The 41880-nt window shown below is 72.5% G+C and carries 36 protein-coding genes and 1 pseudogene; 16 read left to right on the top strand and 21 right to left on the bottom strand.

Going from position 1 to position 41880, the window contains the following annotated elements; genetic code table 11:
- Nucleotides 1–144: pseudogene (locus ACFVIM_RS07420) on the top strand (2-oxoacid:ferredoxin oxidoreductase subunit beta); the annotation flags it as partial.
- Between the two features lie 209 nt (nucleotides 145–353).
- Nucleotides 354–1229, top strand: coding sequence for a sensor histidine kinase (locus ACFVIM_RS07415; RefSeq protein ID WP_384299685.1), 876 nt, complete (start codon nucleotides 354–356; stop codon nucleotides 1227–1229).
- Nucleotides 1230–1688: 459 nt separating this feature from the next.
- Here ACFVIM_RS07415 and ACFVIM_RS07410 read toward each other — a convergent pair whose 3' ends face one another.
- Nucleotides 1689–2534 (bottom strand): NAD(P)H-binding protein, encoded by an 846-nt coding sequence (locus tag ACFVIM_RS07410; RefSeq protein ID WP_384299684.1) that lies wholly within the window; start codon nucleotides 2532–2534, stop codon nucleotides 1689–1691.
- A 33-nt stretch (nucleotides 2535–2567) separates the two neighbouring features.
- On the bottom strand, nucleotides 2568–3443 hold the full coding sequence (locus ACFVIM_RS07405; protein ID WP_384299683.1) for a ScbA/BarX family gamma-butyrolactone biosynthesis protein: 876 nt from the start codon (nucleotides 3441–3443) through the stop codon (nucleotides 2568–2570).
- Nucleotides 3444–3670: 227 nt separating this feature from the next.
- On the opposite strand from ACFVIM_RS07405, the gene ACFVIM_RS07400 reads away from it, so the two are divergent.
- The gene (locus ACFVIM_RS07400) at nucleotides 3671–4327 is read left to right on the top strand and encodes a ScbR family autoregulator-binding transcription factor (protein WP_384299682.1); all 657 of its coding nucleotides are present in this window, start codon (nucleotides 3671–3673) and stop codon (nucleotides 4325–4327) included.
- Nucleotides 4328–4367: 40 nt separating this feature from the next.
- Here the strand turns inward: ACFVIM_RS07400 and ACFVIM_RS07395 are convergent, their stop codons facing one another.
- Nucleotides 4368–5132 (bottom strand): SDR family NAD(P)-dependent oxidoreductase, encoded by a 765-nt coding sequence (locus ACFVIM_RS07395; protein ID WP_384299681.1) that lies wholly within the window; start codon nucleotides 5130–5132, stop codon nucleotides 4368–4370.
- 606 nt (nucleotides 5133–5738) lie between these two features.
- Between ACFVIM_RS07395 and ACFVIM_RS07390 the strand changes: the two genes are divergently transcribed.
- From ACFVIM_RS07390 to ACFVIM_RS07365, 6 genes are all read left to right on the top strand, one after another.
- Nucleotides 5739–6815: a terpene synthase family protein gene (locus tag ACFVIM_RS07390; protein WP_384299680.1), complete on the top strand. Its 1077-nt coding sequence runs from the start codon at nucleotides 5739–5741 to the stop codon at nucleotides 6813–6815.
- A 46-nt stretch (nucleotides 6816–6861) separates the two neighbouring features.
- A complete protein-coding gene (locus ACFVIM_RS07385; RefSeq protein WP_384299679.1) occupies nucleotides 6862–8247 on the top strand; it encodes a cytochrome P450 in 1386 nt (461 codons plus the stop codon).
- A 531-nt stretch (nucleotides 8248–8778) separates the two neighbouring features.
- Complete coding sequence (locus ACFVIM_RS07380) at nucleotides 8779–10653, top strand: 1-deoxy-D-xylulose-5-phosphate synthase (RefSeq protein ID WP_384299678.1); 1875 nt, start codon at nucleotides 8779–8781, stop codon at nucleotides 10651–10653.
- A 520-nt stretch (nucleotides 10654–11173) separates the two neighbouring features.
- On the top strand, nucleotides 11174–12295 hold the full coding sequence (gene ispG, locus ACFVIM_RS07375; protein ID WP_384299687.1) for a flavodoxin-dependent (E)-4-hydroxy-3-methylbut-2-enyl-diphosphate synthase: 1122 nt from the start codon (nucleotides 11174–11176) through the stop codon (nucleotides 12293–12295).
- A complete protein-coding gene (locus ACFVIM_RS07370) occupies nucleotides 12292–13440 on the top strand; it encodes a polyprenyl synthetase family protein (protein WP_384299677.1) in 1149 nt (382 codons plus the stop codon). Before ispG ends, ACFVIM_RS07370 begins: the two co-directional genes overlap by 4 nt.
- Before the next feature lie 200 nt (nucleotides 13441–13640).
- Nucleotides 13641–14435: a DUF2690 domain-containing protein gene (locus tag ACFVIM_RS07365; RefSeq protein WP_384299676.1), complete on the top strand. Its 795-nt coding sequence runs from the start codon at nucleotides 13641–13643 to the stop codon at nucleotides 14433–14435.
- A gap of 236 nt (nucleotides 14436–14671) precedes the next feature.
- On the opposite strand, the gene ACFVIM_RS07360 is transcribed toward ACFVIM_RS07365, so the two are convergent.
- Nucleotides 14672–15034: a DUF1801 domain-containing protein gene (locus tag ACFVIM_RS07360; RefSeq protein WP_384299675.1), complete on the bottom strand. Its 363-nt coding sequence runs from the start codon at nucleotides 15032–15034 to the stop codon at nucleotides 14672–14674.
- A gap of 241 nt (nucleotides 15035–15275) precedes the next feature.
- Here ACFVIM_RS07360 and ACFVIM_RS07355 point away from each other — a divergent pair, with 241 nt between their 5' ends.
- On the top strand, nucleotides 15276–16259 hold the full coding sequence (locus ACFVIM_RS07355) for a metalloregulator ArsR/SmtB family transcription factor (RefSeq protein WP_384299674.1): 984 nt from the start codon (nucleotides 15276–15278) through the stop codon (nucleotides 16257–16259).
- The gene (locus tag ACFVIM_RS07350; protein ID WP_384299672.1) at nucleotides 16256–16855 is read left to right on the top strand and encodes a dihydrofolate reductase family protein; all 600 of its coding nucleotides are present in this window, start codon (nucleotides 16256–16258) and stop codon (nucleotides 16853–16855) included. The genes ACFVIM_RS07355 and ACFVIM_RS07350 overlap by 4 nt, the downstream gene beginning before the upstream one ends.
- A gap of 190 nt (nucleotides 16856–17045) precedes the next feature.
- Here the strand turns inward: ACFVIM_RS07350 and ACFVIM_RS07345 are convergent, their stop codons facing one another.
- The 10 genes from ACFVIM_RS07345 to ACFVIM_RS07300 form a co-directional block, all read right to left on the bottom strand.
- On the bottom strand, nucleotides 17046–19259 hold the full coding sequence (locus tag ACFVIM_RS07345; protein ID WP_384299670.1) for a trypsin-like serine protease: 2214 nt from the start codon (nucleotides 19257–19259) through the stop codon (nucleotides 17046–17048).
- A 305-nt stretch (nucleotides 19260–19564) separates the two neighbouring features.
- Nucleotides 19565–20827 (bottom strand): right-handed parallel beta-helix repeat-containing protein, encoded by a 1263-nt coding sequence (locus ACFVIM_RS07340; RefSeq protein ID WP_384299668.1) that lies wholly within the window; start codon nucleotides 20825–20827, stop codon nucleotides 19565–19567.
- A gap of 300 nt (nucleotides 20828–21127) precedes the next feature.
- On the bottom strand, nucleotides 21128–21907 hold the full coding sequence (locus ACFVIM_RS07335) for a DUF3159 domain-containing protein (protein ID WP_384299666.1): 780 nt from the start codon (nucleotides 21905–21907) through the stop codon (nucleotides 21128–21130).
- A 3-nt stretch (nucleotides 21908–21910) separates the two neighbouring features.
- Nucleotides 21911–22261 carry an OB-fold nucleic acid binding domain-containing protein gene (locus ACFVIM_RS07330; RefSeq protein ID WP_384299686.1) on the bottom strand — a complete coding sequence of 117 codons (351 nt, stop codon included), beginning with the start codon at nucleotides 22259–22261 and terminating at the stop codon, nucleotides 21911–21913.
- Nucleotides 22262–22476: 215 nt separating this feature from the next.
- Nucleotides 22477–23166: a response regulator gene (locus ACFVIM_RS07325; protein WP_384299664.1), complete on the bottom strand. Its 690-nt coding sequence runs from the start codon at nucleotides 23164–23166 to the stop codon at nucleotides 22477–22479.
- A gap of 525 nt (nucleotides 23167–23691) precedes the next feature.
- Nucleotides 23692–26235 (bottom strand): ATP-binding protein, encoded by a 2544-nt coding sequence (locus ACFVIM_RS07320; protein WP_384299662.1) that lies wholly within the window; start codon nucleotides 26233–26235, stop codon nucleotides 23692–23694.
- A gap of 276 nt (nucleotides 26236–26511) precedes the next feature.
- A complete protein-coding gene (locus ACFVIM_RS07315) occupies nucleotides 26512–27324 on the bottom strand; it encodes an ABC transporter ATP-binding protein (RefSeq protein ID WP_384299660.1) in 813 nt (270 codons plus the stop codon).
- 224 nt (nucleotides 27325–27548) lie between these two features.
- The gene (locus ACFVIM_RS07310) at nucleotides 27549–28334 is read right to left on the bottom strand and encodes a DUF3710 domain-containing protein (RefSeq protein ID WP_384299658.1); all 786 of its coding nucleotides are present in this window, start codon (nucleotides 28332–28334) and stop codon (nucleotides 27549–27551) included.
- Between the two features lies 1 nt (nucleotide 28335).
- Nucleotides 28336–28878, bottom strand: a complete 543-nt coding sequence (gene dut, locus ACFVIM_RS07305; protein ID WP_384299656.1) for a dUTP diphosphatase — start codon at nucleotides 28876–28878, stop codon at nucleotides 28336–28338.
- Entirely contained in the window at nucleotides 28878–29477 is a 600-nt protein-coding gene (locus tag ACFVIM_RS07300; protein WP_384299654.1) for a PaaI family thioesterase, read from the bottom strand. The genes dut and ACFVIM_RS07300 overlap by 1 nt, the downstream gene beginning before the upstream one ends.
- Nucleotides 29478–29535: 58 nt before the next feature.
- On the opposite strand from ACFVIM_RS07300, the gene ACFVIM_RS07295 reads away from it, so the two are divergent.
- On the top strand, nucleotides 29536–30006 hold the full coding sequence (locus ACFVIM_RS07295; RefSeq protein WP_384299652.1) for a DUF3093 domain-containing protein: 471 nt from the start codon (nucleotides 29536–29538) through the stop codon (nucleotides 30004–30006).
- 150 nt (nucleotides 30007–30156) lie between these two features.
- On the opposite strand, the gene ACFVIM_RS07290 is transcribed toward ACFVIM_RS07295, so the two are convergent.
- The 4 genes from ACFVIM_RS07290 to ACFVIM_RS07275 form a co-directional block, all read right to left on the bottom strand.
- Complete coding sequence (locus ACFVIM_RS07290) at nucleotides 30157–31089, bottom strand: hypothetical protein (protein ID WP_384299650.1); 933 nt, start codon at nucleotides 31087–31089, stop codon at nucleotides 30157–30159.
- Between the two features lie 13 nt (nucleotides 31090–31102).
- On the bottom strand, nucleotides 31103–31399 hold the full coding sequence (locus ACFVIM_RS07285) for a DUF4193 domain-containing protein (protein ID WP_006345898.1): 297 nt from the start codon (nucleotides 31397–31399) through the stop codon (nucleotides 31103–31105).
- 397 nt (nucleotides 31400–31796) lie between these two features.
- On the bottom strand, nucleotides 31797–33035 hold the full coding sequence (locus ACFVIM_RS07280; protein ID WP_384299648.1) for a sensor histidine kinase: 1239 nt from the start codon (nucleotides 33033–33035) through the stop codon (nucleotides 31797–31799).
- Nucleotides 33036–33038: 3 nt separating this feature from the next.
- The gene (locus ACFVIM_RS07275; protein ID WP_384299646.1) at nucleotides 33039–33692 is read right to left on the bottom strand and encodes a response regulator transcription factor; all 654 of its coding nucleotides are present in this window, start codon (nucleotides 33690–33692) and stop codon (nucleotides 33039–33041) included.
- Between the two features lie 377 nt (nucleotides 33693–34069).
- Here ACFVIM_RS07275 and ACFVIM_RS07270 point away from each other — a divergent pair, with 377 nt between their 5' ends.
- The gene (locus tag ACFVIM_RS07270) at nucleotides 34070–34237 is read left to right on the top strand and encodes a hypothetical protein (RefSeq protein WP_384299644.1); all 168 of its coding nucleotides are present in this window, start codon (nucleotides 34070–34072) and stop codon (nucleotides 34235–34237) included.
- A 310-nt stretch (nucleotides 34238–34547) separates the two neighbouring features.
- On the opposite strand, the gene ACFVIM_RS07265 is transcribed toward ACFVIM_RS07270, so the two are convergent.
- On the bottom strand, nucleotides 34548–35381 hold the full coding sequence (locus ACFVIM_RS07265; protein WP_384299642.1) for an inositol monophosphatase family protein: 834 nt from the start codon (nucleotides 35379–35381) through the stop codon (nucleotides 34548–34550).
- A gap of 123 nt (nucleotides 35382–35504) precedes the next feature.
- Nucleotides 35505–36632 carry a ferrochelatase gene (locus ACFVIM_RS07260; protein WP_384299640.1) on the bottom strand — a complete coding sequence of 376 codons (1128 nt, stop codon included), beginning with the start codon at nucleotides 36630–36632 and terminating at the stop codon, nucleotides 35505–35507.
- A gap of 179 nt (nucleotides 36633–36811) precedes the next feature.
- On the opposite strand from ACFVIM_RS07260, the gene ACFVIM_RS07255 reads away from it, so the two are divergent.
- Nucleotides 36812–38095 carry an MFS transporter gene (locus ACFVIM_RS07255; protein WP_384299638.1) on the top strand — a complete coding sequence of 428 codons (1284 nt, stop codon included), beginning with the start codon at nucleotides 36812–36814 and terminating at the stop codon, nucleotides 38093–38095.
- The gene (locus tag ACFVIM_RS07250; RefSeq protein WP_384299636.1) at nucleotides 38019–39374 is read left to right on the top strand and encodes a D-arabinono-1,4-lactone oxidase; all 1356 of its coding nucleotides are present in this window, start codon (nucleotides 38019–38021) and stop codon (nucleotides 39372–39374) included. The genes ACFVIM_RS07255 and ACFVIM_RS07250 overlap by 77 nt, the downstream gene beginning before the upstream one ends.
- Before the next feature lie 24 nt (nucleotides 39375–39398).
- Here the strand turns inward: ACFVIM_RS07250 and ACFVIM_RS07245 are convergent, their stop codons facing one another.
- On the bottom strand, nucleotides 39399–40271 hold the full coding sequence (locus tag ACFVIM_RS07245) for a hypothetical protein (protein WP_384299634.1): 873 nt from the start codon (nucleotides 40269–40271) through the stop codon (nucleotides 39399–39401).
- Nucleotides 40272–40697: 426 nt separating this feature from the next.
- Here ACFVIM_RS07245 and sepH point away from each other — a divergent pair, with 426 nt between their 5' ends.
- Nucleotides 40698–41771 carry a septation protein SepH gene (sepH, locus tag ACFVIM_RS07240; RefSeq protein ID WP_384299632.1) on the top strand — a complete coding sequence of 358 codons (1074 nt, stop codon included), beginning with the start codon at nucleotides 40698–40700 and terminating at the stop codon, nucleotides 41769–41771.
- Nucleotides 41772–41880: the final 109 nt, after the last annotated feature.

The raw sequence follows: 41880 nt of genomic DNA, 5'->3' as shown, positions 1-41880 counted from the left end.
CCCATCGGCATCCTCCGCAACATCCAACGCCCCGTCTACGACACCCAGATGGCCGACCAACTCGACACCGCCATCGAACAGAACGGCAAGGGCGACCTTCCGCTGCTGCTCGCCGGAGGGGATACCTGGACGGTCGTCGGCTGACGAGCCGTCCCCGTATCGACGGCACGATCCGTTGGTGAGGAGCAGCGCCGAGGAGCGGTGACGAGGACCCGGCGGCGACGAGTGGTACCGAGGAGCGGCGGCGCGGACCACCGGCGCGGACCGATGGCGAGGAGCAGTGGCAAGGACCGGTGGCGAGCCCCCGGCGGAAGTGATCGTTCACCCCCGTTCAGCCCGACCGAGGAGGAGAAGTGAGCACACCTGCCCCCGCCCCCACTTCGGGTTCCGTTTCCCTGCGGCAGCCCAGTCTCGGCTGGCTGGAAGCCGTGGTGGGCGACGGCTTCGCCGACTCCCTCAAGGAGGGGCTCAGCCGCTCCCGGTACAGCCGCAGCAGGGGGAGTGTGCCCCGCCACGCCGCCGGGCCCGCCGCGGGCGCCGCGCCGGGCCCGGCCGGGGAGCCGCCGCTCCTGGTGGCGCTCCCCGACCTCCCCGCTGACCTGGACGAAGAGGACGACGACCAGGTCTGGCGGGAACGCCGTCGGCTGGCCCGTGCCGTCCACGACGAACTCGGCACCGCGCTCTCCACCGCGGCCCGCCGGATCGGGCAGCTGACGGTGGACGGCGAACCCGCCGACGCCCATTTGGACGCTGCGCTACGCGCCGTCCAACAAGCCCTGGAAGCCGCCCGAAGCCTCGCCGGAGGGCTTCACGAACAAACCGCCGTGCCTCCTTTGGTTCGGGCTCTGGAGGAGTTCGCGGGGGTGACAGCTCCGACATTGACTGACGTTTCAGTCAGTTCAACCGGCGATGAGAGACTAATTTCGGACATCTGTCGAAGGGAGCTGTACCTCACCGCGCGGGAGGCGATGCGGAACGCCTTCCTGCATGCTCAGGCCCGGCAGGTGACCGTGACGTTGCGTTTCACCCGGCGCTGGACGCATCTGGGGGTCCAGGACGACGGGGTGGGGTTCGCGGCGGACGCGCTGCTGGCGCCGGGGTACCGGGCACCCGGTTTGCGATCGATGACGGATCGGGTGGAGGACCTGGGAGGGCGGCTCACCATCGAGAGCGCCCCGGGCCAGGGCACCCGTATCCAGGCCCACCTCCCCCTCCGCCCCACCCCCTGACCCTCCCCCAGCCTTGGGCTGGGGGAGCCCCATCGGGGCAGCGGGTTCCCCCGGCGCGGGCACGGGTTCCCCACCCGCGCCGGGGCCGCCGGCCCGGCGGACCGTGGGCCCGCCGGGCACCGCCCCTCCGCACGACGGAGGGCCCTGCCGGGGGAATCCTGGCAAGGCCCTGACGACGGGATGGGGTCTCACGCCATGACGCCCCGTGGGCGGGGCATCGTGGTGCGCTGACGCCTCGTGGGGTGAGGCGCCGTGGGGTCGTGGCGTCCTGTGGGGTACGACGCCGCGGGGTCGAGGGTCACCGGAGGTGGAACACCCCCCGGGTCGAGAGGTCGAGAGGTCGAGAGGTCGAGGTCAAGGGGGGTGAAACGCCCCCGGATCGAGCGAGATCAAACGTCCCTCGGGTCGAGGGAGGTGAAACGCCCCTCCGCACGGGGCGTCACACGCGAGGCCGAAGCCTCACACGAACGCGGCCCGGTGATCCGCCGCCCAGGCCGCGTACGTCCTGGCCGGCCGCCCGACCAGATCGCTCACGGTGGAGACGACACCGGCCTTCGCCTCGGCCCGCTGCCGCTCCGCACTCTGCAGAAACGCTTCCACCACGGCCCTCGGATACCGCTGGAGCAGCCGTAGCCGCGCCTGTTCCCGATCGAGTTCCTCGAACCGCAGCCGTCGTCCGATCAGCCGGGACAGCCGATCGGTCTGTTGCCGGGCGGTGATGGGTTCGGGCCCGGAGAGGGCGTACGCCGTGCCCGCGTGCCCCGGTTCGGTGAGGACTCGCGCGGCGACGGCCGCGATATCGCGCGGGTCCACACAGGAGATGGGTGAGGTCCCGTACAGCGCGCGGACGACTCCTTCGGCGCGGATCCCCGGCGCCCACATCAGTGTGTTGGACATGAAGGTCCTGGCCCGCAGAAACGTCCAGTCGAGGCCGGACTGACGGATGAGCAGTTCGTTCTCGCGCTGACGACGGGTGATGAGGTCCCGTGCGTCGGCGTCGGTGACGGACATCATGGAGAGTTTGACCAGGTGGCGCACTCCGGCCGCCTGGGCCGCCGCGGTGAACCGGGCGTCATCCGGCTCGTCGGGGCTGTTGGTGACGAGGAAGGCGGCGCGGACTCCGCGCAGCGCGCGGTCGAGTGAGCAGCGGTCCGCGTAGCTTCCCTGGACCACCTGTACCTGAGGGCTGGTCACGGGCGCCCGCCGTGGTTCGCGGGCGAGGATGCGCAGTCGTTTCCCGTCGGCGGTGAGCAGCGCGAGGAGTTCTCGTCCGACCGCGCCGGTCACCCCGGTCACCAGGATCATGGATGGTCCCCCCCTTCCATGGACCTCGGCCGCTCAGGCCGATAACGCGGGGCCGGTGAAGGTGACGGCGAATGCGAGATGGCCGTCCTGCTGTCCGTTGATCTGCACGGTCGTGGTGTGGGGGATCCGGCTGGGCAGGACCGCGGCCTGGATCCAGCAGGGCCGGTCGAACTCCACATACCGGTAGTAACGGGTGCGGCCGGAGGTCGGGACGAAGGGGACGGCGGTCAGCGCACAGGCCGCCTGCCGTGCCGACTCCAGCAGCAGCATGCCCGGTACATGGTCGTTGGGCCGCTGGAAGAGGGTCGGGTGACTCGTGTCGACCCTCAGCTGCCAGACGTACTCCATCGCCGTGGCCGACAGGACGACGTCCTCGACGCGGGTGCGTCCCACGCGCTCCGGCTCCAGCGGGGCGGTCCGGGGTATGGACACGCCGGGCCGGGCGCTCTCACCGCGCATCCGCCGGTAGACGCCGGGGCTGGTATAGCGGGACGCCGAGCTTCCGGAGGCGATGAGGCACCCCCCGCGCTTGACATCCCAGGTGATGTCGGCGCTGGCGGGGACTCCGCCGCGCCAGGTGAGGTTGGCGCAGTTCACCTCGACATCGATCTCCTGCGGGCTGTCCCCGGCGGCCAGGTGCTCGGGCACGCAGGTGTACTCCAGTCCGGCGAGCAGGAACTGATAGCCGATCGGTACGCCGTACGCTGCGTGGCACACCAGCATGCCCGCCTGCCGCATCGTCTCCGCTACCAGCAGCGGGTCGTGCGATCGGCCCTGGTCCGTCGCGACCGACCCGTAGAACGGGTGGTCGTGCGGCCAGACCGCCCTGATCGAGAACTGATCGTCCCCCTCGTGTGTCCATCCCGTCAGGAAGGCGTCCTCGGGTCTGGTGCGATGGACTTGGTCCATCAGAACCGGGAGAACGGTACGGGAATGGGGCTGAGTGGGCGCTGATTTGCTCACAACTGTTGCTTCGGGCATGGGTCCCCCCAGGGCTCATGGCTGGAAAGCTGGTGTGGCGTGCGCTTAGTGCTAATATACAGACTCAGCGGTTTTTTTTTAACCCTCAGATGTCGATGGCCCTCGATGGAAGCGGAAGAGGTCCGTCGGGCCCCCGTAGGAAGTAGGAGGCAGATGTGGCCAAGCAGGACCGGGCCATCCGCACTCGTCGGGCGATCCTGGAGGCAGCGGCCAACGTCTTCCAGAAGCAGGGCTACCAGGGCGCGACCATCACCGAGATCCTGAGGGAGGCGGGGGTCACCAAGGGTGCCCTCTACTTCCACTTTCAGTCCAAGGAGGAGCTGGCCCAGGGGGTGATAGAGGCCCAGGAGCCCCAGCCGGTCCCGGATCAGCCCCTCAAGCTCCAGGAGCTCATCGACAGTGGACTGATGCTGAGCTACCGGCTCCGGACCAACCTCCTCGCTCGGGCCGGTGTGCGTCTGTCGATGGACCAGCAGGCCCACTCGCTCGACCGCCGGGCTCCCTTCATCCGATGGCAGGAGTCGGTTTTGAGCACCCTGTGCGCAGCCAAGGAGAACGGTGAGCTGCTTCCGCATGTGGTTCCGGCTGAGACCGCGGATGTGCTCGTGGGCGCCTTCGCGGGCATCCAGGTGATGTCCCAGACCCTCAGTGACTACGAGGACCTTGAGGGGAGGTGTGTGACCATGCAGCGCCACATCCTCGCGGGCATCACGGTGCCCTCCGTACTGAACGCGCTCGACATGTCGATGGAGCGCAGCGGGCGGCTCGCCGTCGCGACCGAGGAGGTCGAGGCGGGCGAGGCCGTGAGCTGACGGACGGCGGCGTGGTGCGCCGCCGGCGCACCACGCGGCATCAGAGGTTGGTCCCGCCGGAGACATCGATGTACTGACCGGTGATCCAGCGGGAGTCGTCGGAGGCGAGGAAGGCCACCATGTCGGCGACGTCCGCCGGTTCACCGATCCGCTGGAAGACGGAGGCCGCGGCGAGCAGGGCCGCCCCCTCCGGGTTCGCGCGCCGTTCGGCGTTCATGTCGGTGGCGATGAAACCGGGCGCCACCGCGTTCACGGTGATACGACGGGGGCCGACGGCCTTGGCCAGCGCCAGCGAGAGCGTGTCGATGGCGCCCTTGCTCATGGCGTAGGCGATCGACTCGGGGAAGGCCACCCGGGTCGCGGCCGAGGAGACGTTGACGATCCGTCCGCCGTCCCGCATCCGGGTGAGCCCGAGCTGGGCCAGGAAGAGCGGCGCCTTGACGTTGACCGCGAAGATCCGCTCATAGGTCTCGGAGGTCAGTTTCTCGATCGGCCCCGAGCGGCTGGTGGCGGCGTTGTTGACCAGGATGTCCAGCGCGACCGGCTCGCCGATCGCCTCCAGCGCCGCGTCGAACCCCGCGAAGAGGGTCTCCGCGTCGCCGGGGGCGCCCAGCCGGGCCTGGACCGCGAAGGCCCGGCCGCCCTCCTCTTCGATCCGCTCGACGGCCTCCCGCGCCGCCGTGCCGTTCTCCCCGTAGTGCACGGCGACCAGGGCGCCGTCCTGGGCCAGTCGATGGGCGATGGCCCGTCCGATCCCCCGGCTCGCGCCGGTGACCAGTGCGGTCTTCCCTGTGAGTGAGCCCATGGACGCCCCCCGCGTGCCTGGGCCGGCGGAGCATCCGCCAGACCGTTCGATTACTGACGAGTGAACCGTCACCATACATTTTCCGGTGGCACTCGAATAGCGGCCTGAAGAGGTCTTGAAACGCGCTTTGTACGCAACAGACCCCCGCCCCGGCAGGCACCTTCGCCCGGAGGGCCGAGGCCGCGTGATCGTGATCCTGGCCGAAAGTCGACGCAGAGATGAACGCGCGGCGACGATGGAATGACGGTCCGTCAATTTCTTGGTGACGGAAGGGTTCTGGCCTATCTCGCCATCTCTCCGTCCACGCTCCGCGCCATGCGGCTGACCTGCCCTCCTGGTCACGCGCGCGCGGGTGTACCACCGGCGTTCATGGGCGCGCGGGGCGCGCTGGCCGGGAGTGGTCGGTGGTGAACGCGAAGGCTTCCGTGAGCGTGTCAGGGGTTGTAGACGCACAGGGGAGGACGTCACCCACGAGGCCCTCTGTCCGTCATGCCCCACGCCATGGCGGGCCGACCCCACCTCCGTATGCCTCCGTACGCCAGCGCGTACCAGCGCTGTGCCGGAACTCCCGCGCCATGCCCACCCCGCCCCACTGAGGAGTGCCGCATGACCACCGCACGACGCACGCTGACCGTCCCCCCTTTCTACTGCCCCCTGCCCGAGGCGCGTTACGGGCGGCCGGACGAGATCGACGAGGCCGCCGTCGCCTGGGTCCTCGACCGCGGTGTCCGGGACCGCGGGGACCGCATGACCGCCATGAAGGCGGGCTGGTACCTCGCCTGTTGCCTGCCCCGCCTGCGCGACGAACCCGCGGTGCCCCTCCTCAACCTCCTGTACTGGGCGACGGCCTGGGACGACGACCTCGACACGACCCCGGGTCTCGACCAGCCCGCCGGAATGGTCCGCCATGTCGCGCGGCTGCGGCGCGCCATGGCCTACCCCGAGGCGGCCCTGCCGCCGGACCAGCCCCTCCTCCGTTCCTTCCAGGAGATCTGGCGGGGCCTGGCCGCGCACAGCACCCCCGGCCAGCTCGCCCAGTTCCGCCAGGGCTTCTGCGACTACCTCGACGGGGTGCTCTGGAAGAGCGTCAACCAGGCCACGGGGGAGCTGCCCGAACTCGGCGACTACCTCATCATGCGGGCGAACGACGTCGCCGGGCCCTGGCTGTCGGTCCTGACCCAGATCGGCGCCGGGTACGAACTGACCGCGCGGGAGCTGGCCCATCCCGGGGTGCGTGCCTGCGTCGAGGCGATGTCGGTACTCGTCGGACTCGACAACGACCTGCTCTCACGGCACAAGGAGCGGCTCTTCGGCGTCTTCGACCAGGACGCCGTCGCGGTCATGCGACGAGACCACGCCTGTCCGGTGGACGAGGCGGTGGAACACGTCCGCGCGCTACGGGACCGGATCATGACGCTCTATCTGCGGCTCCGCGACCAGCTCGCGGCCGACGCGGGTCCCGTGGTGGCCCGGTTCGTCCACGACATCGGCTACTGGGTCCGGGGCCAGATCGTCTGGGCGGCGTTCACCTCCCGCTACAGCAGGCCGGTCGACCCCAGCACAGGGGAGGAGGTGGAGTTCGGCGGCTTCGGGCCGCGCTGGGCCGACGCGCCCGCCGACCCCGACCCCTCCCCGCCCGCCGTGGCCCAGATCGCGTGGTGGTGGGAGCAGCTCGACCGGTGACGGCGGGCCGTGCGCGTAAGGAGACTCGACGAGAGCAGAGGACCTCATGACCGTTCAGCCCGTTGACACCTTCACCCGGGGTGCCGCCCCCGGCAGGCTGCCGCTCCTCGGCCACGCGTGGCCGTTGTACCGGGACACCCTCCGCTTCCTGCGCGCGCTGCCCCGCCACGGGGACCTCGTGCGCATCGGGATCGGGCCGGGTGCGCTCCAGGTGATCTGCCACCCGGAACTGGCCCACGAGATGCTCGTGGACCGGGCCCGGGACTTCTCCAAGGGGGGCCCGGTGATGGACCGCTCCCGCACCGTACTCGGCGACGGGCTCGGCACGGTCGACGGACCGGACCACCGCCGCCAGCGCCGGCTGGTGCAGCCCGCCTTCCAGCGCGCCAGGATCGCCGCGTACGTCCCGGTCATGCGGGATCGGGTCCACGCGCTGACCGCGCCGTGGCGGGTGGGCGAAGCGATCGACGCCGTACGGGAGATGGGTGCCCTCACCGCCGAGGTGACCCTGAGCTGTCTCTTCGACGAGCCCGGCCGGGAGCGGGGCCGGGCCGGCGGGCGGCATGACATCCAGGCCGAGGTGACGGCGCTGATGGACGGCCTGTTCCTGCGGATGATCAACCCGTTCCCCCGGCTTCCCGTCGCCGGGAGCGGGCGGTACCGCGTCGCCGAGCGCCGGATGCACACCCTCATCGACGAGACGATCGCGCGCTACCGCGCCTCGCGGGAGGGCGGCGGCCTGCTGCGGACGATGATGGCCTCCGTGGACGACGAGGGCAGACGGTTCACCGACGCGGAGCTCCACGACCAGTCGATCACGCTGCTCATGGGGGGTACGGAGACCACCGCGGCGCTGCTGGCCTGGGTCTGGCACCTGCTGGACGAGAACCCGAGGGAGGAGCGTCGCCTGCACGCCGAGGTGGACGAGGTGCTGGGCGGACGGGACGTCACCGCGGCGGACCTGCCCCTGCTGCGCCACACCCGGAACGTCATCGCCGAGGCGCTCCGGCTCTATCCGCCCGGGTATCTGGTCACCCGGCGCGCGGTGACCGACACCCGTCTCGGCGGCATCCCCGTGCGGGCCGGAACCGATCTCGCCTACAGCCCCTACATCCTCAACCGGGACGCCCGGTTCTTCGACCACCCCGACGCGTTCACGCCCGACCGCTGGGCCGACCGGCCACCACCCGGGCGCCGCTCCCCGTATCTGCCCTTCGGGGCGGGCGCCCGCAGGTGTGTCGGTGATCTCTTCGGGCTCACCGAGAGCCAGGTCGCCGTGGCGACCATCGCCCAGAGGTGGTCGCTGCGACGCCCTCCCGGAGCGCCGCCGAGCGTCCCTCTCGCCCGGATGACGCTGCGGCCCGCTCCCGCCGCGCTGATCGCCGTCCCCCGGCGGGACGTCGCACCGGGGGGCGGTTCGATGGCGCCCTGACCCGGTGGGCGCGGTGGGCCGCCCGGCTCCCGGGCGGGGCCGGTGCCCGGGCCGGCCGCGGCTCCCGCGAGCCGGGCCGGCCGGTACGGGGGAGCGCCCTGCACCGCGTCGGCCCCCACGGTCCGCCGTGGCGGGCGGCGGGCCCCGTCCCGTGCCCCCCGTCCGTCTCCTGCCCCGTCCCGTGCCCCCCGTCCCGTGTCCCCGTCCCGTGCCCCCGCCTCCTCGCTTCCCGCGCCCTCCGGCACCACCCTGGCCCCGGGTGTCGCCCAGCTCTTCCGTACCACCGAGCCCGCCGTGTCGGCTCCCTCCGTACGGCCCCTCCGTGCCACCGGGGGAGCGGCGGCACCCCTCGGAGTCCCGTCGCACGGAACCCCCTTCGGTCACCCCGCGCACCACGCCTCTTCCGTGAACCCGCACCCCGCCCCCGGTGGCGACGAGCCGCACGACCAGCGCCACGACGGCCTCCCGGCCTCCTGCGCCCCGGGGCCGGGACACCGGTACGGCTCCGCCGCCCCACCCGATGAGGATGTCATGACCCTGACACGAGCCGAGCAGGTCGACCCCACCGAGCGGACCGACCCGGCCAGGCCCGGGAGCACCCCGCCGGTGCTCCCGCGCGTCCGCACACCCGGCGACCTCCGCCGACTGCCGCCCGAGCGGCTGCCCGCGCTGGCGGCCGAGATCCGCGCGCTGCTGATCGAGAAGGTCAGCGCCCGGGGCGGCCACCTCGGCCCCAACCTCGGCGTGGTGGAGCTGACCATCGCCCTCCACCGGGTCTTCGACTCGCCCCGCGACGCGATCGTCTTCGACACCGGCCACCAGGCATACGTACACAAACTGCTCACCGGGCGGGCCGCCGACTTCGACGGGCTGCGGCAGCGCGACGGACTCTCCGGCTACCCCTGCCGCGACGAATCCCCCCACGACCTGGTGGAGAACTCCCACGCCTCCACCGCGCTCTCCTGGGCCGACGGCCTGGCCAAGGGATACGCGCTCACCGGGCGGAGCGACCGCCGCGCCGTCGCGGTCGTCGGCGACGGCGCGCTCACCGGAGGGCTCTCCTGGGAGGCACTGAACAACATCGGCGGCTCCGGCCGCCGGGTCGTCGCCGTCCTCAACGACAACGGCCGGTCCTACGACCCCACCATCGGCGGCCTCGCCGGACATCTCGCCGCCCGCCGCGCCCGGCTCGCCGGGGAGTCCCAGCCGCCCGCGACCGCCCCCGACGGCTCCCTCTTCGAGGCGCTCGGCTTCCGCTGCTTCGGGCCGGTCGACGGCCATGACCTCCCCGCCCTGGAGCGCGCGCTGCGCGCCGCACGCGCCGTCGACGGCCCCACCCTCGTCCATGTCGTCACCGTCAAGGGCAAGGGCCATCCGCCCGCCGAGAGCGACGAGGCCGACCGGCTGCACGCCGTCGGCGTCGTCGACCCGGTCACCGCCCATCCGCTCGCTCCCGCCGCGCCCACCTGGTCCGGCGTCTTCGAACGGGAGATCGCGCGGCTGGGCGCCGAGAACCCCCGCGTCGTCTGCCTCTCGGCCGCGATGGTCCGGCCGACCGGACTGCACACCTTCGCCACCCGCTTCCCCGACCGCGTCTTCGACGTCGGGATCGCCGAACAGCACGCCGTGACCTCGGCCGCCGCGCTCGCCACCGCCGGACTCCACCCCGTGGTCGCCATCTACGCGACCTTTATGAACCGCGCCTTCGACCAGGTACTCCTCGATGTGGCGCTGCACCGCCGCCCGGTCACCTTCGTCCTGGACCGGGCCGGGATCACCGGGCCCGACGGCCCCAGCCACCACGGCATGTGGGACCTGTCGACCTTCGCGCAGGTGCCGGGGCTCGGCATCGCCGCCCCGCGCGACCCCGCCGCGCTGCGCGCCCTGCTGCGGGAGGCCGTGGCCCTGGACCACCCGACCCTGCTGCGCTACCCGAAGGCGGGCGCCGGACCCGATCTGCCCGCGCTGGAACGCCTCGGCGGGATCGATGTGCTCTTCCGCTCCCCGGCCCCGGAGGTGCTGCTGGTGCCGGTCGGACCGATCGCCTCGGAGTGTGTGGCCGCCGCCGCGCGGCTGACCGGCTCCGGAATCCGCTGCACGGTCGCCGATCCCCGCTGGGCCGTGCCCGTGCCCCCGGCGCTCGTCGAACTCGCCGCCGGGCACCGGCTCGTGATCACCGTGGAGGACAACGGGCGCACCGGGGGAGTGGGCGCGCTGATCGCGCAGAGCTGCGCCGACGCCGCCGTTCCCGCCCGGGTGGTCAGCCTCGGTCTGCCCCGGGAGTTCCTCGCCCACGGTTCGCGCGCGGAGCTGCTCGACGCCTGCGGACTGACCGCCCCGGGCATCGTCACCGCCACCCGCCGGGCCCACGCCGCCCTGCGGCCGTACCCGGACGGTTCCTGGTGACGCCGGCGAACGCGCCGCCGCCGACCCGGCCCGCCCCGGGCGTCACCTGCCCCCGCCCGGGACCCTCCGGTACCTGCCCCCGCCGCCCGCCGCCCGGCGCCTCCGTACGGAGTCCCGGCGGGTTCGTCCCGAGTCCCGGCGGGTTCGTCCCGAGTCCCGGCGCGTTCGTACGGAGGTGCCGCCCCCGCCCGCCCCGGCCCGTCCCACCGGGCCCGGCCCCCACCGCCCCTGGAGCACCCGTCCCCCCACCGCCCGTACGGCACCCGGCCCTCAGCGGGTGTGCCGCGCGGGTGTGCCGCGCCCTCATCCGTCCCGGCGCCCCCGACCGGAGGACCCTGTGACCCCCATCGACCTCGGTATGCCCACCACCCTCCCCCAGCCCGTGCCCGGAGGAACCCCGGTCCCCGGCGCGCCCCCGCGCCCGGCCGGCACCGCCTTCCCCGGCACACCGGCTCACGCGGCTCCGCCCGAGCCGCCCGATCCCGCGCCCGCCCCCGCCCGGTCCTCCCGGCGGATCCAGGTGGGCCCGGTCCCCGTCGGCGGCGGCGCGCCCGTCTCAGTCCAGTCCATGACCACGACCGTCACCGCCGATGTGGACGCGACACTGCGCCAGATCGCCGAACTCACGGCGGCGGGCTGCCAGATCGTCCGGGTCGCCGTCCCCTCACAGGACGACGCGGACGCGCTCGCCGTCATCGCCCGCAGCTCCCGGATCCCGGTGATCGCCGACATCCACTTCCAGCCCAGGTACGTCTTCGCGGCGATCGACGCGGGCTGTGCGGCGGTGCGCGTCAACCCCGGCAACATCCGGCGGTTCGACGACCAGGTGAAGGAGATCGCGCGGGCGGCGGGCGACGCGGGTGTCCCCATCCGTATCGGTGTCAACGCGGGCTCGCTCGACCCCCGGCTGCTGGCCCGGCATGGCGCGGCCACCCCACGGGCGCTCGCCGAGTCCGCGCTGTGGGAGTGCTCGCTCTTCGAGGAACACGGCTTCCGCGATCTGAAGATCTCGGTCAAGCACCATGACCCGCGCACCGTGATCGCCGCGTACCGGCTGCTCGCGGGCGCCTGTGACTACCCGCTGCACCTCGGTGTCACCGAGGCGGGCCCGCTGCGGCAGGGCAGTGTCAAGTCGGCCGTCGCCTTCGGGGTGCTGCTGGCGGAGGGCATCGGCGACACCATCCGGGTCTCGCTGACCGCGCCCCCGGTGGAGGAGGTCAAGGTCGGCCAGCAGATCCTCCAGTCCCTGGGGTTGCGCCCGCGCCAGCTGGAGATCGTCTCCTGCCCCTCCTGCGGGCGCGCCCAGGTCGATGTCTACGCCCTGACCGAACGCGTCCAGGCCGCCCTGGACGGCTTCCCGTACCCGTTGCGCGTCGCCGTGATGGGCTGTGTGGTCAACGGGCCGGGCGAGGCGCGCGAGGCCGATATCGGGGTGGCGTCGGGCAACGGAAAGGGGCAGATCTTCGTGCGGGGCGAGGTGGTCAGGACCGTCCCGGAGTCCCGTATCGTCGACGCCCTCGTGGAGGAGGCCCTGCGCCTCGCCGAGGTGGCCGAGACGGCCGACGTGGCCGGGGGGCCCGGGGTGGATCCGGTCCCCGCCGGGGCCGGTGTCCCCGCGACCGCCGGGGAGGGCCGGGCATGACGTCCACCCGGATCCAGCCCGCCACCACCGCGCCGGGCCGCGCCCTCGGCCCCGATCGAGGCCCCGGCCTCGATCCCGGCCCGCACTCCGCCCTCGACCCCGCCGCGATCCGCGCGGCCGTCGACCAGCGCCTCCAGGACTTCCTCGACACCAAGCGCCGTACGGCGGGTGACCCCCTGCTCGCCTCGCTCACCGACCATGTCCGCGCCTTCGTCATGACCGGCGGCAAGCGGGTCCGTCCGCTGCTGTGCGTGGTCGGCTGGCACGCGGCCCAGGGATACGGGGACATGGGGCCCGTCATCACGACGGCGGCGTCCCTGGAGCTCTTCCACGCCTTCGCGCTGATCCACGACGACCTGATGGACGGATCCGACCTCCGGCGCGGACGGCCCACCGTCCACCGCGCCCTGGCGGCCACCCACCCGGGCCATGACGAACCCACGCCGGCCGAGCGGTTCGGGGTCAACGGCGCGGTCCTCGTCGGCGACCTCGTCATGGTGTGGTCCGACGAGATGCTGCACACCTCGGGTCTGCACCATCGTCAGCTCGCCGCCGTACGGCCTCTGCTGGACGCCATGCGTACCGAGGTGATGATCGGCCAGTACCGGGATCTGCTCACCACCGGCCGCCCCACCGAGAACCTCGAATCGGCGCTGACGGTCATCCGGTACAAGACCGCGAAGTACACCGTGGAGCGACCTCTGCACATCGGCGCGGCGGTCGCCGGGGCCGACCGGCACCTCCTGGACACCTGCACCGCCTACGCCATCCCCATCGGCGAGGCGTTCCAGCTCCGGGACGATCTGCTCGGTGTCTTCGGCGATCCACGGCGCACGGGCAAGTCCACCCTGGACGATCTGCGCGAGGGCAAGGCCACCGTGCTGATGGCCCACGCGCTGCGCCGGTCCACCCCCCGGCAGGCGCAGACCCTGCGTACCCTCGTCGGCGACCCCGGTCTCGACGAGGGCGGCGCGGCCGTCGTCCGTGAGCTGCTGCGCGTCACCGGCGCGGCCGACCGGGTCGAGGCGATGATCCGCGCCCGGGTCGACCTGGCCCGGCAGACCCTGGACGAGGCCGCCTTCCCCGACGAGGTGAAGTCCCTGCTCGACACCTTCGCCACGACGGCGGCCCTGCGCACCTCGTGACCCCGCGCGTCAACGGCGCCGCCGCGCGGAAGCGACGGGGGCGGCGCCGTGTCGCGCCCGCGGGATCGTGTTGACGGCCCTGGCCCACCGGGGGCGGGGGCACGGCCGTCAACACGAGCGGATACGCGCCGAATTGCCCTCACAGCCAGGTGTACCGTGAATACGGAACGCTACATTCCGTGTCTGCGGAGGTGACCGACATGGCAGAGCCCGACGGCGACGACCACCCGTCTCCGGCGCCCCGCCCGCCCGACGGCCCCGGAGACGGCCCAGGGGACGGCCCCGGAGACAGAGGCGGCGACGGCGACAGAGACGGCGACCGGGGCGACCGGCGGTCGCGGTGGCGGAGGCTGGGGCCCGAGACGCTCGCGGGCGCGCTGGTGGTGGCGGTCGTCGCGGCCATCGTGCCCATCGCCGTGACGAGTCTGCTGCAAGGCGACGGCGGCGCCCCCGCCGATCCGCGCCCGCCCGCGCCGCCCGCCCCCAGGACCGGCTCCGACACGCCCCCCGCTTGCGCGGGGGTGACCTGCTCCGGCCTCGACCCGGAGAAGACCGGGTGCGGCCGGGGCGCCGTCACCGTCCGGGACACCTGGAAGGGACTGATGAACCTGGAGATCCGCTACAGCACCCGGTGCGGCTCGGTCTGGGCGAAGCTGACCGGCGCCGGGCCCGGTGACACCGTCACCATCACCACCTCGCCCACCCAGCGCGAGGCGGCTGCCGTGGAGTGGGGCAAGACCATCTACACCTCCATGCTCCCCGCCCACCACCGGGACTTCACCGCGCAGGCGACCGCCGTGGCCGTCAAGGGCTATCCCCAGCACGAGATCCCCAAAGGGTACGAACTGCGGATCGGCGCCGACCGCGCCCATCTGCCGACACCGCCCCCACCACCCCCGCCGCCCGCGGGCCCGCCGCCGCCACCGCCGCCGCACGGGGAGGGGCCCCCGCCCCCGGGCGGACCCCCGCCGCCCCCGCCCGGTGGCGGGGCCTGAACGGAGCCGGGGCTCAGGGCCTGTCTGATGGATCTTGCTGGGCTCGCGTGCCTCCCCCAGCTACCGCTGGGGGTGCCCCCAGCCACCGCGCCTCGCCGCGTTGTCGTCAGTCGCCAATGGCCCCCTGTGCCCTTCGGGCACGGGAGGTACCCCCACCGCATTGACTCCCTTCTCCGCCTTGCGATCCACGGCACCAGACCCCGCTCCCTGACCCAGCCTGATCCCTCAGACAGGCCCTAGCTCTCCAGCGCCAGCGCCCGCTCCAGCCAGCCCTGGAAGAGCGGGCCGTCGATGTCGTCCACCGACCGCAGCTTGACGCTGGCCATCTCCCGCGCGCCCGCCGCCAGCCGCCCCGACGCGTCGGGCACCGACTGCCCGCGCCAGAGCCCGAACGTCACATACGTGCCGTACGCCTTCACCAGCGCCACCGGCTGCTTCCCGGGCGCGGCGCCCGCGCTCCACACGGGGTGCCCGTGCCACATCGCGCCCTCCAGGCCGGGCAGCGCCGCGTCGATGATCTTCCTGACCTCCTCGGCGACGGCCCGCAGCGGCTCGTCGATTCCGGCGATGTAGGTGTCGACGGTGGTGTTAGCGGCCATGAGGCCCCCCTTTGCTGAGATCACTCGCTCCGTACGGAGGTGCCGCATCCGCCCTGTGCGGTGGTCCGGCTTCCGTACGCGATGGGTACGGAAGAAGAGACCGGCGCCGCGGGCCGAACTCATCGCTGTCGCTCGCATGTTTTTTCGGCCGGGACCGGGGAGGCCCGTGAGCGGGCGCCGGAAGCTGACTCCCTGACATATTCCTTGACACAAATATTCGTTGAAGAGAATACTCGCCGTCATGGACGCACTCCTCACCGCACTGGCCGACCCGGCCCGCTGGCGGCTCGTTCAGCTGCTCGCCGAGCGACCCCGCCCGGTCGGGGTGCTGGCCCGGCTCGCCGAGGCCCGCCAGCCACAGACGACCAAGCACCTCCAGACCCTTGAACGCGCGGGTGTCGTCACCTCCCAGCGCTCCGGCCAGCGCCGCGTCTACGCGCTCAGGCCGGGCCCGCTGCGGGAGCTGGCGGCCCTGCTGGGCCGGCTCGCCGACACCGCCGAGCGCGCCGAGGGCCCGCACGCGACCTACGACCGTTACGGGGCCGGCCTGCGGACCGAGCGGCTCGCCGCGCGGGAGCCGGGATGGGCCGACGGGCGCGCGTTCGCCTTCCACCGGTCACTGGCGGGCGCCCCGGCGCTGGTGTGGCGCCATCTGACCGAGACCGCCCTGCTCACCCGCTGGTGGACGCCCGACGACCTCCGGGTCTCCGAGCTCGTCTTCGAGGCGCGGGAGGGCGGGCGGATCGTCCAGGAGTACCGGGACGCCGAAGGCGTGGCGTCCGCCACCGGGCCCACGCCCGCCACTGAGCACACGGCGACCACCGGGCGCACGGCCGCCGCCGAGGGTGCGGAGCGCGCCGAGGGCCCCGATCCCGTCGTCGGGCGCGCGGAGGGAGTCGTCGACGAGGTACGCCCGGGTGAGCGCCTCGCCTACCGGCTCTCCCCGCTGCTCCCGGGCGGGGGCCTCGCCTTCACCGCCCATGTCGCGTTCGAGCTGAGCCCGAGCGCCACCGGTACCGAGCTCGGCGTCCACTGGCGGCTCACCGACAGCGCCGTCGGCTCGGCCGACTTCGTCGCGGGCATCGAGATCGGCTTCGGGCAGAGCCTCGACGCGCTCGCGGCGACCCTCGCCGCCTCCACTCACCCACCCGGCTCCGGCATCACCACCGACAGCATCAGTAGCACCGACCCGACGGACCACGCCGACGCGAGGAGTACGACATGACCGCCCCCCACGGCCGCAGGGTGACCGCGAACCTGGCCCTCTCCCTCGACGGGCGCTTCCACGGCCCCGGCGGTCCAGCCGACTTCACCCCGTTCGCTCCCTATGTGACGACCGAGGTGGCACGGGACCACCTCACCCGGATCTGGAGCGGCGCGACGACGGCACTGCTCGGCCGGGTCAACGCCGAGGGCTTCCTGGCGTACTGGCCGTCGGTCGCCGAGGACGAGAACGCCGACCCGCGGGATCGCGGCTATGCGCGGTGGCTGGTGGAGACGGAGAAGGTGGTCTTCTCGACCACCCTGGCGGAGGCGCCGTGGGAGCGCGCCCGGGTGGTCAACGCCCCGGCCGTGGACATCGTCACCGGACTCAAGGGCGCCGGTAGCGGCGACATCCTCGTCAACAGCAGCCCGAGTCTCATCCGGCCGCTCCTCGCGGCGGATCTGATCGACCGGCTCTACCTGATGGTCTTCCCCGAGATCGCCGGAGGCGGGCGTCGGCTGTTCGACGACGGCCTGCCCGCCTCCCGCTGGGCGCTCACCCATCAGGAGGCCGGCGAGCGGGGCGAGATCGCCCTGGTCTACGACCGCGTCCGCTGAGCCCGCCGGGTCCGGACCCGCCCCGCCGCCCCGCCGTACGCCTCGTCCACCGGGACCGCGGTGAACGCCGCGTACGCCGGGAGAACCGACGGCCCCCTACGATGACGGGCCGGTCCCGAGCCCCCTGAGGGGACCTGGAACCGGCCCGTCGCCCGGGTGCCTGACCGTCAGCGTGGCCCGGCACATCAGGTCACTGGATCGCCGTACCGAACGCGGCGCCCGCGGCGGGCAGTCCGCCCGTGCCCGGCTGGAGCGTGGTCACCGGCTCCGTGCCGCCGGACAGGATGTTCGCCCACGGCACGGTGTGCGCGGCACCGGTCGCGGCCGGACCGGCCGGCATGCCGAGGTAGAGATGGGTGCCGGTGGCGGTGATGCTGGAGCCGTTCCGCTCGCCCGCGCCCGGGGTGCCCGGCAGCCCGCGCTGACCCGGCTCGACCGAGAGGTCGCCCGCACCGGCGGAGCCGATCAGCGGGAAGTACCAGACCGACCCGGAGTCCACGGCGGTGCCGATGTCCTCGCCCGGGATGCCCACCGCGAGCAGCGAGTTCCGCGCGGTGCTCACCGCGCGCGGGGTGGTGGCGACGGCGGAGAGCTTCTCGCCGAAGCGGTCGCCCGCCTCGTTGGCGCCGCTGACGTCGGCGGCGTCCTGGTGGATGTCCTGGAGCTGGGTCACCGTGCCGTCGGCGGCCACCCGCAGGGTGACCACCCGGCCCGACTCCTTGATGGTGCCGTTCATCTCACCGGGGGAGCCGACGGCCAGGATCGACTCGGTGGCCGACGCGGTGCCCACCGGACGGTACGGGATCATCGCCATCGAGGCGGCGAAGCGGTCGCCGGTCTCGGCGCCGCCGTTGATGATGTCGTTGCCCTGGTCATGGCCGCCCAGCGGGGTGGGGAAACCGGCCGTGATCTTGTGGCTGAGGAGTTCGAAACCACCGGCGGAGGTGGCGCTGCCGATGGCCTCCGTCGGCGTGCCGACCGCGATGTGGTTCGGCGAACCGGCGACCGAGGTGCCGAAGCGGTCGTCCTTCTCCATCGTGCCGGAGACCCCGGCCTTGTTCTGGTTGATGGAGGTGTTGACCGAGCCGCGCAGATAGAAGGCGGTGCCCGCGTTGACGACCCCGTCCAGGTCCTCGCCCGGGGCGCCGATCAGGACGTACGGGTCACCGGCCGTCGTCGTCCCGGCGGCCAGCGCGTGGCCCATCCGGTCCCCGGCCTCCGCGCCGGAGGCCCCGAGGGCGCCGGTGCCGTTGCCCTGTTCCAGCACGATCGCGGCCCGGCCCTTGGCCAGCCCGGCGGGCGCGCCGAACAGCACATGCACCGATCCGGCGTCCACCTGGGTGCCCATGTCCTCGGCCGGGACGCCGACCACCAGGTCGGTGCAGCCGTCGAGGTCGTGGTCGACGGTGGCGAGGGTCTCGCCGTAACGGTCCCCGGCCTCGGAGCCACCGGGCACCGTGCCCTGGTCCTGGGCGATCTCGGCGTGGCCCTTCCCGCCGCCGTAGACCACGCGGACCACTCCGGCCTTGGCGTCGCCGCCGACGACGGCCTCGGGGTCGCCGACGGCGACGTCCCGCACGCCGTCGCAGTTGAAGTCGGCGATCCGCGCGGCGCCGGTGACGGTGGCGATCCACTCGGCCAGGTCATCGGTCCTGCTGCTGATGGCCGCGCCGGGGCCGGGGGCCTCCTGGAGACAGCCGGCCATCGAGGTACGGCTGGTGACGGCGACCAGTTCGGCCCCGGCGCCGGCGCCGGAGCCGCGCAGCGCGGGGCCGCCGCCGTCGCCCTTGCAGACCGCCGAGGTGGGCGCGGCGCCGGTGAGCGACATCGTGCCCACCTCCACCGAGTTCACGGCGAACGAGGTGGTGTGCAGCCGCCCGGCGAGCCAGAGGTTCTGGGTCCGGCCGAAGCCCGCCATCGTCAGGGTCTCCCCGGCGGTGGGCGCGGCGGTGGCGACCTTCACCGGGGCGACCCCGGCGATCGGCCGTGCCAGCCGGGCCAGTACGAGGTCGCGGTCGGTGCGCGGCACCAGTTCCACGATGTCCTCGGTCTGTCCGTTGGTGGCACCCAGATCGGTCCGGCCGACGAGGGCCTGGGCCGCGATGGCGGGCTTGCCCGCCGGGACCGTGATGTCCTTCGCGGGGTCCTTGGCGAAGCACGCGCTGGAGGTGGCGATCCACTCCGGTGCCACGAGCGCGCCGGAGCAGCGGCGGGCGCCGCTGCCCTCACCGATGTCGATCTTCGCCATAAAGGTGTGGGTGCCGGCCGGCGCCGGAGGACCGGCGACGGCGGCGGCGGGCGTGGCGGTGAGCGCCCCGCCCAGGAGCAGGGCCGCGAGGGCCCCGGAGGTGAGGGCCGCGCGGGACCGGATACCGGAGGTCTGATGAGACCGCTGTGCTGACATATTCCGCTGTTCTCTGGGGGGGTTGGGTGGGTGGCCGGGCGCCGGGAGGGTGACCTCGGGGTGTCCGGGAGCCGCGAGGGGATGCCTCGGGTCCCGACGAGGGCGGCAAGACCTTTACCCAGGTAAGGGATTAATAAAATATCACCGTCGTGGCATCAGAAATCCGGCATGCCAGTTCTGTTGGAAAGAGGGAAGTTGATCCGGTTTGCCTGAAAAATGTCCTCAAGGTATGCATAGATGGTTGATGGGCCGATGCGCCGGGGGACAAGACCCCGGCACACGGCCCATCGTGGCCCTCCGCCCGCTCAGGGCGCGTACTGGTACGCCCCGGCGTCCGGCGCCGTCGAGGAGACCGGCTCCCCGGCCAGATCGGTCGGCCAGCCCACCGGCACGCCCCGGCCGATCGCGGGAGAGCCCGGCGCCAGCCGCAGACCGGTGGTGAACGCCGGGTCGGCCTGCACCGAGCCCGCCCCGAGCTGGAACTGGGTCTGGGTGCCGGAGTACACGCCGTTGTCCTCGTCGGCGCCCGCGCCGTCCTCGTAGCCCGTCTTCCCGCCGACGTCGATCGCGTTGTTGCGGAGCTTGAGCACGGTCGGCGCGCAGCCCGCGTAGCAGACCCAGCCCTGGGTGCGCGTCCCGGGCAGCCGGACCGAGTTGTTCACCGCCACCGTCCCGGTGACCGGCCCGATCTCCACCCCCGCGCCCCGGGTCACCAGGAACGAGGCCGCGTCGTGGACCGAGGTGACCGCGTTGTAGGCGAAGACATTGCCGTCGGCGCTCTCGCCCGGCGCCCGGCCGAGTTCGGTGAAGGTCTCGTTGTCCCGCGCGAGGGTGTACTCCACCCGGTTGCGGTCACCGTTGAAGACCTCCACGGCGGCGCCGTCGTAGCCGAAGTCGAAGCTCTCGGCCCGCGAACCGGAGATCTCGTTCCGGGAGATCAGGTTGTCATCGCCGTTGAGCAGCACCCCGAAGGCCCCGGAGTCGTCATAGCCGCCGGGCGTGTTGACGCTCATCTTGGTGTTGTCGGTGATGACGCTGTTCCGTACGGTGTTGAACCGCGCGCCCGGGGCGATGGAGACCCCGGCGACATTGCGGTCCGCCAGCACCCCGTCCAGGGTGTTGTGGCTGCCGCGCACCTCGAACCCGGCCCAGTGGCAGTTGGTCGCCCGCACCCCCCGTACCGTCCAGTACGCGCCGCTGATCAGGACGCACTCCCCGACCGGACCGCCGATCGCGGGCGCCGCCGTGCCGGAGCCGTAGCCGGTGACGGTGATCGGGGCGGCGGCCGTGCCGCTGCGGGTCAGCCGCAGCGAACCGGTCCAGCTCTGGCCCCGCCGGAAGGCGACCGTGTCCCCGGCCCCGAGCGCCGCCGCGTTGACCTTCGCCAGACTCCGCCAGGGGGCGGAGGCGGTGGTGCCCGCGTGGGTGTCGCTGCCGGTGACGGCGTCCACGAAGTACGTCGTGCCCGGCATCACCGCCCTGGCCAGGGCGGGCGTGGGGAGCGCGGCGAAGGCGAGGGTGAGGAGAGCGGCGAGGGGCAGGGGCAGCCGGGATCTGAGCTGAGACATCGGGACGTCCTCCAGGGCGGGCGGGAACGGTCTGCTGCGCCGGACCCGCCCGATCCTGCGCACCCCCCGCCCCCGCCACAACCCTCTTCCCCCGTCCCGGACAGCCCCGTCCGTCCCGGACACCTCCCGGCCGGGACGGACGTACGGGAGGGACCATCCGGGAGCCGTCCGGCGGCGACGGTCGCGTACCTCAGCGGCCGCCGACGGACACCGTTGGATACCGACGGACCCGGGCTGGACAGGAAAGGACCCGGGCCCCTTGGCGGGGACCCGGGTCCAAGAAGAACGGGGGAGTCGCGGTCAGGACTCCGGCTGGCGGGCGGCGGCGCGCCGCTCCTTCTCCGCCTTCTCCGCGGCCTCTTCGGCTTCCATCTCGGCGAACACATCGATCGGCGGCGGCGCCTTGGCCAGGAAGATCCACGTCAGATAGACCGCCAGCAGGAACGGCGGGATCTTCAGCGCCACCAGTACCCACCCCAACTGGGTGGTGTCCGCCCACCAGTACAGCGGGAAGAGGATGGCGCACTTGGCGAGCAGGATCAGGCCCCAGGCGTAGCTCGCCTTGGTGTACGCCTTCTTGCGCCCGGGGTTACGGGTGCGCCAGGAGAGGTTCTCCTTGAACACCGGCCCCAGCACCAGCCCGATCAGCGGCACCCCGGCCAGCGCGGTGATGACATAGGCGAGCCCCAGCCCCAGGGTGTAGAGCATCCCGGGCAGATAGAAGTCCTTGGCGTTGCCGGTCATCATCGCGAAGACCACACCGAAGGCGACGCCGAAGACACCGCTGAAGGCGTGTTTCACCGTGTCCTTGCGGGCCAGCCGGACCAGCACCAGCAGCAGCGAGACACCCAGGGCGGCGATGGCCGAGACGTGGAGGTCCTTGTTGATGGTGTAGATCGTGACGAACAGCAGGCCCGGTACGACCGTCTCCACCATGCCCCGGACACCGCCGAAGGCTTCGAAGAGCGCCGCTTCGGTGACCGCCTTGGCGTGCTGGCCCGGCCGGTCACCGGCCCCGGGGGGCGAGGGCTGGCCGGGCTGGGGGTCGTTGGTGGCGGTCGGCTTGTCGAGTGACGTCACCGGCTACTCCTGTCCGAGCGGTCGGAGTTCGTATTTCGGGTTGAACAGCACACGGCGGCCGTGGCTCATGGAGACGCGGCCGGAGGCGATGAGGCGGCGGCCCGGCTCTATGCCCACGATGGAACGGCGGCCGAGCCAGACGACGTCCAGCGGCGCCGAACCGTCGAACAGCTCCGCCTCCAGCGCGGGAACCCCGGCCCGTGGTCGCAGGGTGACCGTCCGCAACGTACCAGTCACGCGGACGATCTGCCGGTCGGCGCACTCGGCGATGCGGATGCACCCCGAGGCCTGGGCGTCCTCACGGAGCTCCTCGTACTCCAGGTCCTCCTGGGAGCTGGAGAGCCGGTCAAGCATGCGCCGGAAGCGGCCGACCGGTCGTTCCGCCCTGTCGGCTCTCCCGGTCCTTCCGGAACCGCTCCCGGAGTGGGGTACAGCACTCATGGAACCAGCGTACCGGCCCTGACGACCGCTTTCGGAAGGCCGTAACCCAGACTGGGACGACCGGGGACGCCCCGGGACGACGCAGGCGCCGACCCCGCCGCTGGGGGCTCGGGCCGCCCGGCGGCCCCTCAGGAGCGCTCGAACCGGTACCCCATCCCCGGCTCGGTCACGAAGTGCTTCGGATGCGAGGGGTCGGCCTCCAGCTTCCGGCGGAGCTGGGCCATGTAGACCCGCAGATAGTTGGTCTCCGTCCCGTACGACGGCCCCCACACCTCCTGGAGCAACTGCTTCTGGCTGACCAGCCGCCCGGTGTTGCGCACCAGGACCTCCAGCAGATGCCACTCGGTGGGGGTGAGCCGCACATCGCGCCCGTCCCGGTTGACCTTCTTCGCGGCCAGGTCGACGGTGAAGCCCTCCGTCTCCACGACCACCACGTCATCGTCACCGCCGCCCACCGGCTCCGCCCGGCGCACCGCCGCCCGCAGCCGGGCCAGCAGCTCATCCATGCCGAACGGCTTGGTGACGTAGTCGTCGGCGCCCGCGTCGAGCGCCTCCACCTTCTCGTCGGAGGTCTGCCGGGCCGAGAGCACCAGGATCGGCACCCGGGTCCAGCCCCGCAGCCCCTTGATCACCTCGACGCCGTCCATGTCGGGCAGCCCGAGGTCCAGGACGATCACATCGGGATGGCGGGCCGCCGCGAGCTGGAGCGCGGTGGCGCCGTCGGGGGCCGCGTCCACCTCGTACTTGCGCGCCTTCAGATTGATCACGAGGGCGCGTACGATCTGCGGCTCGTCGTCGACCACAAGCACCCTGGTCATCGCTGGCCTGCCTTTCTGTATTTTTTGCGGTTCGTTCTCCCCCAGGCTCCGCCCGGGGGGACCCCCACCGGGGCGCTTTAGTCGAGATTTTCGCGTCCGACGTGCTCGATCGCTCGTTCCTCGCGATCTCCGCGCGACGGCCGTGAAATCCCCCAGGCCTGCGCCTGGGGGTGCCCCCAGACGCGCCCCTTTGGCTCAGAACCGATGCCACGGGGTGTTCCCAGACGTGTCCCTTGGGTCGATCATCGACCACGCGGGTTGGACCGACGCCATGGGCGGACCGCCAGGCACCGCACGGGAGGGATCCTCGGACGTGTCCCTTGGGTCGATCAGCGGCGGCGCGGGTTGGACCGACGCCATGGGCGGACCGCCAGGCACCGTGCGGGAGGGATCCTCGGACGTGTCCCATTGACCGATCACCGACCGCGCGGGTTGGACCGACGCCATGGGGAGACCCGGCTCCGTCCGGGAGGGATCCCCAGACGCGTCCCTTTGACCGATCACCGACCGCGCCGCTTCGCCCGGTCATGAGGTGACCCGGGCGGGAAGGTCGGGGGAGACGGGTTCGACGCCGGGGGCCGCCCGGAGGGTGAGCACCATGGTCATACCGCCGCCGGGGGTGTCCTCGGCGGTCAGCGTGCCGCCCATGGCCTCCACGAAGCCACGGGCGACCGCCAGACCCAGGCCGACCCCGGCGCCGCGCGGGGCGTCCCCGTACCGCTGGAACGGCTCGAAGATCCGCTCCTTGGCGTCGTCGGGGACCCCGGGGCCACGGTCGGCGACCCGGACCTCCACCCGGTCGCCCAGGGCGCTGGCGGCCACGGTGACGCGGGTGCCCTCCGGGCTGTACTTGACGGCGTTCTCCACGATGTTGGCGACCGACCGCTCCAGCAGCCCCCGGTCCACCGCCACCATCGGCAGGGACTCGGGGATGTCCAGCTCCACGGAGTCGTCGGGGACGGAGACCAGCGCCATCGGCACCACCTCGTCCAGGTCGGTCACCCGGATCAGCGGGGTCACGGTCCCGGTCTGGAGCCGGGACATGTCGAGCAGATTGCCGACCAGCTGGTCCAGCCGGTCGGCGCCGTTCTCGATGCCCGCGAGCAGCTCGGCCTCGTCCTCCTCGGACCAGGCCACGTCGTCCGAGCGGAGCGAGGAGACAGCGGCCTTGATCGCCGCCAGCGGGGTGCGCAGATCATGGCTGACGGCCGCCAGCAGCGCGGTACGGATCCGGTTGCCCTCCGCCAGCCGCCGGGCGTCCTCCGCCGCCCCCACCAGCCGCTGCCGGTCCAGCACCACGGCGGCCTGCGCCGCGAAGGCGGCGAGCACCCGGCGGTCCTCGGCGGGCAGCACCCGCCCCGACAGGGCCAGCGCCATATGGTCGCCGACGGGCATGTCCACATCGGCGTCCTCGGGCCGGATCACCCCCCGGGGGCCCACGCTCCCGGCCGTCGTCCACGGGTCGACGTCGCTGGTGCGCTCCAGCAGGGCGACCGACTCCATGTTGAAGGTCTCCCGTACCCGTTCCAGCAGCGCGTTCAGGGTGGTCTCCCCGCGCAGCACGCTCCCGGCGAGGAAGGAGAGTATCTCCGACTCGGCCCGCAGCCGGGCCGCCTGGTGGGTGCGGCGGGCCGCGAGGTCCACCACGGACGCGACCGCCACCGCCACCGCGAAGAAGATCACGATGGCGACGATGTTCTTCGGGTCGTAGACGGTGAGCGTGCCCACCGGTGGCGTGAAGTAGAAGTTCAGCAGCAAGGAACCCACCGTGGCCGAGGCGAGGGCCGGCAGCAGCCCGCCGAGCAGCGCCGCCAGCACGGTCAGGAACAGGAAGAGCAGCACATCGTTGGCGAGCCCCAGCGAGTCACCGAGCGCGCTGAGCAGCAGCGACAGCAGGATCGGCGCCGCCACCCCGACCAGCCAGCCCGCGATGATCCGGGACCGGTCCAGCCGGGCCCCGCGCGCCACGGGCAGCCCGCGCCCCTTGCCCGCCTCGTCATGGGTGACGATATGGACGTCGAGGTCGGGCCCGGAGTCCCGGGCGACGGTCGCCCCGACGCCCGGCCCGAAGACGTACTGCCACGCCTTGCGGCGGCTGGAGCCGAGCACGATCTGGGTGCCGTTGACCCCGCGCGCGAACTCCAGCAGCGAGGTGGGGATGTCATCGCCGATGACATGGTGGAACGTGCCGCCGAGGTCCTCCACCAGCGTCCGCTGGAGCGTCAGTTCCTTGGGGGAGGCGGAGGTCAGCCCGTCGCTGCGGGCGATATAGACGGCGAGGATCTCGCTGCCCGAGCCCTTGGCCGCCATCCGGGCCGCGCGCCGGATCAGGGTCCGGCCCTCGGGCCCGCCGGTGAGCCCCACCACGATCCGCTCGCGCGCCTGCCAGGTGGAGCGGATGTTGTGCTCGCCCCGGTACTGCTGGAGGTACTCGTCCACCCGGTCGGCCACCCACAGCAGCGCCAGCTCGCGCAGCGCGGTCAGATTGCCGGGCCGGAAGTAGTTGGACAGGGCCGCGTCGACCTTGTCGGATTTGTAGATGTTGCCGTGCGCCATGCGGCGGCGCAGCGCCTGCGGGGTCATATCGACCAGTTCGATCTGGTCGGCCCGCCGCACCACCTCGTCGGGGACGGTCTCGCGCTGCCGTACTCCCGTTATCGACTCGACGACATCGCCCAGCGACTCGAAGTGCTGGATGTTCACGGTCGAGATCACGTCGATGCCCGCCGCGAGCAGCTCCTCGACGTCCTGCCAGCGCTTGGCGTTGCGGGCACCGGGGACATTGGTGTGGGCCAGCTCGTCCACCAGCGCGACGGCGGGGCGGCGCTCCAGGACGGCGTCGACGTCCATCTCCGTGAAGGCCGTGCCCCGGTACTCGATCTCCCGGCGCGCCGTCTGCTCCAGCCCGTGCAGCATGACCTCGGTCCGCGGCCGGTCGTGGTGCTCGACGAAGGCGACGACGCAGTCCGTGCCACGCTCCACCCGGCGGTGGGCCTCGGAGAGCATGGCGTAGGTCTTGCCGACGCCCGGTGCCGCGCCGAGGTAGATCCGTAGCTTGCCGCGTCCCATGGCCTCATTGTCTTTCAGAACTGGCGTGATCTTGGCGGGGGAGGGTGGTTCACGCTGGGATGACCTTACGGCCCGAGAAGCGGGCGAATCGGACAGCCTCCGTCGATGACCGGCGTATTTGACGGAACCCTGATGCCCCGGCCCGGCGTGTGCGGCGGGGGTGGGACGGCCCGCGCCCGGGCACGCGGTCAGCACCGTACGGCACGGGCCGTACGGCGCTGCCGAAAGCTTCTCCCGGACCTCGCGTCAGCCCTCTCCCGGACCTCGCGTCAGCCCTCAGCCGGTCCCCTCGGCGGTGATGCCGGTGACCTCGGTGACCGCAGCGATCTCGGTGACCTCGGTGACCTCGGTGACCGCGGCGACCTCGGTGAGTTCACCGTCGCGCAGCTCCAGCACCCGGTCCGCCAGCGACAGCAGCGTCGTGTCATGCGTGGCCACCACGGCCGTCACACCCTCCGCCCGGACCACCGCCCGCAGCAGCTCCATCACCGCCAGTCCCGTCTCCGCGTCGAGCTGCCCCGTCGGCTCGTCCGCGATCAGCAGCGCCGGACGGTTCGCCAGCGCCCGCGCGATGGCGACCCGCTGCTGCTGGCCACCGGACATCTCACCGGGCCGCTGCGCCGCGTGGTCCGCCAGCCCCACCAGCGACAACAGCAGCGCCACTCGCTCCTCGCGCTCCCGTGCCGCGGTCTTGCGCAGCCGCAGCGGCACCCCGACGTTCTCGGCGGCGGAGAGGATCGGGATCAGCCCGAAGGACTGGAAGACGAAGCCGACCCGGTCCCGCCGCAGCCGCAGCAGCTCCTCCTCGGCCAGATCGGTCAGATCGATCCCGTCGACGGTGATCCGCCCCTCGTCGGGGGTGTCCAGACCGCCGACCAGATTGAGCAGGGTGGTCTTGCCCGACCCCGACCGCCCCTTCAGCGCGACCAGCTCACCGCGCCCGATCTCGAAGGAGACCCCGCGCAGCGCGTGCACGGCCGCCGCGCCCGTCCCATAGGACCGGCGCACCCCGCTGACCCGCACCATCGGCCCGCCCGCCGCGCCATCGAGGACCGCGGTCCCGCCGCGTGCCTCCGTACCCTCGCTCATCGAGCCCCCTCCACACCCTGGCGTACACGTGTACGTACGGAATCGGTCCCGGCACAGTACGCGGAAACAGCGAAGGACCGCACTCCTTGGACGGGAGCGCGGCCCTTCGGTGTCTACGTCACGGAACGGGAGGCCGTGGTGAGCGGCGCTCCCGGCGGACCCGGGTGGGCACCGGGCGATGCCCGGCGCGACCCGGGGCCACGGCGGTGAGCCGGGGCGGTGCCTCAGCGGACCTCGGTGATCTCCGGGCCGCGCTGGAGCTGACCCATGCCACCGGAGAAGCGGGAGCCCTCCTGGTCCTCCTGCTGCACGCCCTCGGCGACCATCTGCGCGTCCTCCGGCAGCTTCAGGACGATCGGGTCACGCGGGGCCATCGGACCCTCACCACGCGTCACGACCGTGTCCCGGAAGATCTGCTCCAGCAGACCCGCCGCCTCCGGCTGGACCGCGCCCTGGCCGGAGATCACTCCGCGCAGGAACCAGCGGGGGCCGTCCACACCGATGAAACGGACCACCTGGAACCCGCCCGAGCCATTGGGCAGCTGCACGGGCACCTGCGCCCGCAGCTCCCAGCCCAGCGGGCCCTCGACCTCGTCGATGACCCCGCCCTGCTGGGTGATGCCGGAGGCGATCTCCTCGCGGACCTCGCCCCAGATGCCCTCGTTCTTCGGCGCGGCGAAACCCTGGAGCTGCACGGCGCTGTCACGGACCACGACCGTCGCGGCGACGATCGCGTCACCGGCGACCTCGACCCTCAGCTCCATGCCCTCGACACCCGGCACGAAGAGGCCACCGAGGTCGACCCGGCCCTCGCCGGGGTTGGACACCTCGGAGATGTCCCAGGGACCGTCGGGGCGCGGCGCGGGCGGGAGATTCACCCGGCGGGGCGCCTCGGTGGCGGCGTCCTCTTCGCCCTCAAGCCCCTCAGCGGGCTGGTCGGCGACTCGCTCGGCCTCGCCCGCCGCCCCCGCGTCCTGCGCGGAACCACTCTTCTTGCGACGTCCGAACACGTCACTGTCCTTCCCGGTCGGATACGACGGAAGCGTATCGATTCCCACCCGTTGAACCGTCCACGGCGGCGTGCCCGCCGGTGGACCCGAAGCCGCCCCCGGCACGCGCCGAGCCGGGAAGCTCCGCCACCTCGTGGAAGCGCACCTTCTCGACCTGTTGGACAACCAGTTGGGCGATGCGGTCGTACTTTTCGAACCGCACCGTCTCGTGCGGGTCGAGATTGACCACGATCACCTTGATCTCCCCACGGTACCCGGCGTCAACCGTCCCTGGCGCATTCACCAGGGCCACACCGCAACGGGCCGCCAGACCCGAGCGCGGGTGCACGAAGGCGGCATAGCCGTCGGGGAGGGCGATCGAGATGCCGGTGGGCAGCGTGCGGCGCTCGCCCGGGGCCAGCTCCGCGGCCTCACAGGTGACGAGATCGGCGCCCGCGTCGCCGGGGTGCGCGTACGCGGGCAGCGGCACCTCCGGGTCCACCCGGCGGATCAGTACGTCAACGGGGCTGCCGGGGCCGGCCGGGCCACCGTGCTGGGAAGCCATCAGGGGTTCACCTCGAAGGCGCGCACGCGCCGGATCTGGTCGGGGTCGGCCATCGCCGCTTCGATCTCCTCCGGGCGGCCGTTGTCGATGAAGTGATCGACCTTGACCTCGATGAAGAGGGCGGAGGCACGCACCGCGACCGGACCGTCGGGGCCGCCGATCCGCCCCACGGCGGTCGAATAGATCTTGCGGCCCGCCACGGCGGTCACCTCGGCGCGCAGATGCAGCACGGTGTCCACGGGCACGGGCCGTACGAAGTCGGTCTCCAGCCGCCCGGTGACCGCGATCACCCGCAGCAGCCAGTTCAGTGAGCCCAGGGTCTCGTCCAGGGCGGTCGCCAGCACCCCGCCGTGCGCCAGCCCCGGCGCGCCCTGGTGGGCGGCGCGCACGGTGAACTCGGCGGTGACGCTCACCCCCTCCCCGGCGCGGGCCTCCAGGTGCAGCCCATGGGGCTGGCCCTCGCCGCAGCCGAAGCAGAGGCCGTAATGGGCGCCGAGCGGCTCGCCCGGGGCCGGTGCGTCGGGATGGCGTACCGGAGGTATGGCGTCCGGTGGCGGGGTCAGGGCGGACGGCGCCCCCGGGGTCTTCGCAGTGCTCACAGCCGCTGACCTTACCCGCGCACCGGTCCGCACGGTGCCCCGTGCCAAGCTAGGAGCCATGCAGTCCTCCCCGACCCCCACCCCCGCGACGGGCGATCTCCGCTACGACGAGCGGCTGACCGTCCCGCGCGCCTGGTGGGCGATCGTCCTCCTGCTGGCCCTCTCCGGCGGTCTGGTGGCCTTCCCGCTGGGCACCCTGCCCACTCTCGGCGCGATCCTGGTCGTCGGCCTCGTGGCGGGGATGGTGACCAGCTCCTACGGTTCCGCGCGGATCCGGGTGGTCGCGGGCTCGCTGGTCGCGGGGGACGCGCGGGTGCCGCTGACGGCGCTGGGGGACGCGGAGGTGCTCGGGCCCGAGGAGGCGCGCGCCTGGCGCTCGCACAAGGCCGATCCCCGGGCTTTCATGCTGCTGCGCAGCTATGTGCCCACGGCCGTCCGGGTCAAGGTCACGGACCCGTCCGACCCGACCCCCTACCTCTACCTCTCCACCCGCCACCCCGAGAAGCTCGCCTCCACCCTGCGCCCCTAGCCTCCGCCCCCTGCTCGCGCCCCCGGCGATCCCGCGCCCCTGTGGGCACGGGTTCCGCCCGGGGCGGAACAGATGCCCACAACGGGGGTGGAATCCTCAGGTCGGGGTCACGGCGGGAGCGGGCCTCGCGGGGCCGGGGTCGCTCCCGGGCTAGGCCTCTAGCCGGGGGGTGTGCTGGAGGGGCTCCAGGGGGTGGAGCGGCTGCTCCAGGGGCGGGAGCGAGGGCAGGGCGTCCCACGGCACCTGGAGGGCCCGCAGATCCTTGCGTACCCGCTCCGCGAGCTGCCGCGTATCCCGCCGGTTCATGACCGCTCCGACCGCCGCGCCGATCATGAACGGGAACAGGTTCGGCAGGTTACGGATGGTGCGCTTCATGATCTGCTGACGCAGCTCCCGCTTGAGCCCGCCGCTCATGGCGACGTTCTTGTACGTCGACGGTTTGGTCACGTCGACGCCCCGCTCCTCCGACCAGGCGGCCAGATACGCGGTGGAGCGCTCTTTCAGGGTCCCGGGCGGACGCAGCCCGTAGACCTCGTGGAGTTCGGCGATCAGCTTCAGCTCGATCGCGGCGACTCCGGTGATCTCGGCGGCCAGCTCCGCGGGCATCGCGGGCGGCACGGGCAGCATCGCTGCCGCGCCGACCCCGGCGCCGACCGTCGCGGTGGCGGTGGAGGCGCCCGCGACGAGCTTGTCGGCGAGTTCCTCCGGGGTGAGCCCGGGGAACTGGCGGCGCAGGGTCGCCAGGTCACGTACGGGCACCCGGGGCGCGATCTCGATGATCCGGTCGGCCACATAGCCCACCGCGGCCTTGGCGCCTTCGCGTCCTCTGCGGACGCCCTGCCGGACGGAGGCGAGCCGTCCGGGCCGGTCCGGCTCGCCGGCCCGGCCCTCCTGGTCGGCGGGGATCGCTTCGAGCGCGGTGGATGAACCACGCTCGTCAGCGTCCACGCCATAGGGCAGGAGGGCGGTCGAGTGGTCGGCGGGGGGCGTGGTGCCCTCCACCGGTCCCGAACCGCCCTGATACGTCTCCGACGGTTTCAGACGCCGGAAACGCCTCTTCCTGGACGGTGTCTCACCTGTCACGGCCGACCGGACCTTACTCGCAGTCGCGGCAGATCGGCTGACCGTTCTTCTCCCGCGCGAGCTGGCTGCGGTGGTGCACCAGGAAGCAGCTCATGCAGGTGAACTCGTCCGCCTGCTTGGGCAGGACCCGGACGGCCAGTTCCTCGTTGGAGAGGTCGGCCCCGGGCAGTTCCATGCCCTCGGCCGCCTCGAACTCATCGACGTCGACCGTCGAGGTCGACTTGTCGTTCCGCCGCGCCTTGAGTTCTTCAAGACTGTCCGAATCGACATCGTCGTCGGTCTTGCGTGGGGTGTCGTAATCCGTTGCCATGTCGCTCTCCCCCTCTGGGTGGTTTGCGTGTGTCTCCAGCGCACGTAACGCGTGAGAGGCCGGACTTGTGCCCGACCTGAGGCGGAGATTTTGCCTCACATCAAGGTCTGTTACTCAATCGACACCCAACCGGATCCCTCAAGAGTGATCGGGTTGGATGGCGAAGGGGACCGTACACGATCCGAATGTCGCAGCTCACGGGCGCCATCCCGTGTACTTCCCGTGATCTCGACCCCCGGAAACCCGGACTTTTCCAGGCTTTCCGGGAAGGTTCATGATCACAGAGAGTAGATGGCCGAAAGGCCGCTCCTGTGATCGATCCCACACACTCAACTCGGGAACAGGTCCCGAAAATTCCGCGCAAAGCGAACGAAAGTGTGTGGGCCCGATCATACGTCTAGGCGGGGAGGGTGACGCACATCACCAGCCCTCCGCCCTCGCGGGGCTCCGCGATGATACGCCCCCCGTGGGCCCGGGCCACTGACCGGGCGATGGACAGGCCGAGACCGACGCCCTTGTCGCTGCCCGTGCGGTCCTCCCGCAGCCGCCGGAACGGCTCCCAGAGGTTGTCGATCTCGTACGCCGGGACGACCGGGCCGGTGTTCGACACGGTGAGGATCGCCCGGCCGGGCTCCTTGGCCGTGGTGACCTCCACCCAGCCGTCCTCCGGCACGTTGTAGCGCACGGCGTTCTGCACCAGGTTCAGCGCGATCCGCTCCAGCAGGACGCCGTTGCCCTGGACCACCGCCTCCTGGCAGCCGCCGCGGATCTCCACGCCCTTGGCCTCGGCCTCCGCCCGGGTCTGGTCCACCGCCCGGGTCGCCACCTCCGCCAGGTCCACCGGCTTGCGCTCGAAGGTCTGGTTGTCGGAGCGGGCCAGCAGCAACAGGCCCTCCACCAGCTGCTCGCTGCGCTCGTTGGTGGCGAGCAGGGTCTTGCCCAGCTGCTGGAGCTCCACCGGGGCCCCGGGGTCCGACAGATGCACCTCCAGCAGGGTGCGGTTGATCGCGAGCGGGGTGCGCAGCTCGTGCGAGGCGTTCGCGACGAACCGCTGCTGCGCGGTGAAGGCGCGGCTGAGCCGGTCCAGCATCTCGTCGAAGGTGTCCGCCAGCTCCTTCAGCTCGTCGTCCGGGCCGTCCAGCTCGATCCGGCGGGAGAGATCGGAACCGGCCACCTGCCGCGCCGTACGCGTGATACGGCCCAGCGGCGACAGCACCCGGCCCGCCATCGCGTAACCGAAGGCGAAGGCGATGATCGACAGCCCCAGCAGGGCGAAGAGCGAGCGGCGCAGCAGATCGTCCAGCGCCACCTCGCGCTGGTGCGAGAAGCACGCCTGGAGGACCGAGTTCGCCTCGTCGGCCGACATCCCGGGCGAGAGCGCCGGGCAGGCGTTGTCCGTGAGCTGGACCTTGCTGTCCGGCAGCAGCTTGAAGGGCAGCCCGTCACCGGAGTGCAGGGCCTGCGCCGTCAGCAGATAGATGATCGTGAGCAGCAGGATCCCGGCGATCAGGAACATCCCGCCGTACAGCAGGGTCAGCCGTATCCGGATCGTCGGCCGCAGCAGCGGGCGGACCGGATCGCGCGGGTCCCAGGTGGGCTTCGGGGGCGCCGTGGGCGGCGCCGGTGCGGTCGCCACGGGTCAGATCCGGTAGCCGGAACCGGGCACCGTGACGATCACGGCGGGCTCGCCGAGCTTGCGGCGCAGCGTCATCACGGTCACCCGCACCACATTGGTGAACGGGTCGGTGTTCTCATCCCACGCCTTCTCCAGCAGCTGCTCGGCCGAGACGACCGCGCCCTCGCTGCGCATCAGGACCTCCAGCACCGCGAACTCCTTCGGCGCGAGCTGCACCTCACGGCCGTCCCGGAACACCTCGCGGCGGTTGGGGTCCAGCTTGATCCCGGCACGCTCCAGCACGGGCGGCAGCGCCACGGTGGTGCGCCGTCCGAGGGCGCGCACCCGGGCGATCAGCTCGGTGAAGGCGAAGGGTTTGGGCAGGTAGTCGTCGGCGCCCAGTTCCAGGCCCTCCACGCGGTCGCTGACATCGCCGGAGGCGGTCAGCATCAGCACCCGGGTCGGTATCCCCAGTTCGACGACCTTCCGGCACACATCGTCACCGTGGACGAGTGGCAGGTCCCGGTCCAGGACCACCACGTCGTAGTCGTTGACCCCGATGCGTTCCAGGGCGGCGGCGCCGTCGTACACCACGTCGACCGCCATGGCCTCCCGGCGTAGTCCGGTGGCCACCGCATCGGCGAGCAGCTGCTCGTCCTCGACGACGAGTACGCGCACGTCCCGTTTCCTTCCTCCGGGCCCCGTTCTCCATGATCAGGGCAGGTGTCTTGGCATGTGTGTACAACCATCCTGCCCGTTACGCGGGTAAACCGGCGGTAAGCCGGGGGCGGGCGGGGGTCGCTCTGAGTGACGTCAGGAGTCTTTCGGGAATCAACTGTTTTCCCGGGCGGCGAGAGGTTTCTCCGGCGGAAGGCCGGGGGAGGACGACTAAACACCCACGATCACGGCCCGTAACGGCACATGACTCTCGATGTGTGCGCGTGTGCCAGAAGTGATCGTCCCGTTCCTCCGCCCGGCCCCCGCCGTGACGGAGGGAACCCCAGGCAGGCACAGGCACACCCCCGTGCCACCGACCCACGACGAGGGGGCGCACTATGGACGCTTTCACGGCAGGACTGCTCCAGCGCATAAAGGCCGCGGAGACGGACCTCACGAGGGCGCGCGAGACGGGCGACGAGTTCCTGGCCGACGTGGAGCAGGCCGAGCTCGACGATCTGCGCCGTCTCGCCGCCGAGCACGGCGTGGAGGTCGGCGCGGTCTAGGGGCGCGGGTGCTCCGGCACCCCCACCCGCATCAGACACCGCTCCCTGATCCCGTTCGATCCGGACGGAGGACCCGGACCCACCCCGGCCCCTGATCGCGAGGGCCCCGGCGCGAGCACCCCGCTCGCACCGGGGCCCTCGCGTGTGCGGGCCGTGGCGTCGCTCCGGTCCGTCCACGGTGTCCGGTACGGAGGCGGGGGGCGTCGCGTCCGGCAGCGGACCAACCCCCTCCGGTACGCGGCGCGGAGGTACCTCCAGACTTCACCCGGGGGCACCCCGCCCGGCCGCAGGGCCCAGGGGGAGCCGTGGGTCAGCCGCGGCCGTCGTGCCAGGCGCCGAACTCCTCCAGCAGGGCGCTCAGCGGCTCGAAGACCCCGGGGCTCGCCGCCACGGCCAGCTCTCCTGAGGCCGGGCGCCCGGGGCGGCCCCCGGTCAGCGCGCCCGCCTCCCGGGCGATCAGCGCGCCCGCCGCGAGGTCCCAGGGGTTCAGCCCCCGCTCGTAGAACCCGTCCAGCCGTCCGGCGGCCACATCGCACAGGTCGACCGCCGCCGAGCCGCCGCGGCGGATGTCCCGCAGCCGGGGGATCAGCCGGGCCGCGACCCGGGCCTGGTGGTCACGGACGGACTGCACGTAGTTGAACCCGGTGGAGACCAGCGCCTGCTCCAGCGGCGGCGCGGGCCGGTGGCGGAGCGCGCGGTCGTTGACGTACGCCCCGCCGCCGCGCACCGCGCGGAACGTCTCCCCGCGCATCGGGACGGCGACCACACCCACCACCGTCTCGCCGTCGATCTCGGCGGCGACGGAGACGGCCCAGGTCGGCAGCGCGTAGAGATAGTTCACCGTGCCGTCCAGCGGGTCGATCACCCAGCGCACCCCGCTGGTGCCCGCCGTCGAGGCGCCCTCCTCGCCCAGGAACCCGTCGGCGGGGCGGTGCTCCCCGAGGAAACCGGTGATCAGCCGCTCGGCGGCCAGATCCATCTCGGTGACGACATCGATGGGGCTGGACTTCGTCGCGGCGACCGCCAGGTCCTCGGGCCGCCCGTCACGCAGCAGCTCCCCGGCCCGCTCCGCCGCCTCCAGCGCCAGATCGAGCAGCTCGTCCACGAGGGCGCCGCCGCCGGGGTTCGTCACGGAGTCACGCACAGGGCTCCTTCCGCCCCGGACCGCATCGCGCCGCCGGGGAACGCGTCGGGACCCGTCCTGGTGGCCGGGCCGGTCCCCAGCACATCACAAGGCCCCGCTCCCCGTACGGACCGCCCGCGCCCGCTACACGTACGGGCTGTCGGCACCCGCCGCCGCGGGCCTCGGCGCGCGGGCCGGGCAGCAGCCCACCGGGCAGAGGTCGTGCGAGGGGCCGAGCGCGCCCAGGGCGCAGCGCTCCGGGCGTTCGCCGCGCTCGCTCGCCGCCCGCTCCAGCAGCAGTTCGCGCACGGCCGCCGCGAAACGCGGGTCCGCCCCGACCGTCGCCGAGCGGCGCACCGGCAGCCCCAGCTCCGCCGCCTTCGCCAGGGCCTCGGTGTCCAGGTCGTACAGCACCTCCATGTGGTCCGAGACGAAGCCGATCGGCACCATCACGGCCGCGGCCGCCCCGGCGCCGCTCAGCTCCTCCAGATGGTCGACGATGTCGGGCTCCAGCCACGGGATGTGCGGGGCGCCGCTGCGGGACTGGTAGACCAGGCGCCACGGATGCTCCACCCCCGTCTCGGCCCGTACCGCCTCGGCGATCAGCCGTGCCACGTCCAGGTGCTCGCGCACATAGGCACCGCCGTCGCCGTGCTCCTCGACCGGGCCGGAGGTGTCGGCGGCGGCCGTCGGGATCGAATGGGTGGTGAAGGCCAGATGGGCCCCCGGGCGCACCTCGGCGGGCAGCTCCGCGAGTGAGGCCAGCACCCCGTCGACCATCGGGCGGACGAACCCGGGGTGGTTGAAGTAGTGGCGCAGCTTGTCCACCCGGGGCGGCGAAAGCCCCTCGGCGGCCAGCGTGGCCAGCGCGTCCGCCAGGTTCTCCCGGTACTGGCGGCAACCGGAGTACGAGGCGTAGGCGCTGGTCGCCAGGACGGCGATCCTGCGGTGACCGTCCCGGACCATCTCCCGCAGCGTGTCGGTCAGATACGGCGCCCAGTTGCGGTTGCCCCAGTAGACGGGCAGCTCCAGGGCGTGTCCCGCGAAGTCCTCGCGCAGGGCCGTCAGCAGGGCGCGGTTCTGGTCGTTGATCGGGCTGACACCGCCGAAGAGGAAGTAGTGCCGGCCGACCTCCTTCAGCCGCTCCGGGGGGATGCCCCGGCCGCGCGTCACGTTCTCCAGGAAGGGGACGACGTCGTCGGGGCCCTCGGGGCCGCCGAAGGAGAGCAGGAGCAAGGCGTCGTAGGGGGTGGGGTCGCACACATCGGGCATGCCCCCGATCCTGCCACCCTCCCCCCTCCACCCCCACCCGGGGCGCCCCGGGCGGGCCCGGCCCCGGGCGGGGCCCGCCGGCGGGGAGGCATCGCACGTCGGCCAGGGCCGGGCCCGGGGGGCCGACGGGTGGGGGCGTAAGCTGTGAAGGTCATTCATACGCCTTACCGGAGAAGCTCTTGCCCAGCCCCTATCGCGCCATCTTCACCGCCCCCGGCAGTAAGAGCTTCACCGCCGCAGGTCTCTTCGGCCGGATGCCCCTCGCCATGATGAGCATCGGCATCGTGACGATGGTCTCCCAGCTCACCGGGCGCTACGGCCTCGCCGGCGCGCTCTCCGCGACCATGGCGCTCGCGGCCGCCGTCCTGGGGCCGCAGGTTTCCCGGCTGGTGGACCGGCATGGTCAGGCGCGGGTGCTGCGGCCCGTCACGCTGATCGCCGTCGGCTCGGTCGCGGGTCTGCTGATCTGCGCCCGCCAGGAGGCCCCGAACTGGACGCTGTTCGTGTTCGCCGCCACCGGTGGGTGTGTGCCGAGCGTCGGCTCGATGGTGCGGGCCCGGTGGGCGGCGATCTTCCCGAGGTCGTCGCGGGAGCTGCACACCGCGTACTCGTGGGAGTCGATCGTCGACGAGATGTGCTTCATCTGCGGCCCGATCATCTCCATCGGCCTCTCCACCGCCGTCTTCCCGGAGGCGGGCCCGCTGGTGGCCGCCCTCTTCCTGCTGGTCGGCGTCTTCTGGCTGACGGCGCAGCGCGACACCGAGCCCGCGCCGCATCCGCGCGGGCAGGACGGCCGGGGTTCGGCGCTGCGTTCGCCGGGGCTCCAGGTGCTGGTGGTCACGTTCGCGGCGACCGGCGCGCTGTTCGGGTCGGTGGACGTGGTGACGGTGGCCTTCGCCGAGGAGCAGGGGCACAAGTCGCTGGCGAGCGTGGCGCTCGCGGTCTACGCGCTGGGTTCGTGTCTGGCCGGTCTGGTCTTCGGCCTGATGCACTTCAAGGGCGCGGGCGAGCGCCGGTGGCTGCTGGGTGTCTGTGCGATGGCCGTGAGTATGATCCCCCTCCAACTGGTCGGGAACCTCGCGTTCCTGGCCGTGGCGCTCTTCGTCGCGGGCCTGGCCATCGCTCCCACCATGATCACCACGATGGCCCTCGTCGAGGCGCGTGTGCCGCGCTCCCAGCTGACCGAGGGCATGACCTGGGTCAGCACCGGACTCGCCGTCGGTATCGCGCTGGGCTTCTCCATCGGAGGCTGGGCGATCGACGCGTTCGGCGCCGAGCCGGCGTACGCGGTGCCCGGGTTCGCGGGCGCGGTCGCGGCCGTCGTGGCGTTCCTGGGGTACCGCCGGCTGAACAGGCCGGTGCCGACGCGGGAGGGGCAGCGGGCCGATGGGCACGAGCGCGATCAGCAGGACGGGCGCGATCAGCGGGACGAGCGGGACGAGCGGGACGCGAATCTGGCGTAACTGGGCGCGGACGGTCTCCGTCCGCCCGGCCCGGGAGGCCCTTCCGGCCTCGGCCGAGGAGGTCGCCGAGGCGGTGCGGCGGGCCGCCGAGGACGGCCTGAGGGTCAAGACGGTGGGCAGCGGCCACTCCTTCACGGCGGTCGCCGCCACCGACGGGCTGCTGATCCGGCCCGATCTGCTGACCGGCATCCGGCATATCGACCGTACGGCGATGACGGTGACCGTCGAGTCCGGCACCCCGCTGAAGCGGCTGAACGCGGCGCTGGCCCGGGAGGGCCTCTCGCTCACCAACATGGGCGACATCATGGAGCAGACCGTCGCCGGGGCCACCAGTACCGGCACCCATGGCACCGGCCGGGACTCGGCCTCCATCGCCGCCCAGATCACCGGGGTGGAGCTGGTCACCGCCGACGGCACCCTGATGCGCTGCTCGAAGGAGGAGCACCCGGAGGTCTTCGCCGCCGCCCGGATCGGGCTCGGGGCGCTGGGCGTGGTCACGGCGCTGACCCTCGCCGTGGAGCCGCTCTTCCTGCTGCGGGCGCGGGAGGAGCCGATGAGCTTCGAGCGGGTGACGGAGGAGTTCGACGCGCTGCACACCGAGAACGAGCACTTCGAGTTCTACTGGTTCCCTCACACCGGCAACTGCAACACCAAGCGCAACAACCGCAGCGCGGGCCCCGCCGCCCCCGTGGGCGCCGTCAGCGGCTGGGTGGAGGACGAACTCCTCTCCAACGGGCTCTTCCAGGTGGCCAGCTCCCTCGGCCGCGCCGTCCCGGCCGTCGTCCCGGCGCTGGCGCGGCTCTCCAGCCGGGCCCTGTCCGCCCGTACCTACACCGACATCCCGTACAAGGTCTTCACCTCGCCGCGCCGGGTCCGCTTCGTCGAGATGGAGTACGCCCTGCCGCGCGAGGCCGTCGTGGACGCCCTGCGCGAGGTGCGGGCCATGATCGACCGGTCCCCGCTGAGGATCGGATTCCCGGTGGAGGTCAGGACCGCCCCCGCCGATGACATCCCGCTCTCCACCGCCTCCGGCCGGGAGACCGCCTATCTGGCCGTCCATGTCTACCGGGGCGCCCCCCACCGGGCCTACTTCACCGCCGTCGAACGCGTCATGGCCGCGCACGGCGGCCGCCCCCACTGGGGCAAGCTCCACACCCGTACCGCCGCTGACCTCGCCGCGCTCTACCCGCGCTTCGGGGAGTTCACGGCGGTACGGGACCGGCTGGACCCGGAGCGCCGGTTCGCCAACGCGTATCTGCGGCGGGTCTTCGGCGACTGACCGGACCGGGGCGGGCTGGTGCGATCAGGGGGTGAGGGTGCCGCCGGGTGACGGGACGGAGGAGGGACCGCCGCCCGGCGGCCGCTGCGGGACGGGGGCGGAGGAGTCCGGGGACGGGGAGGACGGTGGCGCGGACGGGGACGAGGGGGAGGACGGCGAAGGGGACGGCGGGGTACGGCCGTCGCCCTCGCCCCCCGGGGTGCCGCCGTCCGGCCCGGCTCCGCTGCCGGGGCTGCCGGGCTCACCGGGGTGACCCGGCGTGGTCGTGCCGCTGTCCGGGACGTCCGGGCCTGTGTCTGTACCGGGGCGTTCCCGGTGCTGGCCGGACCGTTCACCGGAGTCACCGGAGTCACCGGAGTCACCGGAGTCACCGGATCTTTCGGGGTCTCCGCCCCGGATCACCGAGCCGATGGTGGTGGACCCGGTGTTCCCGGCGAGTTCGGCGTCCGTCGCCAGCTCCCAGCCGGTGATCCCCGCCATCGCCACGCCGAAGACGACGGAGGCGCCGACCAGGGAACGCTTCCAGCCCCGTACCCGGGTGCCGTGGACGGTGGGCGCGCCGAACTCGCCACGCGGGGCTCCGGGCGTCGGTGCCGTCGCCCGCTGTGGACGGCCGTTGGTGCGGAGCCGGTCGCCGGTGCGGCTGAAGAGGTACTGGAAGACCGGCCCGCCGGAGGTCGCGACCACGCTCACCACACCGGCGCCGACGATTGTGCCGTAGACCCCGAGCCGTGAGGCGAGCACCGCCGCCGCCACCGTGGCCAGGGTGCTCCCGGCCACCTGGGGAAGGCTCAGCTCCAGCTTCCGTTCACGCTCTGTCGACCTGTTCTCGGTCCGCTCTGCCGCTGTTTCCGGCTTTTGACGCATCTTCAGCCCCTGCTCGCCCTTCTGTCGCATCTGTACGCATGAGGGACAAACAAGCGAACTGAATAGTTCCCTTTGGGAAGATTCTGTGAATCAGAACACCCGTGTTCCATGTACGCACGGTGAACTGCCGCGACCTGGGAGAAGTTCGACGGCGAGGCAGTCCACCGAGATGGTCCGAATGGAGTACTGTGGCCAAGCCCTGGGCATGGGCCCCTTCGAGGGTGCCCGGACCCCGGGGAAGGGGGCCGGAAGCGGCGCTCGATCCGGCGGCACCGCTATACCGCAGGGCTATCTGTACACAGAGTGACCGCCGGTCACGCTGCGTGGCTAAATAGGTAACCGTGCCATAGTGGCGATCAAGGGCCCATGCCCGACACGCCGGTGCAACTCGGCAAGGTTGTGGCAGGCTGCACCCGGGCAGGCCACACTCGACTAGCGGAAGCAGCGACGCGACAGGTGACGTCGGCAGGCACCACCCGGGAGGTCCCCATGCCCGAACTGCGTGTCGTGGCCGTCTCCAACGACGGCACACGACTGGTGCTGAAGGCTGCCGACAGTACGGAGTACACACTCCCCATCGACGAGCGGCTGCGCGCCGCCGTCCGTAACGACCGCGCCCGCCTCGGCCAGATCGAGATCGAGGTCGAGAGCCATCTGCGCCCCCGGGACATCCAGGCGCGGATACGCGCGGGGGCCACGGCCGAGGAGGTCGCCCAGCTCGCGGGGATCCCCGTGGAGCGGGTGCGGCGGTTCGAGGGACCGGTCCTCGCGGAGCGGGCCTTCATGGCCGAGCGGGCGCGCAAGACCGCCGTACGCCGCCCCGGTGAGAACACCGGGCCGCAGCTCGGCGAGGCCGTCCAGGAGCGTCTGACCCTGCGCGGTGCCGACAAGGACACCGTCATCTGGGACTCCTGGCGCCGCGACGACGGCACCTGGGAAGTCCTGCTGATCTACCGGGTCGCCGGTGAGCCCCACTCGGCGAGCTGGAGCTATGACCCGCCGCGACGGCTGGTCCAGGCCGTCGACGACGAGGCGCGCGCCCTGATCGGCGAGACGGACGACACCATCGCCGCGCAGGAGCCCAGCTTCCCCTTCGTACCGAGGATCGCCCGGCTGCCCCGGGACCGTCCGCTGGACCGCACCCTCGACCGGCCGCAGGAGCGTCCCTCCGGCGCGGGAGCACCGGCCGAGGAGTGCGAGCGGGACTCGCTGACCAGCCTGTTGGAGGCGGTGCCGAGCTTCCGGGGCGACATGGTGGTGCCGGAGCGGACCGCTCCCGCCGACGCCCCGGGCGAGGCGGAGGAGACGGAGGCGGAAGCCGAGGAGCCGGTGGCCCCGGCCGCGTCGGCGGGCGCTGGCTCCGCCTACGCCGATGTGCTGATGCCGCGTTCGGTGGCCGGTCACCGGGACCGGCTGACGGGCACCACGGATCGTCAGGCCGAGGCGGACGGGGTCCGTCCGGGTCGGCGTGCGGCGGTGCCGAGCTGGGACGAGATCGTCTTCGGGACCCGGCGCAAGAAGCAGGAGTAGCGGGGGGAGCCGGCGACGCGGCCCGTAGCGCTGTTGTCGGTCTGTCGTGGCTGACGGCAGGTCTGCCGTGGCTCACACCTCGAACGCGAGAGCGGGCCGCACCCTCGGC

Origin of the sequence: Streptomyces sp. NPDC057638 (assembly GCF_042800315.1) — a bacterium.
GTDB lineage: Bacteria > Actinomycetota > Actinomycetes > Streptomycetales > Streptomycetaceae > Streptomyces.
Note: the sequence above shows the minus strand (reverse complement) of the source record. Positions and strands in the feature narration are given on the sequence as shown.

Bases quoted from the DNA above. Each gene is read 5' to 3' on its own strand.
- ACFVIM_RS07340 (WP_384299668.1), bottom strand. From the start codon at position 20,827: ATGTCTCAGCTCAGATCCCGGCTGCCCCTGCCCCTCGCCGCTCTCCTC.
- ACFVIM_RS07360 (WP_384299675.1), bottom strand. From the start codon at position 15,034: ATGGCCGCTAACACCACCGTCGACACCTACATCGCCGGAATCGACGAG.
- ACFVIM_RS07380 (WP_384299678.1), top strand. From the start codon at position 8,779: ATGACCCTGACACGAGCCGAGCAGGTCGACCCCACCGAGCGGACCGAC.
- ACFVIM_RS07390 (WP_384299680.1), top strand. From the start codon at position 5,739: ATGACCACCGCACGACGCACGCTGACCGTCCCCCCTTTCTACTGCCCC.
- ACFVIM_RS07325 (WP_384299664.1), bottom strand. From the start codon at position 23,166: ATGACCAGGGTGCTTGTGGTCGACGACGAGCCGCAGATCGTACGCGCC.
- ACFVIM_RS07395 (WP_384299681.1), bottom strand. From the start codon at position 5,132: ATGGGCTCACTCACAGGGAAGACCGCACTGGTCACCGGCGCGAGCCGG.
- ACFVIM_RS07315 (WP_384299660.1), bottom strand. From the start codon at position 27,324: ATGAGCGAGGGTACGGAGGCACGCGGCGGGACCGCGGTCCTCGATGGC.
- ACFVIM_RS07370 (WP_384299677.1), top strand. From the start codon at position 12,292: ATGACGTCCACCCGGATCCAGCCCGCCACCACCGCGCCGGGCCGCGCC.
- ACFVIM_RS07350 (WP_384299672.1), top strand. From the start codon at position 16,256: ATGACCGCCCCCCACGGCCGCAGGGTGACCGCGAACCTGGCCCTCTCC.
- ACFVIM_RS07330 (WP_384299686.1), bottom strand. From the start codon at position 22,261: ATGCTTGACCGGCTCTCCAGCTCCCAGGAGGACCTGGAGTACGAGGAG.
- ACFVIM_RS07355 (WP_384299674.1), top strand. From the start codon at position 15,276: ATGGACGCACTCCTCACCGCACTGGCCGACCCGGCCCGCTGGCGGCTC.
- dut (WP_384299656.1), bottom strand. From the start codon at position 28,878: ATGGCTTCCCAGCACGGTGGCCCGGCCGGCCCCGGCAGCCCCGTTGAC.
- ACFVIM_RS07385 (WP_384299679.1), top strand. From the start codon at position 6,862: ATGACCGTTCAGCCCGTTGACACCTTCACCCGGGGTGCCGCCCCCGGC.
- ACFVIM_RS07410 (WP_384299684.1), bottom strand. From the start codon at position 2,534: ATGATCCTGGTGACCGGGGTGACCGGCGCGGTCGGACGAGAACTCCTC.
- ACFVIM_RS07250 (WP_384299636.1), top strand. From the start codon at position 38,019: ATGGGCACGAGCGCGATCAGCAGGACGGGCGCGATCAGCGGGACGAGC.
- ACFVIM_RS07345 (WP_384299670.1), bottom strand. From the start codon at position 19,259: ATGTCAGCACAGCGGTCTCATCAGACCTCCGGTATCCGGTCCCGCGCG.
- ACFVIM_RS07365 (WP_384299676.1), top strand. From the start codon at position 13,641: ATGGCAGAGCCCGACGGCGACGACCACCCGTCTCCGGCGCCCCGCCCG.
- ACFVIM_RS07285 (WP_006345898.1), bottom strand. From the start codon at position 31,399: ATGGCAACGGATTACGACACCCCACGCAAGACCGACGACGATGTCGAT.
- ACFVIM_RS07270 (WP_384299644.1), top strand. From the start codon at position 34,070: ATGGACGCTTTCACGGCAGGACTGCTCCAGCGCATAAAGGCCGCGGAG.
- ACFVIM_RS07295 (WP_384299652.1), top strand. From the start codon at position 29,536: ATGCAGTCCTCCCCGACCCCCACCCCCGCGACGGGCGATCTCCGCTAC.
- ACFVIM_RS07320 (WP_384299662.1), bottom strand. From the start codon at position 26,235: ATGGGACGCGGCAAGCTACGGATCTACCTCGGCGCGGCACCGGGCGTC.
- ACFVIM_RS07405 (WP_384299683.1), bottom strand. From the start codon at position 3,443: ATGGACCAAGTCCATCGCACCAGACCCGAGGACGCCTTCCTGACGGGA.
- ACFVIM_RS07260 (WP_384299640.1), bottom strand. From the start codon at position 36,632: ATGCCCGATGTGTGCGACCCCACCCCCTACGACGCCTTGCTCCTGCTC.
- ACFVIM_RS07245 (WP_384299634.1), bottom strand. From the start codon at position 40,271: ATGCGACAGAAGGGCGAGCAGGGGCTGAAGATGCGTCAAAAGCCGGAA.